Here is a 54149-nt window from a genome sequence, read left to right on the forward strand (position 1 = left end):
AACGCGGCATATCCGCCCGGTTTCACTCTTTTACCGGCCGCTTGGCCAACATGCGCTGCAGGCTGCGCCGGTGCATGCCCAGCGCCCGCGCGGTAGCGGAAACATTGCCGCCGTGCTCGGTCAGCACCCGCTGCAGATGCTCCCAGCTCACCCGCTTCAGCGACATCGGCTGGCTGCCGATCGCCAGCGCCGGGTTGGCCGCCACCTGCCCCAGCGCCGCCAGGATGTCATCCACCGTCGCCGGCTTGGCCAGGTAGTTCACCGCCCCCAGTTTTACCGCCTCCACCGCGGTGGCGATGCTGGCATAGCCGGTCAGCACCAGCAGCCGCGCCGCCGGCGCGCGCTGCAGCAGTTGCGGCAACAGCCGCAGGCCGCTGTCACCGGCCAGGTTGAGATCCAGCACGATGCCGTCCGGCGGGGTTGCCACCGCGGCCAACGCCGCCGCCGGGTTGGCCGCATGCTGTACGTTAAAACCGCGTCGGCTCAGGCTGCGCGCCAGTACCGCGGCAAAGGTGTCGTCATCATCAATGATCAGCAGTGTGTGCATGCGCGCCATCCAGCGGCAGGCGCAGGGTGGCGCGCACCCCGCCGGCCGCCGCGTTATCCAGTTTCAGTTCCCCGCCCAGCTGCGACAGCGTGGCATGCGACAGCAATACCCCCAGCCCTAGCCCGGCCGGCTTGTCGGAATCCAGCGGCGCCAGCCCGGCATGCTGCAGCTGCGCCGCACTCAGCCGGCCATGCCGGTTGTGGATTTCCAGCCGCAGCCAGCCCGGCTCCAGCACCACCGTCAGCTCGACTTCCCCGCCACCGGCATCGGCGGCGTTATTCAGCAGATTGAACAATGCCGGCCAGAAACGCGCGTCCAGCGCCAGCACCGGGCCGCCAGCGGTCAGACCATGGCGCAGCAACCTCACATCCGGCCGCGTGCTGTGCCAGCCCTGCAGCTGCTGCGCCAGTTGCGTACATACCGGCAGCGCGCTGCCGGCACCGCCGCTGCCGGCTTTCAACTGCACAAGTGCCTCGCGGCACAGTTGCAGCTGGCGCTGCATCAGCTGCAGATCGTCGTGCTGCGGGCCACTGGCGTCGTGCAGCAGCTCATCACACAGCAGGGTCAGCGTGGCCAGCGGCGTGGACAGCGCATGCGCGGCCGACGCCGCCTGCACCCCCAGCCCCACCAGCTGCTCGTTGCGCAGCTGCGCTTCGCGCGCCGCCGCCAGCGCCGCCTCGCGCCGCAGCAACTGCGCCGCCAGGTAGGAGACAAAGCCGGTCAGCAGCAGCACCGAGGCGGCAAAGGTCAGCCACATGCCCAGCAGATGCAGGCGGAAGGCATAGGCGGCATCGCCGCCGGCCAGCGGCCACGGCAGGTGCCACACGAACAGCAGGGCATAGGCCGACAGGCTCGCCAGTGCCAGCGCCCAGGCCTGCCGTGGCGGCAGCAACAAGGCGCCGAACAACACCGGCGGCAGGTACAGCGACGCCAGCGGGTTGGCCGCACCGCCGCTGAAGGCCAGCAGCTCGGTGAGCACCAGCACATCGGCAGCCAGCCCCAGCGCCAGTAGGCGCCGCGGCAGCACGCCGCGCCGCGCCAGCCACGGCAGCGCCAGGTTGACCGCCAGCAGCGTCAGCCATGCCTGCGCCAGCAACAGCCACGGCAGGCTTAAGCCCTGCCAGCGGGCCAGCGGCCACAGCAGCAATGCCAGCAGCAGCAGCAGCCAGCGCAACTGGGCGATGCGCCGCTGGATCAGGCCCAGGTTGGCGGCAAACGGAAGGGGGGAAGCGATGGCGTTCATGCGCGCCACTTTAGCACTGCCCTACGCGCCGGGAGCTGGCTGCGGCGTTTTGTCGCATGACAAACAGCCGCCGCCCGGCTGGCGGGCGGCGGTGCCGTGGTTCGCGATCTGGAGAGCGGGAACGCCTTCCCGCCAGCGCCACTGTAGCGAGGGACAGGCGGCGACGGAATGCGACACCTTGTCGCAACCGCCGCCGCGGGCAGCGGCTATAAGCGGGCGAGTACCGCATCGCAGAAGCCGGCGGTGCCGGCACTGCCACCCAGGTCCGGCGTGCGGATGCCGGCCGCCAGCGTGGCGCGCACGGCTTGTTCCAGCCGTGCGTCCAACGCCGGCAACTGCCACCAGTGACGCAGCAGCAGCGCCAGCGACAGCAGGCTGGCCACCGGGTTGGCAATGTCCTGCCCGGCGATGTCCGGCGCCGAGCCATGCACCGGCTCGGCAATGGCAGCCTGCTCACCCAGGTTCAGCGACGCAGCCACCCCCAGCCCGCCGCCGAACGCTGCCGCCAGATCGGACAGGATATCGCCGTACAGATTGGACGCCAGCAGCATGTCGAACGCCTGTGGCGCCTGCGCCAGCTTCAGCGCGGCGGTATCCACCAGCAATTCGTCCACCTGCAGCTGCGGATAATCCGCCGCCACCTGGCGCGCCACATCGCGGAACAGGCCGTCGGTGAGCGGCAGGATATTGGCCTTGTGCACGATGGTAAGCCGCCGGCGGCCCTCGGCCACCGCCAGCTGGCAGGCGCTTGCTGCCACCCGTTGCGAGGCGACGCGGGTGATGCGCTTGATGGCGGTGGCGGTGTCGCCGTCCGACTGCTCCTCGCCGATGTACAGGTCTTCGGTGTTCTCGCGCACGATCAGCAGGTCGATGCCGGGGGTGCCGCAGCCGGGCAGGCTCAGGGTTGGCCGCAGGTTGGCATGGCAACCCAGTTCGCGGCGCAGCTGCACGATGGGCGAGCGGTAGCCGGCCACCTTGTGCGCCGGCGAACTCACTGCGCCGAAGATCACCGCGCCGCAGTCGCGCGCGGCGGCCAGCGTGACCGGCGGCAGCGCGTTGCCGCTGCGCTGAAAAGTTTCCCAGCCGGCATCGGCCGCCACCGTCTGCAGCTGCGGCAGCAGCTGGCGCAAGACGCGCACGGCCTGCGGCACCACTTCCTGACCGATGCCGTCGCCGGCAATCACACACAGTTTCATCGCCATGACCTCTTGTGCTTGTTGTTGCATGGCAACATAGCGCGCGGCCTGTAGTACGGCAAGTACGCCTGTCCGACAGCCTGACAGCCCCGCCCTGCCTGCTGATTGGGAATGTATATCATTATATAAATTGAGCAACATCAAAAAAGGCAATAAAGACAGAACCTTTCCGTCCAAGCAGTTATTTGGAAGCTGGGTTAGAATACGCAGCTGTTGAATTACTGCCGCATGTAAAGACGAGCGCACATGGCTACCCTCTCGACCGAAACCGTCCTGTCCGTCCATCACTGGAACGACACCCTGTTCAGCTTCACCTGCACCCGCGATCCGGGTCTGCGTTTCATCAACGGCCAGTTCGTGATGATCGGTCTGGAAGTGAACGGCAAACCGCTGATCCGTGCCTATTCCGTGGCCAGCGCCAACTGGGAAGAACACCTGGAGTTCTACTCCATCAAGGTACAGAACGGCCCGCTGACCTCGCGCCTGCAGCACCTGCAGGCGGGCGACAAGGTGGTGATCTCCGGCAAGCCCACCGGCACCCTGGTGCAGGACAACCTGCTGCCGAACGCCAAGCACCTATTCCTGCTGTCTACCGGTACCGGCCTGGCGCCGTTCATGTCCATCATCAAGGACCCGGAAGTCTACGATCTGTACGACAAGATCTTCCTGATCCACGGCGTGCGCTGGGTGAACGAACTGGGCTACCACGACTACATCACCAAAGAGCTGGCCGAGCACGAGTACCTGGGCGAGCTGGTGAAAGAGAAACTGGTGTACTACCCGACCGTGACCCGCGAACCGTTCCGCAACCAGGGCCGTCTGACCGACCTGATCAAGAGCGGCGAACTGGCCAAGCAGCTGGGCATCCCGCAGCTGAACCCGGAAACCGACCGCGCGCTGCTGTGCGGCAGCCCGGCGATGCTCGACGATACCTGCCACATTCTGGACGAGCTGGGCTTCAAGGAATCGCCGCGCATGGGCGAACCTGGCCACTACGCCATCGAGCGCGCCTTCGTCGAGAAGTAAGCAGCTGCCACGCGGCCCTTGCGGCCAACCTTGCCAGTACCCAACACCCCGTCCGCTACGGGGTGTTTTGCTATCCGGAGAACAGCATGTCCCATCCCGCCGTACCGTTTCGCGACGCACTGCGCTTCTGGCTCAAGCTGGGCTTTCTCAGCTTTGGCGGCCCGGCCGGACAGATCGCACTGATGCACCGCGAGCTGGTGGACAACAAACGCTGGATCTCCGAGCAGCGTTTTCTGCACGCGCTGAACTACTGCATGCTGCTGCCGGGGCCGGAGGCGCAGCAGCTGGCCACCTATCTGGGCTGGCTGATGCACCGCACCCGCGGCGGCATCGTCGCCGGCGTGCTGTTCGTGCTGCCGTCGTTGCTGATCCTGATCGCGCTGTCGTGGCTGTACATGGCCTTCGGCCAGCTGCCGCTGGTGGCCGGCGCCTTTGCCGGCATCAAGGCCGCAGTGCTGGCCATCGTGCTGCAGGCGGCGTGGCGTATCGGTAGCCGCGCGCTGAAGCACCCGCTGCTGTGGGGCATTGCCGCCGCCGCACTGCTGGCGCTGGCGCTGTTCGCGCTGCCGTTCCCGGCCATCGTGCTGCTGGCCGGCATCAGCGGCTGGCTGGGCGCCAAACGTTGGCCGCAGGTATTTGCCGGCGGCAAGGGCCACGCCGCCAGTAGCGCGCAGGATGACAATCAGGCGCTGATCAACGACCACACCCCACCGCCGCCGCATGCCAGCTACAGCCACGGCAAGCTGCTGCGACTGGCGCTGGCCGGTGCGCTGCTGTGGGCGCTGCCGATGCTGACGGCCATAGCGCTTGCCGGCAGCCAGCACACGCTGCCGCAGATGGGCTGGTTCTTCACCAAGGCGGCGCTGCTGACCTTCGGCGGTGCCTACGCGGTGCTGCCCTATGTCTACCAGGGCGCAGTGACGCACTTTGGCTGGCTGACACCGGGACAGATGATGGACGGCCTGGCGCTGGGTGAAACCACGCCGGGGCCGCTGATCATGGTGGTGGCCTTCGTCGCCTTTGTCGGCGGCTACGGCGCGCCGCTGTTCGGTGCCGGCAGCGCGGCTATCAGCGGCATCGTCGCCGCCAGCTGGGTCACCTGGTACACCTTCTTGCCGTCGTTCCTGTTCATCCTCGCCGGCGCACCGCTGGTAGAGCACACCCGCGGCAAGCTGGGCTTTACCGCGCCGCTTACCGCCATTACCGCCGCGGTGGTGGGGGTGATCATCAATCTGGCGCTGTTCTTCGGCCAGCACCTGCTGTGGCCGCGCGGCCTGGCTGCCGGCATCGACTGGTTTGCCGCCCTGCTGGCCGCCGCCAGCCTGTGGGCGCTGGTGAAGGGCGGCCGCGGCGTGATCCCAGTGATAGCCGCCTGCGCCGGCATCGGCCTGCTACGCGCGCTGCTGACCTAGCTCAGCTGCAATCTGCAGCAGGAAATCCACCACCGCGCGCACCCGCGGCGAACGGTAGCGGTCGGCGTGGTACACCAGCCAGCTGCTGCCCTGGTAGCGTCCCAGCAGCTGCCAGCCCGGCAGCACCGGTCGCAGACTGCCGTCCGCCAGCTGCTGCCGCACCGCAAAATCCGGCAGGCAGGCAATGCCCAGCCCCTGCGCGGCGGCATCGCGCCGCATCTCGCTGTGATTGCAGGCATAGCGGCCACGCACGTTGACCACCACCCGCTCGTTGCCGCGCACCAGACACCATTCGTCGTCGCCCGGTAGCTCGGCCAGATGCAGGCAGCTGTGGCGCACCAGCTCGGCCGGATGCTGCGGCGTGCCGTGCGCCGCCAGGTAGGCCGGCGCCGCATACAGCAGGGTGCGCACCTCCATGAATGGCCGCGCCACGTAGCCCGGCGGCGGGTCGCCCAGCCGTAACGCGATGTCCACGCCATCGGCGATCAGGTCCACCACCTGGTCGGTGACCTGCAATTCCAGCGCCAATTGTGGATAAGTCTGCAGCAGGCCGGGCAGCTGTGGATGAATCAGCTGCCGCAGCGCCGCCTTGGGTGCGGCCAACCTTACCCGGCCGGTGACGCTGCTGGCGTGGCGCGCAGCACCGTCGCAGGCGGCGCGGGCCGCCTCCAGCATGGCGCGGGCGTGGCGCAGCACCTCCTGCCCACCGCTGGTCAGGTGCAGCCGCCGCGTGCTGCGCTCCAGCAGTTTCAGCTCCAGTGCCGTCTCCAGCCGCGCGATCTGCCGGCTCACCGCCGACGGCGTGCTGCCCTGCAGCCGCGCCGCAGCGCTGAACGAGCCGGCCTCCACCACGTCCACCAGCACCGCCAGATCCGGCAGTAAGGGCAATAGTTCACTTGTTCTCATGGCGCACAAATCCTGTTCCTAAATGGCCGATTATCAGTAGCAGCAGCTAGTTTCATACTGGCGGCCACGCCATGCAAGGAGCCCGCCATGAACCGCAGCCTGATTCCCGCCGAACTGTTGCTGCTGCTGACCGCCGTGATCTGGGGCAGCAGCTACAGCGTGGTCAAGACCACGCTGGCCTTCTACCCGGTGGCCGGGGTGATCGCCATCCGTTTCCTGCTGACCGCGCTGCTGCTGACACCGTACTGGCTGCGCCTGCCGGCCGCGCAACGCCGCGCCTGCGTCGCTGCCGCGCTGCCCACCAGTGCCGGGCTGCTGGCGATCTTCTTTGCCGAAACCGCCGGCGTGGCGCACACCAGCGCTGGCAATGCCGCCTTTCTGGTCAGCCTGTGCCTGCTGCTGACGCCGCCGCTGGAATGGCTGTGGTTCGGCCAGCGCCCGGCGGCACGGCTGTGGCTGGCCGCTATCGTGTCGCTGCTGGGCACCTGGCTGCTCACCGGCACCGCCAGCGGCCAGCTCAGCAGCGGCGACGCGCTGATGCTGCTGGCGGCGCTGCTGCGCGCGGCGCAGACCTGCCTGGCCACCCGCCTCACCGCCGGCAAGGGCATCGACATGCTGGGGCTGACCGCGGTACAGGGCGTGCTGGTCGGCGGCGGCGCGCTGCTGATCGGCCTGGCACTGCCCGGTGGCCTGCCGCCGCTGCCCAGCGCCGCCGGCTTCTGGCTGGCGATCGCCTTCCTCACCGTGTTCTGCACCCTGTTCGCCTTCTGGGCGATGAACCGCGCGCTGGCCGATTCCAGCCCCAGCAAGGTGGCGCTGCTGCTGGGCAGCGAGCCGCTGTGGGGCGCGCTGTTCGCGGTGGCCTGGCTGGGTGAGCCGCTGGCCGCCAGCGGCTGGATCGGCGGGCTGCTGATTGCCGGCGCGGCGCTGTGGCAGGCACTGCCGGCACGCCGCGTGGTGCGCTAACCGACCCGACCACCGCCGCTACTGCGGCAAATCCGCCACACGCCAATCAGACACAACGTCAAACAAAGCATACTACAACAGCAAAAATCAGACTAAATGTCCGATAAATTAACGTAACTCAGATGTGAAAATTAAATAAGTGAATTATCGCCGCAATAATCGGACATAACGGGTAATGTCGGGTGGTCAATCAAGGAGATCGCCATGCTGTTGCACCCCGCCCGCAAATACCCCGCCTTCCAGCCCGTGGAGCTGCCCGCGCGGCAATGGCCATCGCGCCGCCAGACCCGGGCCCCGACCTGGCTCAGCACCGACCTGCGCGACGGCAACCAGGCGCTGGCCACGCCGATGAATGCCGCGCAGAAGCTGCGCTTCTTCCACATGCTGCTGGCCTGCGGTTTCAAGCAGATCGAGGTGGCGTTCCCGGCCGCCTCGCAGACCGACTTCGATTTCGTGCGCACGCTGCTGGCTGACGGCCACGTGCCGGACGACGTCACCCTGCAGGTGATCACCCAGTCGCGGCCGGACCTGATCGCCCGCACCTTCGAGGCGCTGCACGGCGCCCGCCGCGCCATCGTGCACCTGTACAACGCCACCGCCCCGGCCTGGCGCCGGCAGGTGTTCGCCACCGATCGCGCCGGGGTGCGCGCGCTGGCCGAGCGCGGCACGCGGCAGATACGCGAGCTGGCGGCGGCCAACCCCGGCACCGACTGGCAGTTCCAGTATTCGCCGGAAACCTTCTCCGCCACCGAGCCGGATTTCGCGCTGGAAATCTGCGACGCGGTCAGCGAAATCTGGCAGCCGACGCCACAACGCAAGATGATCATCAACCTGCCGGCCACGGTGGAGCTGTCCAGCCCCAACCACTACGCCGACCAGATCGAATGGATGCACGGCCGGCTGGCGCGCCGCGACAGCATCGTGCTCAGCGTGCACCCGCACAACGACCGCGGCACCGCGGTGGCTGCCGCCGAGCTGGCGCTACTGGCCGGCGCCGAGCGGGTGGAAGGCTGCCTGTTCGGCAACGGCGAACGCACCGGCAATGTGGACCTGCTGACCCTGGCGCTGAATCTCTACACCCAGGGCATTGCGCCGGAGCTGGATTTTTCCGATATCGACGCGGTGCGCGCGCTGGTGGAAGACAGCATCGGCCTGCCGGTGCACCCGCGCCACCCCTACGCCGGCGAGCTGGTCTACACCGCGTTTTCCGGCTCGCACCAGGACGCCATCCGCAAGGGCATGGCGCTGCAGCACGACGCCGAGCCGTGGCAAGTGCCGTATCTGCCGCTGGACCCGGCCGACGTTGGCCGCAGCTACCAGGCGCTGATCCGCGTCAACAGCCAGTCCGGCAAGGGCGGAATCAGCTGGCTGCTGGAGCAGCACTACGGCCTGCAGCTGCCGCGCGCGCTGCAGCAGGACTTTGCCGGCCTGGTGCAGGCGGAGACCGACCGCGCCGGGCAGGAGCTGGCGGCCGAGCAACTGTACCGGCTGTTCCGCCAGCATTACCTGTCGGAGCACGGCCCGTGGCGCTATGTCAGCCACCGCCAGCAGCAGGTGCAGGGGCAGACGCGGCTGGAGATCAGCCTGCAGCACGGTGCGCAGCCGCAGCAGCGGCAAGGTTGTGGCAACGGCCCGCTGGATGCGCTGCTGGCGGCGATGGCCGTGCCGCTGCAGCTGCTGGACTACCAGCAGCACGCGCTGGGCAGCGGCAGCGCCGCGCGCGCCATCTGCTACCTGCAACTGCAGGACGCCACCGGCAAGCACTGCTTTGGCGTGGCCGAGGACGACAACCTGGAACTGGCCGCGCTGCGCGCGCTGCTGGCCGGCATCAATGCCCACAGCCGGCAGCCGCCGGCGCAAGCAGCCTGAGCCGGAAACGAACATGCGGCCAACCTTGCCACAAGGTTGGCCGCATGCTGCCGGCGGTGAATGACGCCAGCGATCTAGTCCTGCGCCACCGGCGACAACGCGCGGCGCACGGTGTCCTCGTCCAGCGCCGCCGAGCACAGTTCGATGAAGCGGTAGGCGTAGCTGCGCAGGTAGTGGCCGCGGCGGATCGCCAGCCGCGTGGTCTGGTGGCCGAACAGCGGCGCGCCCTCCACCACCCGCACCTGGCTGTCGCGCTGCGGGTCCACCGCCATCGAGGCGATGATGCCGACGCCCAGTTCCAGCTCGACATAGGTCTTGATCACGTCGGCATCCAGTGCCGCCATCACGATGTCCGGCGCCAGGCCGGCATCGGCGAAGGCGCGGTCGATCTGCGCGCGGCCGGTAAAGCCGTGGTGGTAGGTCACCAGCGGGTAGTCGGCCAGCGTCTCCAGCGTCAGTGCCTGCTGGTGCAGCGGGTGCGCCGGCGGCGCGATCACCGCGTGGTGCCAGCTGTAGTACGGAAACGACACCAGTTCCGGCACCTCGGCCACCGCCTCGGTGGCGATGCCGATGTCGGCCTCGCCGGCCAGCAGCAGGCGCACCAGCTCGTCCGGGCTGGCCTGGTGCAGCACCAGGTGCACCTTGGGAAACGCCTTCTTGAACGCAGTCACCACCTTGGGCAGCGCGTAGCGCGCCTGAGTGTGGGTGGTGGCGATGGTGAGCTGGCCTTCGTCGCGCTGGCTGAACTGCTCCGCCAGCCGCTTGATGTTGCCGGCGTCCAGCAGCATGCGCTCGACGATGGTCAGCAGCTCCTTGCCCGGATCGGTCAGGCCGAGAAAGCGCTTGCCCTTGCGCACAAACAGCTCCACCCCCAGCTCGTCCTCCAGGTCCTTGATGTGCTTGGACACGCCGGACTGCGAGGTGAACAGCGCGTTGGCCACCTCGGTGAGGTTGAAATTCTGTCTTACCGTCTCGCGGATGATGCGTAGCTGCTGGAAATTCATGCGGCACCTGCCGTTTCCTGGTTGGCGAACACGCGCACGCTGCGCGGCTTGAGGCGTACCGGCTGCCCGGCCTGCAGGCTTGAGACAAGCTCGCTGCCGGCCGGCAGTTCCACATCGAACTGCTGGCCGGCCAGCTCGTCACGGCCTTCCAGCTCCACACGGGTGAGCGCGCCAAGCGTCAGCAGGCGGCTGATGCGTGCCGGCACGCCATCGCCATGCTCGCCCGGCACGATGTCCAGCTCGTGCGGGCGCACAAAGGCGATCACCCGGCCATCATACGCTGCCGGCTCGCTGCTGAGCCGGGCATTACCCACCGCGATGCCGCCGGCGCTGCCGCTGCCTTCGAACCGGTTGGCCGCACCCAGAAAGCCGTACACGAAGGGCGTGGCCGGTTGGCGGTACACCTCGCCCGGGCTGCCGATCTGCTCCACGCGGCCGTGGTTCATCAGCACCACGCGGTCGGCCACTTCCAGCGCTTCTTCCTGGTCGTGCGTAACGAAGATGGAGGTGATGTGCAGCTCGTCGTGCAGGCGGCGCAGCCAGCGGCGCAGCTCCTTGCGCACCTTGGCGTCCAGCGCGCCGAACGGCTCGTCCAGCAGCAACACGCGCGGCTCCACCGCCAGCGCGCGCGCCAGGGCGATTCGCTGGCGCTGGCCGCCGGACAGCTGCGCCGGAAAGCGGTCGGCCAGCCAGTCCAGCTGCACCAGCCCCAGCAGCTCGTGCACCTTGCGCTTGATGTCGGCTTCGCTGGGGCGCAGCTTGCGCGGCTTCATGCGCAGACCGAAAGCTACGTTATCGAATACCGTCATGTGGCGGAACAGCGCGTAGTGCTGGAACACGAAGCCCACCTGGCGCTCGCGCACGTGGGTGTCGGAGGCGTCCTCGCCGTCGAGCAGCACACGGCCGCTGTCGGCCTGCTCCAGCCCGGCGATGACACGCAGCAGCGTGGTCTTGCCGCAGCCGGACGGCCCCAGCAGCGCTACCAGCTCGCCGCCGGGAAAGTCCAGCGTGAGGTTGTCGAGCGCGACGAAATCGCCGAATGCCTTGTGGATGTTTTGTACCTGGATGCTCATTTCATTTCTCCGTGGTCGCCTTGCGGCCAACCTTGCCCGCTGCGCTCGCCGCAGCGGATAGATATTTGGCGTTGCTAACAAAACCTTGCAGAGGACCTGAGCCAAGGCGCGCCGACGCAGACAGTACAGCGAGTACGGCAAGCAGGCGCAACGCAGGATCAGGGGTTTTGTTAGCGACGTTCAATCGCGCGTGGCGCGCCACTCCACCCAGCTCTTCACCACCAGCGTTACCAGCGCCAGCAGCGCCAGCAGACTGGCCACGGCAAAGGCGGCGGCGAACTGGTACTCGTTGTAGAGAATCTCCACATGCAGCGGCAGGGTGTTGGTCTCGCCACGGATATGGCCGGATACCACCGACACCGCGCCGAACTCGCCCATCGCCCGCGCATTGCTGAGAATCACGCCGTACAGCAGCGCCCAGCGCACATTCGGCAGCGTCACATGCCAGAACACCTGCCAGCCGCGCGCGCCCAGCACCACCGCGGCCTCTTCTTCCTCGCGCCCCTGCGCCTGCAGCAGCGGAATCAGCTCGCGGGCCACAAAGGGCACGGTAACGAACACGGTCGCCAGCACAATGCCCGGCACCGCGAAAATCACCTTGATGTCATGCTCCAGCAGCCAGGGGCCAAGCCAGCCGTGGCTGCTGAACACCAGCACGTACACCAGGCCGGCCACCACCGGCGACACCGAGAACGGCAGGTCGATCAGCGTGATCAGCAGCTGCTTGCCGCGAAAATCGAAACGGGTGATCGCCCACGCCGCCGCCACGCCGAACACCAGGTTCAGCGGCACCGAAATCACCGCGGCCAACAGGGTTAGCTTCACCGCCGACAGCGCGTCCGGCTCCAGCAGCGCCGCCAGGTAGGTATCCCAGCCCTTGGCCAGCGCCTCGGCAAACACTACCGCCAGCGGCAGCAGCAGGAACACGGCGAAGAAGCCCAGCGCCACGGTGAGAATGAGGGTCTTCACCCACGCCGGCTCACGGGTGGCCTGACGGCTTTCCAGCAGCGCCGCGCGGTCATGCTGGGCATAGAGATTGGAAACGGCACCGGCCATCATGCACTCCTTCCGCTACGTTTCGCCTGCCATGCCTGCAGACCGTTGATGGCCAGCAGCAGCAGGAAGGAAAACACCAGCATCACCCCGGCGATGGCGGTAGCGCCGGCATAGTCATATTGCTCCAGCTTGCTGATGATCATCAGCGGGGTGATCTCCGACACCATGGGGATGTTGCCGGCGATGAAGATCACCGAACCGTACTCGCCCACCGCGCGGGCAAAGGCCAGCGCGAAACCGGTCATCAACGCCGGCTGCAGCACCGGCAGGATCACGTGGCGGAAAGTCTGCCAGCGGTGCGCCCCCAGGCTGGAAGCGGCCTCTTCCAGCTCGGTCTCCAGGTCTTCCAGCACCGGCTGCACCGTGCGCACCACGAAGGGCAGGCCGATGAACACCAGCGCCACCAGCACCCCCAGCGGCCCGAACGCCACCTTGATGCCCAGCGGCTCCAGGTACTGGCCCAGCCAGCCGTTGCCGGCGTACAGGGCGGTAAGCGCAATGCCGGCCACTGCGGTGGGCAGCGCGAACGGCAGGTCCACCAGCGCATCCACCAGCTTCTTGCCAACAAAGCGGTAGCGCACCAGCGCCCAGGCCAGCAGCAGGCCGAACACCGTATTGATGGCCGCCGCCAGCAGCGCCATGCCGAAACTCAGGCGGTACGACGCCAGCACCCGCGGCGCGGTCACCGCGTCCCAGAAGCCGTCCAGCGGCAGGCTGCTGGCACGCAGAAACACCGCCGACAGCGGAATCAGCACCACCAGCGACAAATAGGTAAGGGTGAAACCCAGCGACAGGCCAAAGCCGGGCAACACACGGGGCAAGGTTGCGGCGCGGCTCATGCGGCGGCACCTCGAACGGTCGGTTTCATGCTGCTTCCTGTGGCTATATAACTGGCCACAGGATATTGGCCGCCCTCTTATTCGAAAAATAAGGATTTCTTCGTTGCTTATTCAATAACTGAAAAAGCGGGCGGTGGCGGATTGATATAGCGGATGGTTGTAAACGGGTGCCCGGGCGGCGTGAAGCACAGCAGACCGCTGGTCCGCATGCGGCCAACGTTGCAAGTGCGTAGGTTGGGCTGCGCGTAGCGAGGCCCTGCATTTACCGGATTGGTTTGCGGCGTGTGGTCTGGTTTTGTATTCGCAACGCGGATGATGTTTGCAGTCGCCGGTTCCGCCCGGCGCACGGGGAGGGAGCGTTCCGCCACCCCCTTGCATCCCCGCTCGCCCCAGTGCACCGCGAAACCCCGCTCAAAACGGCATTCGCCAGGCGTCGGCAATTCGCCGTTTGCTAACGGCAAACGGCGAATTGCCGACGCCTTAAAACCTGGCGAACCCCTTTTTGATCGGCGCGGCCCAATGGGGCATGGGGCGCCTCACAACGTTGGCCGCATGTTGTGGCTGTGAGTTGATGCGGCCAACGTTTTGCCTCCCCTCAGCACTCCCCCGACAACGGCTGCCCGGCCAGACGGATCAGGTCGGCCAGCAGCGGCGCCAGCTCGCCGGCGTCGTCGCCGCTACCGGACAGCAGGTGCAGCCGCGCCTGCCACACCGCGGCCAGGCTGGCGGCCTGGATCAGCCGCGGGTAGCGCGGGTCGGGGCGATGGCAGGCCACCAGCGCGGGAAACGGCAGCACCGGCGCCGCCAGCGGGTCGCCCTGCGGCGACAGCAGCAGCGCGGCGCGGCAGCGGCCGTCGGGTGGCAGCATCGCCAGCGCCGGCGCGCAGTGCTCGCCGTGCGTCAGCAGCACGAACGGCGTATTGCCCGTCTGCAACCAGCCGGCCAGCGCCGGCAGGTCCGCCAGCAAAAACGCACCCTGCCGGCGCGCAAGCGTCTGCAGGGTGCGGCCATCGGTCTGCCGGCCGTCGGCAAGCAGCAGCAACGGCAGGCCGGCGGACATTACTTCACCTGGATCTGGTCGAACACGCCGCCATCGGCGAAGTGGGTCTTCTGGGCTTTTGTCCAGCCGCCGAACACCTGGTCGATGGTGAACAGCTTCACCTTGCTGAACTTGTCGGCGTACTTGGCGGCCACCTTGGCGTCACGCGGGCGGTAGTAGTTGGCCGCGGCCAGCTCCTGACCTTCCGGGCTGTACAGGTAGTGCAGGTAGGCGTCGGCCACCTTGCGCGTGCCACGCTTGTCCACCACCTTGTCCACCACGCTCACCGGCGGCTCGGCCAGGATGGACAGCGACGGGGTGACGATGTCGAACTTGTCCGGCCCCAGTTCCTTGGTCGCCAGGTAGGCTTCATTTTCCCACGACAGCAGCACGTCACCGATACCGCGCTGGGTAAAGCTCACCAGCGAGCCGCGGGCGCCGGAATCCAGCACTTTCACGTTCTGGTAGATCTTCTTCACGAAATCCTTGGCCTTGGCATCGTTGCCGCCCGGCTGTTTCAGCGCATAACCCCAGGCCGCCAGGTAGTTCCAGCGCGCACCGCCGGAGGTTTTCGGGTTCGGCGTTACCACTTCCACCCCCGGCTTGATCAGGTCGTTCCAATCCTTGATCCCTTTCGGGTTGCCCTTGCGCACCAGGAACACGATGGTGGAGGTATACGGCGCGGCGTTGTTGGGCAGGCGCTGCTGCCAGTTGGCCGGAATCAGCTTGGCTTCGGTATTCAGCGCGTCCACGTCATAAGCCAGCGCCAGGGTCACCACGTCGGCTTCCAGGCCGTCGATCACCGCGCGCGCCTGCTTGCCGGAGCCGCCGTGCGACTGCTTGATGGTGACGGTTTCGCCGGTCTTGGCTTTCCAGTACTTGGCAAAGGCGGTGTTGAAGTCCTGGTACAGCTCGCGGGTCGGGTCGTAGGACACGTTGAGCAGGGTGACATCGGCCAGCGCATGGCCGGCCAGGGCGAAGAGCAGCGTGGTGGCGGTAGCAAGACGGGTAAAGCGGTGCATGGTGTTCTCCCCTTTGGATCGGCAGTTGATGGGGAGAATCTAACCAAGCCGCCAACGGCGGCGAACCAAGAAAAACTGCATTGCTTATCACGGAAAAATTGATAAGCAATGCAGTGGGCGCCGTGGCGACAGCGGCTCAGTGCGGCCGCAGTTCCACGCTCAAACCGCCTTCCGGCCGGTTGTGCCAGCTCAGCTGCAGGCCGTGCAGTTCGGCGATACGGCGCACGATGGACAGCCCCAGGCCGCTGCCGCTCTGGCTCTGCCCCGGCGGGCGGTAAAAGCGCTGGCCGATGTGCGGCAGGTGCTCGGCGGCGATGCCCGGGCCGTTGTCGCTGACGCGGATCAGCTGCGGGCTGATTTCCAGCAGCACCTCGGCGCCGGGCGGCGAGTAGCGCACCGCGTTGTCCAGCAGGTTGCGCAGCAGCAGCGACAGCAGCAGCGCCTCGCCGGCCGGCAGCGGGCCGCCGCTGACCTGATGGCGGATGTGGCTGCCACGCACCGTGCTGTACTCGGCCACCTGCTGGCAGGCCTGCTCCGCCAGCTGTGCCCAGTCCAGCGGCTGGCTCGGCAGCGTCTGCTGCTGTTCCAGCCGCGACAGCGCCAGCAGCTGGTCCACCAGATGGCTGGCGCGGTCCACCCCCTGCATCACCTTGCCGGCGGCGGCGTTGCGCGCATTGGCATCGTCCAGCAGGGTCAGCAGCTCGGCCTGCACCCGCAAGGCGGCCAGCGGGCTGCGCAGCTCGTGCGCGGCGGAGGCGGTGAACTGGCGCTCGCGCTGCAGCGTGCCGGCGACGCGGTCGATCAGGCCGTTGAGGCTGTCGAGCAGCGGCGCCAGCTCGCTGGGCAGCGGGTGCGCCAGCGGCGTGGGGTCGTCCGGCTGGCGCTGCAGCAGGGTGCGGCACAAGTCGGCCAACGGTTGCAGCGCGCGGAACACCGCCCACCACACCGCCCCCAGCGCAAACGGCAGCAGCAGCAGCCACACCATGCTCTGGGTCAGCAGCAGGCCGCTGATGGCCTCCAGCCGCTCGCTGTTTTCCTGCGCCACCGCCACGCTGCCGGCCGGGCCGGACAGGTAGTAGACGCGCCAGTCTTCGTCGTCGTGCTGCAGCAAATGAAAGCCGGTGACGCCGGCGTGATAAGGCAGCTCCAGCCCCTCGCTGTCCACCAGCAGGCGCTGGCCCTGCGGGTTCCACACCGCCACCGCCTGGTGGTCGGTCTTTTCCGCCTTGGGGTCGCTGCCTGCCGGCTGCTGCGCCAGCATCGGCAGCGTGCTGTACAGCTGGCGGGCGAAGATCTGCTGCTGGCCGTCGTACAGCTCGTTTACTTCGTGGCGCGCATGCAGCGCCAGCAGCACGCTGCCGAGCAGCCACAGCGGGGTGACCACCAGCAGCAGGCTGCGTACCAGTTGGCCGCGCAGGCTGTAGCTCACGCGCCGTCTCCCAGCGTGTAGCCCAGCCCGCGGCGGGTCTTGATGAAATCGGCACCCAGTTTCTTGCGCAGATGGTGAATGTGCACTTCCACCGCATTGCTTTCCACCTCGTGCGCCCAGTCGTACAGTTTTTCTTCAATCTCGGCGCGGCTGAGCACGCGGTTGCGGTTACCCAGCAGCACCTCCAGCACCGCCAGCTCGCGCGCCGACAGCGCCACCGGCTGGCCGTCCAGCGTTACCTGGCGGGCGGCCGGGTCCAGGCTGACGCGACCGTGCGTCAGCAGCGGCGTGCTGCTACCGCCGCGGCGGCGCAGCAGCGCGCGCAGCCGTGCGGCCAACTCGCCCAGCGCAAACGGCTTCACCAGATAATCGTCGGCGCCGGCATCCAGGCCGCGGATGCGGTCGTTGACGCCATCGCGGGCGGTGAGCAGCAGCACCGGCTCGTGCTGGCCGGCGCGGCGCCAGGCGGCCAGCACCTCCAGCCCGTCCATGCCGGGCAGGCCCAGATCCAGCACCACCGCGTCGTAGGGCGCGGCGCGGATGCCGGACAGCGCCAGCTTGCCATCACGCAGCCAGTCGCAGCTGAACCCCAGCGCCTGCAGTCCGGCCTGCAGCCCGTCCCCGATCAGGGGGTCATCCTCGACGATCAATACCCGCATGCCGTGTTCCTAGCGCCATTCCTTGATACCGGTAATCATGGCACGAACCAGATTCACCCGCTCGATACGGCTCATAACAATGGCCGCCAGCGCGTGCAGCCCCACCGCCGCCAGCAGAGTATTGGCCAGCGCCTCGTGCAGCTCTTCCAGCCAGTCTTCGCCAAAGTAGGCATCGGTGCCCATCAGGTAACCGCTCACCCCCAGCGACAGCACCAGCCCCATCAGCGCGAACATCATCAGCGCGCCCAGCGGGTTGTGGCCGCTGACTTGCGGATGCTGGCCATCCTTCACCGCGCCCAGATGCGCTTTCAACCGTGACGGCGTCGGGAAGAAGCTGGCGAAACGGGCATGCCGGCTGCCGATAAAGCCCCACAGGATGCGGGCCAGCACCAGGCCGCTGGCGAGATAACCGGCCCAGCGGTGCGGCGGATCGCCCTCTTCCAGCACGAACAGGTTGAGCATGACGCAGCTCACCAGCGTCCAGTGGAACAGGCGCACAAACGGATCCCACACTTTTTCGCGGCGGATACGATTTTGCTCGGAAAGGGTGCTCATGATGGCGACTCCAGTAACCGCCGCGGCCAGCAACGCGCGGGCAACGGCAAATCAAGCGTGAACAGCGAACAAACAAAAAAAGCCGGGCAGCTGCCCGGCCATTGCGGCGACGATCAGCTCTCGATGTCGCTCTTTACCGGCTTGCCGGATACCGGGTCGAAGTAGATTTCCACTTTCTTGCCGTCCTTGTTCTTGCCGTAGATTTCGTAGCAGTTGCCGGACACCTTGAACTTCTTGATCTGGTAGCCCTGGCCTTCCAGCTGCTTTTTGAAGTCAGCTTCTTTCTGCCATTTGTCTTTCGGTTGTGCCGGGCATTGGGCAGAGGCAAAGGCGCTGGAGGCAACAACGGCCATCAGGCTTACGGCGAGCAGCTTTTTCATACGATGGTTCTCCTTGGAGGGGTCTGTGTTCACCTGCACGCCTGCAGGTACCGTGTCATTTAATGCCACTGGCCTTAACGGCGGCTTAGCCCTTGCTTAATCCAGGCTTAGCAGGTGGCGGCAGGCGCGCGGCCAGGCGCTGGCGCCACGGCTGCCACAGCAGATCGTGGCCGGCGAACAGCAGGCAACAGGCCAGCCACACCAGCCAGCCGCTCCACAGGTTGTGCGACAGGAAATGCGCGCCACGCAGCATCTGCCCCAGCCCCATCAGCATGCCGGCCGCCGCACCCAGCCAGAACAGCCGCCGCGCCAGCGCCGGCCGGCTTGGCCGCAGCCAGTAGCCCAGCGCCAGCAGAGAGAATCCGGCGGAGGCATGGCCGCCGGGGAAGCAACGCCCGGGGCCGGCATCCGCCGGCACGGCGTCGAACAGGCCAAAGCGGCTGGCATGGCCGCCGAAGGCCTGCAGATCCCACGGGCAGGAGTGCGCGCTTTTCTGCTTCAGCCACGACACCAGCGCGGTGGCCAGCAACATCACCGCCACCGCCAGCAGTTGCCGGTAGTCGCGCCGGCGCCAGCCGCGCCAGCCCAGCACCACCCCGGCCGCCACGATCAGGTACTTGGCCAGCCGGTGATTGAGGATGTCCAGCCAGCGGGCATTCTGCAGCGGGAAGTGGCCGCTGGCCGGGTCAAAGAACAGCGCCTGCAGGCGCAGATCCAGCGCGGGGACGCGCTCCAGCCACAGCAGCAGCAACAGGCCGGCCAGCAGCCACAGCAGCTGGCGACGGTAGAAATCGGCGGGGGATGCGGGCATGCCAGGCTCCGGCAAATAAGGGTTAGCGTGGCAGTGTGCCGCCGGTGGATTAGCGGAAACTTAACTGCCGCTTAGCACGCTACTCGGCACATAAAAAAGGCGCCGCCCTGTGGCGGCGCCCCGTTGTCCGCCGCGCGGGCTTAGCCCTGGCGGCAGGCGGCGTACATGTCCAGTGGCTTTTCGTACAGCGTAGTACGTACTGCCATCAGCCCCAGCACGCTGTGGAACAGGTTGTCCTGGCTATAGCGCTGGTGGCTGGCCTGCTGCAGGCACTGCTGCTGCATGTTGGCCGCAGTCAGCCACTGCGGCGAGAACCACGCCAGCATCGGGATATGCTTTTGCGCGTCCGGCGCCACAATGTACGGCGTGGCGTGCAGGTACATATTGTTTTCGCCCAGCGATTCGCCGTGGTCGGACAGGTAGAACATGCTGCCGGCGATCGCCGGATCGGCCTGCAGCCGCTTGATTACCTGCGCCAGGAAGTAATCGGTATAGCGGATAGTGTTGTCGAAGCCGTTGATGATCTCCTGCTGGCTGCACTTCTGCAGCTCGCTGGTCTGGCACTCCGGCTTGAACACCGCAAACTGCGACGGGTAGCGCTTGTAATACGCCGGGCCGTGGCTGCCCTTCTGGTGCAGCACGATCACCGCGTCGTGCGTCAGCCCCTTGAGCTTGCCATCCAGCGCATCCAGCAGAATCTCGTCGAAACATTCCTCGCTGTTGCAGTACTTGGGATCCTTGGCGCCGAACAGCAGCTGGGTCGGCACGCGGTTGCACACTTCCTTGCAGCCGGAGTTGTTGTCCAGCCAGCTGACGTCCAGCCCGCTGCGCTTGAGGATGTCCAGCAGGTTCTCGCGGTGCTTGGCCTCGTCGGCGTCGAACTTGTCGCGCGGCAGCGCGGAGAACATGCACGGCACCGAGATGGCGGTTTCGGTGCCGCACGACCAGGCATCCCGGTAGTTGATCAGCCCCGGCACCTTGGCCAGCTCCGGATTGGTTGGCCGCGCATAGCCATTGAGCGAGAAATGGTCGGCACGCGCGGTCTCGCCTACCACCAGCACCAGCACCCGCGGCTTGGCGCCGGCCGGCGCCGGCGCGCGCTTGGCATCCAGGCCGATCTGCTGCAGCGGCTGCGCCTTGGCATACATGCGCTTGAAGTAGGACGAGGTGGCCTGCAGGTAATTGGTGGGGGTGATGGCGAAGCGCAGTTCGCGGTTGTTGCGGAACAGCGAGGCGAAGTCCTGGTAGCCGGCCATCGCCACGCCGAACAGCACGCCGGCGGTAATCAGCAGCGCCAGCACGCGGCTGCCCACCTCGCGCAGCGCCGGGCGGAAGCTCAGCGGTGCCTTCCACAGCCACCAGCTGGGCAGCCCGCCGAGCAGTAGCACTGTGAACACCATCTTCAGCGTGATCAGATCGCGCACCTCGGCGCCATCGGTCTGCATGGCGTTGCGCACCATGTTCATGTCGATCAGCACGCCGTACTGGCTCATGAAATAGGTAATGGCCGCGGTGGTGACAAACAGCACGGTCAGCAGCGGGCGGCCGATGCGCGGCCACACCAGCAGCAGCATCAACAGATTGAAAACAGCGGTAACCAGCACAAAAGCCATGCCCAGCAGCTTGATGCCATGGCCGTCCACCGGGCCGACAATGGTCAGCATGCGTTGCCAGAACGGCAGGTTGAACAGCAGTACAAACAGCAGCGAAGCGCCCAGCGCCAGCCATTCCGCCCGCTGTGGACGAAGCAGTTTTTTCATCGGTTCACTCGAAAGGGTTCAGACGGCAGGCACGCAGCCCGCCCAGCGTGTGCATTGCAACAGGCCAGCATTAAGCCAAACTTAGCGCAGCCAGGGTTGCCGCAGAGTATCGCTTTGTCACCGTTCCGTCACCGCCGGCTCACGGTATTGTCATGCGGCGGCAGCACTATCCTACGCATCTGCCCCGCGGAGATGCACCATGAGCCACCGTTACCGCACCATCTGGCTATCCGATGTCCACCTTGGCACCAGCGGCTGCCAGGCCGGCTTTCTGCTGGATTTTCTCAAGCATAACGATGCCGACACCCTGTACCTGGTGGGCGACATCATCGACGGCTGGCAGCTGAAAAAATCCTGGTACTGGAAGCAGGCGCACAACGACGTGGTGCAGAAGGTGCTGCGCAAGGCGCGCAAGGGCACGCAGGTGGTGTACGTGCCGGGCAACCACGACGAAGCGGCGCGGCAGTACGCCGGGCTGGACTTCGGCGGCATCGCCATCCGCAGCGAGGCCGAGCACCGCACCGCCGACGGCAAGCGGCTGCTGATCATCCACGGCGACGAGTTCGACGGCGTGATCCAGCACGTGAAGTGGCTGGCCTATGTCGGCGACAGCCTGTACACGCTGATACTCGGCCTCAACCGCCACTACAACTGGTTACGCCACAAGCTGGGGCGGCCGTACTGGTCGCTGTCGCAATACCTGAAGCACAAGGTGAAGAACGCGGTGAACTTCATCAGCGACTTCGAGCACATCCTGGCGGCCGAGGCGCGCCGCCGCGGCTTTGACGGCGTGATCTGCGGCCACATCCACAAGCCGGAAGTGAAAGACATCGACGGCATCGTGTACGGCAACTGCGGCGACTGGGTGGAAAGCCTGTCGGCGCTGGTGGAGCACCACGACGGCCGGCTGGAGGTGGTGTACTGGACGCAACTGGCGGCCCACGCCGCCGATATGCAGTCGCAGCCCGCCACCCGCCCCGCGGCAGCCGACACCCTGGCACCGCAGGCCGCGCAACAGGAGACCGCCCCATGCGCATCATGATCGTGAGCGATGCCTGGCTGCCGCAGGTCAACGGCGTAGTGCGCAGCCTGCTGGAAACCGTGCGCGAGCTGCGCGCCAGCGGCCACCAGGTGGCGCTGATCACCCCGCTGGGCGGCGAGCACGACGCCGGCGACGGCTTTCGCACCCTGCCCCTACCCAGCTACCCGGACATCCGCATCGCGCTGTTTCCCTACCGCCAGGTGGCGCAAAGGTTGGCCGCATTCAGCCCGCAGGCGGTGCACATCGCCACCGAAGGTCCGCTGGGCTGGGCGGCGCGGCGCTGGTGCCTGCGCCACGGCCAGCCGTTCAGCACCGCCTATCACACCCGCTTTCCGGAATACGTCGCCGCGCGCATCCGCCTGCCGCTGGCCATCAGCTACGCCTTCATGCGTCGCTTCCACGCCCCGGCGGCGGCAGTGATGGCGCCGACGCCCAGCATCGTGCGCGCGCTGCGCCAGCGCGGCTTCGGCAACGTGGTGCTGTGGGGGCGCGGCGTGGACACCACGCTGTTCAGTCCCGGCGAGCGCGAACGGCTGGACAGCGCGCCGCCGCGCTTCGTCTACATCGGCCGCGTGGCGGTGGAAAAGAATATCGAGGCCTTCCTGCAGCTGGAGCTGCCAGGCAGCAAATGGGTGGTGGGCGAAGGCCCGCAGCTGGAGGAACTGCGCCAGCGCTACCCGGCGGTGCACTTTGCCGGCGTGTTTCCGCAGCACGAGTTGGCGCGCTTCTACCGCGCCGCGGACGTGTTCGTGTTCCCCAGCCTGACCGACACCTTCGGCCTGGTGCTGCTGGAGGCGATGGCCTGCGGCACGCCGGTGGCGGCCTACCCGGTGGCAGGTCCCTTGGACGTGGCCGGCGACAGCGGCGGCGGCGTGCTGCATCAGGACCTGCGCAGCGCCTGCCTGCAGGCACTGGCGCTGGACCGCCAGCAGGTACGCCAGGTGGCGGAACGCTTTTCCTGGGCGGCAGCGACGCAGCAGTTCGAAGCCCACCTGCACCCGCGCCCGCTGGGCGAACAGGAGGGCATGGCTTTCACCGCCGGCGGCGGACGCTGAGAAGCGGTTGCCTGGCTGCGGTGACACACCGCAATGGGGCGCTACGGCGTTAGAAACGCCTTCGGCCTACCGGGTTATCTCCAGCGCAACGCCGCTTGCTCAGCCGTTTTTGCCCTGTCTCGCTCTAGCGCGCGAGACCTTGAACAGGTTCTGAACGCGGCGCCAAACGGGCTGCGGCCAACCTTGCACAAGGTTGGCCACAGTGTTTTACATCGTCAGGATCAGGCCGGCGCGTGCGTCGCCTTGCGCGCCCCCAGCTGGCTCAGCAGCACGCTGGCCACGATCAGCGCCGCACCGCCGACCTTGCCGGCACTCATCGCCTCGCCGGCCAGCCAGCCGATCAACCCGCCCCACACCGGCTCCATCGCGTAAATAATGGTGGCACGGGTGGCCGGCACCGTCTGCTGCGCCCAGTTCATCACGATCTGGATCAAGGCCGTGGCGGCGCCCAGCGCCAGCAAGCAGGCCAGCAGCAGCGGCTGCCACTGCGGCAGCGCCTCGCCGGCCAGCGGCGCGCTGGCCAGCGACAGCAGCGCCACCGTCGCCAGCTGCACCAGCGCCATGCGCCCGGCGTTGCAGCCGGCGGCAAAACGGCTGATCAGGCAGATTTCCAGCGCGATGGTGGCAGTGGCGGCGATGGTCAGCCATTCGCCCAGCCCCAGCCGGATACTGAAGCCATCGACGCCGGCCAGCAGCAGCAGGCCGGCAAACGCCAGCGCCACGCCGCCCCACGCCGCCAGGCTGGGACGCTGGCGGAACAGCAGCCACTGCAGCAGCGGCACCAGCGGCACGTACAGCCCGGTGAGAAACGCCGAGGTGCTGCTGGCGATATGCCCCAGCCCCAGCGTCTGCAGGTTGTAGCTGAAATACAGGATCAGGCCGATGCCGATGCCGCCCAGCAGCTCGGTACGGTTGAGGCCGGCCAGCTGGCGGCGGCACAGCAGCAACGCCAGCACGGTGGCGACGGCAAAACGCAGGCCGACAAAGGCAAAGGCGCCGCTCCATTGCAGCGCGGTCTGCACCGCCAGGAAAGTGCCGCCCCAGATCAGCGTCACACCGACCAGCGACAGGTCGGGCAGCCAGGAGCGGTGGGCCGCGGGCGCGGCAGCAGTGAGAGTGGACATAGGCATGGCTCGCGGGTAAGGTGGCACTTCAATTCTGTGCACTATACTGCACAACTTAATTATTGAGCAATATATTGCACTTATGAGTGAACACGCCCCCCTGCAAGTCTTCAGCCACGTCGCCCACAATCTGCGCAGCGCGCGCCAGCAGCGCGGCCTGAGCCAGGAAAAACTGGCCGCTAGCGCCGAGGTCAGCCGCCGCATGCTGGTCAATATCGAAGCCGGCGCCAGCAATGTCAGCATCGCCACCCTCGACCGCCTCGCCAGTGCGCTGGGGCTGACCTTTTCCGAGCTGGTGCGCGCCCCCGGCAGCGACGCGCCGGTGCGGGTGTGGCAGGGCGACAGCAGCGACAGCCACGCCACCTTGCTGCACAGCCTGGCGCTGGCCGGCTGCACGCTGGAGCTGTGGCAGTGGCAGCTGGCGCCCGGCGACAGCTACCTGGCCGCGCCGGACCCGGCTGGCTGCGGCGAGATCGTGGAGGTACACAGCGGCACGCTGCAACTGGCCTACGCCGGCAACGAGCACACGCTGCAAGCGGGCGACACCGCCGGCTACGGCACCGAGCACGGCTACCGCTACCACAATCCGGGCAGCGGCCTGCTGCGCTTCCAGCGCAGCATCGTGATGCCGGCGCCCACCAGCCGCTAAGGTTGGCCGCACGCGCTGACGGCAGCCTGCCGGCGGCGTGCAGCCTAGCACTGGCGAACCGGGCGCCGCAGCAAGCCGCCGACCCGCCCCGATCCGTCCACCCCCACGCCAGCCCGGCTTGCCGCGCTGGCGTTTTTTATCATGCCAACAGTATTTTCAGAGGCTTGATACACATCAATCACCACCACATGCTGCGTCCATACAATGCGCCAAACACAACATATTGGAGCAAACATGGACCCATGCCCCAGCAGCCATGTCGACGCCGTCAGCAGCATCGATGAATACCTGTCCCGTGCCGACTGGCGGGTACAGGCCAACGCCAACCAGGGCTACAGCCTGGGCGGCCTGATCCTCAACATCGCCGGCAAGCTCACCGCCGAGTACTGGCTGGGCAGCGTGTTCAGCCCGCAGGCGGCGCAGGCGCACCGCCACGGCGACCTGCACATCCACGACCTGGACATGCTGTCCGGCTACTGCGCCGGCTGGTCGCTGCGCACCCTGCTGCAGCTGGGCTTTGCCGGCGTCGGCGGCAAGGTGGAATCGGCGCCGCCGCGCCACCTGTCCAGCGCCTGCGGCCAGATCGTCAACTTCCTCGGCACGCTGCAGAACGAATGGGCCGGCGCGCAGGCGTTCAGCTCCTTCGATACCTACCTGGCGCCGTTCGTAAAAAAGGACGCGCTGAGCTACGCGCAGGTGAAGCAGGCGATCCAGGAACTGATCTACAACCTGAACGTGCCCAGCCGCTGGGGCACACAGACACCCTTCACCAACCTGACCTTCGACTGGGTGTGCCCGGAAGACCTGCGCGAGCAGATCCCGGTGCTGGGCGGCGAGGAGATGCCGTTCCGCTACGGCGACTGCGCCCCGGAAATGGCACTGATCAACCGCGCCTATATCGAGGTGATGCTGGCCGGCGACGCGCTGGGACGGGCGTTTACCTTCCCCATCCCCACCTACAACATCACCAAGGATTTCGACTGGTACGGCGAGAACAGCGACCTGTTGTTCGCGATGACCGCCAAGTACGGCCTGCCCTACTTCCAGAACTTCGTGAACTCCGAGCTGGAGCCGCACATGGTGCGCAGCATGTGCTGCCGCCTGCAGCTGGACCTGCGCGAGCTGATGAAGCGCGGCAACGGCCTGTTCGGCAGTGCCGAGCAGACCGGCTCGGTGGGGGTGGTCACTGTCAACTGCGCACGGCTGGGCCACCGCTTTGCCGGTGACGAAGCCGCACTGCTGGCCGAGACCGACCGCCTGCTGGAGCTGGGGCGCGAGGTGCTGGAAGCGCGCCGCCGCGTGGTGCAGCAGCACATCGACGGCGGGCTGTATCCGTACACCCGCCACTTCCTCGGCAGCCTGCGCAACCACTTCTCCACCCTGGGGGTGAACGGCATCAACGAGATGATCCGCAACTTCACTGCCGACGCCCACGACATCACCAGCGACTGGGGCCATGCCTTTGCCTGCCGCTACCTGGACCACATCCGCGCGCGCATGGTGGAGTTCCAGCAGGCCACCGGCCACCTGTACAACCTGGAAGCCACCCCGGCGGAAGGCACCACCTACCGCTTCGCGCGCGAGGACAACAAGCGTTACCCCGGCATCCTGCAGGCCGGCAGCGCAGAGCGGCCGTACTACACCAACTCCAGCCAGCTGCCGGTGGGATTCACCGACGACCCGTTCGAGGCACTGCTGCGCCAGGACGAACTGCAGCGCAAATACACCGGCGGCACCGTGCTGCACCTGTACATGAGCGAGGCGGTAAGCAGTGCCGATGCCTGTCGCCAGCTGGTACGCCGCGCGCTGGAAAACTTCCGCCTGCCCTACATCACCATCACGCCGACGTTCTCGATCTGCCCGACGCACGGCTACCTGTCCGGCCGTCACGACTATTGCCCGAAGTGCGATGCCGAACTGATCGCGAAAAAACGCCAGGCCGCCTGCTGCGACTGAGCGTCGCGGCGTGAATCGCAGGGAGGGCAAAGCAGCGCGTGCCCACCAGCAACACCCGCCCCCCCCATACCAACAAGACAGCGCAAACCCGCCGCCATGCGGCCAACCCTTGAAAGGAAACGCCATGCACAACCAGCAAACCATCGAACTGAAAGACGAAGAACGCACCCGCTGCGAGGTATGGACGCGGGTGATGGGCTACCACCGCCCGGTGGCCTCGTTCAATACCGGCAAGCAGGGTGAATTCCATGAACGCCGCCACTTCGACGAACAGCGCGCCGGCTGAGCGCGCCCGCATCGGCGGCTGGCAGCCGTTCTCCAGTTGCGACTGGCCGGGGCGGCTGGCCGCGGTGGTATTCCTCGCCGGCTGCCCGTGGCGCTGCGGCTACTGCCACAATCCCGGCCTGCTGCAGCGCCGCCACGGCCACCACCGTTGGCCGCAGCTGCGCGAACAGCTGCAGCGCCGGCGCGGCCTACTGGACGGCGTGGTGTTCTCCGGCGGCGAGCCACTGTCCGACCCCGCACTGCCGGCACTGCTGGCCGAGGCCCGGGCGCTGGGTTTTGCCACCGGCCTGCACAGCGCCGGCTGCCATCCCGACCGCCTGCGGCAGGTGCTGCCGCTGCTGGACTGGGTGGGGCTGGACATCAAGACCCAGCCCGGCCGCTACGCCGCGCTCACCGGCAGCGGCGGCAGCGGCGCACGCGCCTTTGCCAGCCTGGACCTGCTGCTGGCGCACGGCGGCGACTTCGAATGCCGCAGCACCATCCACCCGACGCTGCACGACGACAGCAGCCTACTGCAGCTGGCCGGTGAACTGGCCCACCGCGGCGTGCGCCGCTATGCCTGGCAGCTGCTGCGCCCGGGGCCGCAACTGCCGCAAGCCTTCGCGCCGATCGCCACGGGTTGGCCGCAGGCTGATGTGCAGCAGCAGGTGGCGGCAATGTTCGAGCATTTTGAACTGCGTACCGGCTGAACCATTTACCCTGTACGCCATCCGCGCCCGCGGCGCTGGCCGCGGCACCGCCGGCTGTCTCCCGGCATGCGGCCAACCTTGTCCGTCAGCAATAAACAAGGCCGCCCCTGGGCGGCCTTGTCGTTGATGCGGCAGAGCGGCAAGTGCAGCGCTACTCGCCGCGCAGCTCCTTCAGGTACTTGTACACCGTCGCCCGCCCCAGCCCCAGCACATTGCCGATGTAGTGGGTGGCGCTCTTGCCGTTGAAGGCGCCCTCGGCATACAGCGCCGCCACCAGCTCGCGGCGGTGCGGCCGCGTCAGCGTGTTCAGCGCCAGCTGCCGCTCACGCAGCCAGCCGTGCATGAAGCTGTTGATGCGCTCCTGCCAGTCGTCGCGGAACAGCTCGGCCGGCTGCTCCACCAGCCCGGCGCCCTTCAGCAGCATGCCCAGCATGCCGTGCATGTCCTCGAACACCGCGATGTTGAAGTTGATGCACATCACCCCCAGCGCGTTGCCGCCGTCGTCGAATAGCACGGTGCTGGTGCAGCGCATCTTGCGGCCATCCCAGTTCAGCTTCTCGTACGGCCCCACCGTGCGCTCGTCTATGGTGCGCTCGATGTCCTCCAGCGCCGCATCGTCGCCCACCTCGCGCCGCGACAGGTTGTTGGCCAGGTACAGCACACGCTGGCTGTCCAGGTCGTGGATCACCACCTCGGCATAGGGGAAGAACAGCCGGGCGATGCCGTCGGCCAGGTGCTGGTAACGCGCCAGCAGTAGCTGCTGGCGGGAGGTGGTGTCGGCGCTCATGGTTGGGCTGGCGGATAAGGACACGGGATAGTGACCGATGCGCTCAGGCCGGACAAGTGGCGCTGTGCAGCTGCCATACCGCATGGGCGATGGCCACGTCCTGCAGCCCCATGCCGATGGAGCGGAAGAACACGTGGCGATGGTAGTCCGGGCGCGGCGCGCGGCCGGACACCAGCGCCGCCAGGTCGCCGCGCAGCGCCTGCGGCTGCCAGCAGCCACGCTCGGCCGCCAGTACCATCTCGCCGGCGCGGGTCGGCGTAGTGGCGGCGTGGTCGCAGTACACCTCCATGGCGGCCAGGCTTTCCGGCGGCACTTCGTGCGCGTTGACGGCATTGGTGCTGATGGAGGTGATCAGCGCCGGCTTGGCTAGCGACGCCGGGTCCAGCACCGCGCTGGCGGACGAGGTGCACAGCATGATCACGTCGGCGCCGTCGGTGGCGGCAGCCATGCTGTCGCAGCAGCGCACGCGGGCATCGACTGCGGCCAACGTCTGCTGCAGTGCCGGGTTGGCGGCGAGGTCCGGCGCATAGACGCGCACCTCGCGCCAGTCGCGCAGCGGCAGCGCATGGCGCAGGTGCGCCTGGCCCAGTGCGCCGCAGCCGATCAGCACCAGCACGCGGCTGTCGGCCGGCGCCAGCTCGTCCACCGCCAGCGCGGTAGTGCCGGCGGTGCGCTCGGCGGTGAGCTCACCGGAATCGCAGAACAGCAGCGGCTGGCCGGTCTGCATCGACATCAGTGTGGTCCAGGCGGTGATCACCGGCCGGCCAGAGGTAACGATATACGGCGACAGCTTGGCGCCGAACACCTGCTCGCTGGCCAGCACGCCCTGGTAAGTGATGAAATCGCCGGCGCCGTGCGGGAACAGCGTCAGGCTCTGTGCCGGCTGCACTGCCTGTTCGTCGGCCAGCGCGGCAAACAGCCGGCGCAGGGTGGCTGCCAGCGGCAGCTGCGCCAGCAAGGGGCGGATTTGCGCGGCGGACAGAATCACGGGCGGGCGGTGGTGCGAGGTGGTCATCTTGGTCTCCTGCAGCGGTATTGGTGTCTTTTGTGGATATTTTGTCTACACAGACTAGCAGTGCAGTCCACAAAATGGAAATAATTTGTCCACACTGGATTTTTTGTCTACATTAGCAACGGCAAGCACAGACGCGGCCACCGCGCACCGCCACCACGGGAAGACCGACCGATCACCCAGGAGAAACTTCATGAAGCGCAGCACCTTCCGTACCCTCGCCCTGCCCCTGCTCGCCCTGCTGGCCGTACCGGCCATGGCGCAAAGCACCATCCGCATGGGGCTGGAGCCGTTCTACCCGCCGTTCGAGAGCAAGCAGGCCGACGGCCAGCTGGTCGGCTTCGACATCGACGTCGGCAAGGCCATCTGCGAACGCATGGCCGCCAAGTGCAGCTGGGTGGAGACCTCGTTCGAGGGCCTGATCCCCGGCCTGAAGGCCAAGAAGTTCGACGTCATCAACTCGTCGATGAACATCACCGCCAAGCGCCGCGAATCCATCGACTTCACCACCCCGATCTACATCGTGCCGATCCAGATGGTGGCCAAGCGCGGCAGCGGCCTGCAGCCGACCGTGGCCAGCCTGAAAGGCAAGACCGTGGGCGTGCTGCAGGGCGCCACCCAGGAAGACTTCGTGCGCAAGCACTGGGAGAAGAACGGCGTTAAGGTGGTGGCCTACCGCGACCAGGCGCAGATCTATCTTGACCTGGCCTCCGGCCGGCTGGATGCCGGGGTGCAGGAAGCACAGAACGCGATGGAAGGCTTCCTCAGCAAGCCCAACGGCAAAGATTTCGACTTTGCCGGCGGCGTGCTCAGCGACTTTGCCACCCTGGGCGAAGGCACCGGTTTTGGCGTGCGCAAGGGCGACAAGGCCACCATGGCGGCACTGGAAAAAGCCATCAGCGGGCTGAAGCAGGACGGTACCCTCAGCCGCCTGTCGCAGAAATACTTCAAGCGCGACATCATCGCCAAGTAAGCTGCCGCCAGGGTTGGCCGCAGGCTGCGGCCAACCCGGCAGATCCCGTTGCCATGGCCGCTGCCCGCAGCGCCCATGGCAACTGCATCTGAAAGAAGCACAACATGGATTTCGACATCATCGTCCTCGGCGCCGGCATGATCGGCGTCTCCAGCGCCATCGCCCTGCAACAACGCGGCCTGCGCGTGGCACTGCTGGACCGCCGCGCCCCCGGCGAGGAAACCAGCCACGGCAACGCCGGGCTGCTGGAACGCGCCGCCGTGGTGCCGTACGGCTTCCCGCGCGACTTGGCCAGCGTGCTGCGCATCGGCCGCAACCGCTCCACCGACGTGCGTTACCAGCCGTCCAGCCTGCTGCAGAGCACGCCGTGGCTGTGGCGCTACTTCCGCGCTTCCGCCCCGCATCGCCTCGCCGCCGCCGCTCACGACATGCTGCCGCTGATCAGCCGCAGCCTGGACGAACACGCCGCGCTGATCGCCGCGGCCAACATGCAGCAGCTGTGCAGCGACGACGGCCTGTACGAGGCCTACCGCACCGAGGCCGGCTTTGCCGCCGAGGCCGCCAACGCGCGCCGTATCGCCGCCGAACACGGCCTGCAGCTGCAGCTTCTGGACGCAGCGCAGCTGCGCGCCGCCGAACCGGGGCTGGGTGAAGGTTTTGCCGGCGCGGTGCACTGGCGCGACCCGCAGCGCATCAGCGATCCGGGCGCGCTGACCCGCGGCTATGCCCGCTACTTCGAAAGCCTGGGCGGCACGCTGCTGCAACAGGAAGCCACCGCGCTGACGCCGGATGGCAGCGGCTGGCAGGTACACACCGCCGCCGGGGTACTGCACGCCGCGCAGGTGGTGGTGGCGATGGGACCGTGGTCCGACGACATCTTCCGCCCGCTGGGCTACCGCATTCCGCTGCAGACCAAGCGCGGCTACCACATGCACTACCAGCCGCTGGGACCGGGGCTGAGCTACACCGTGGCCGACGTGGAAGGCGGCTTCGTGGTATCGCCGATGCAGCGCGGGCTGCGCATCGCCACCGGCGTGGAGCTGGCGCGCCGTGACGCCGCCCCCAACTACGCGCAGCTGGAGCAGGCCGAGGCGCTGGCGCGCGGGCTGTTCCCGCTGGGCGAGCGGCTGGACGCCACGCCGTGGATGGGCAGCCGCCCGTGCCTGCCGGACATGCGCCCGGCGCTGGGCGCCGCGCCACGCCACCGCGGGCTGTGGTTCAACTTCGGCCACGCCCACCACGGCCTGACGCTGGGACCGGTATGCGGCCAACTGCTGGCGCAGGTGATCTGCAACGAGACGCCGTTTACCGACCCGGCGCCGTACGCGCCGGCGCGCTTCCTGTAGCGCGCCGCTTGTCGATCCCCCCAGCGGCCCACACGGGCCGCTTTTTTTGCGACGGCAGCGCGGGGGCGCGTGCGACCGCTGCGGCGCGAAGGCTGCGCTGGCGCCACGCATGCAAAAGGCGATCCGTGGATCGCCTTTTGCATGTGACCTGAGCCTGCTGTCGGCCGCAGCAGCCGACCTATAGCGCCTCAGCGCACATTGCGCACCAGCAGGTCCGGCTGGCGGCAGCTGCGCGCCTCGGCGCGCTGCATCTGTTCGCTGCAAGGCTGCGCGCCCTTGCCAGCCGTGTCGAAGCAGACGCGTACTTCCTGCAGGAAACGGCCGGCGCCGCTACAGGCCACGCTGATGGCGCTGGCTGGCAGCCACGGGTTGGCCGCCACCAGATCGGCCTTCAGCTGCGGCAGGCTGCGGCGCAGCGGCTGCGCCGGCGCCTGGTAGGCGGCGGGGATGCGCACTTTCGCCTTCAGGCTGGCGGCCAGCTGGTGGAACTGCGGCTGGCTCAACCCGCTGCAGCTGCCGTGCTTGTCCCACTCGTGGCGGTACAGCTTGCGGCTGGGATACAGGCCGGCGAACTGCTGCTCGATCTGCGGCTGCAGCGGCGCGGCGGCGCAACTTGCCGGATAGCCGCGCTGGTACTGCGGCCACAGCCCGTGCAGCACAAAGCCGTACGGCCGGCCGCACTGCTCGGCATCCTGCGGCCGCGCGGCGCAGTAATCCGGCGACCACGACAGCGCCAGCACGTAGAAATCGAAGCGCCCTGCCACATCGGCCGCCGACGCCGTGGCGGCCAACATGGTCCCGGCCAGTAGTGCCGGCAACAACAGCGCGCGCCGCATCACAGCGTGGCCTTGCTGTAGCTGCCGCGGTCGATGTCCAGCAGCTCCACGCACAACTGCACCGCCAGCTCGGCCGGCCAGTCGCAGGCAGTTTGCAGTGCGGCCAGCAGTTGCTGCGACAGCAGCTTTTTCACTTCCGGCTGGCGGCCGGCCAGCAGCGCCAGCTTCACATGCACAAAGGCATGCCCGTCCGGCTCGTCGCCGACCAGGAACAGCGGCAGCGGCACGGCGCGGCTCTTGATGTCCGGGCCGTCGAACTGGCCGCTGTGCAGCAGCACATCGTTGAGCGTGCGCAGCAGCGCGGCCGCCGGCAGCGCGGTGAGGTTGGCGGAGTATTCAACGGTCAGGTGCGGCATGGCTGGCTCCCAAACGGTGCGGCCCACTGGGGCCGCACTCATGTAACAGCGGGGCGGTAGCCGCCCCGGCACGACAAGGCAAACGCTGGCGTAACGCCGGCTTACGCCAGCGTCAGCACCACCGGGGTGTGGTCGGACGGGCGCTCCCACTTGCGCGGCACCTTGTCGATCACGCAGCCGCTGGCACGCGCCTTCAGGCTGTCGGTAATCAGGATGTGGTCGATGCGCACGCCCATATTGCGGCGGAACATCATGGCGCGGTAATCCCACCAGCTGTACATCTTCGGCTCCTGATTGAAGTGGCGGAAGCTATCTGTCAGCCCCATGCCGATCAGGCGGCGGAAGGCGTCGCGCTCCGGCGTGGTGCACAGCACCTGCTCGTGCCAGCCTTCCGGGTCGTACACGTCGATGTCTTCCGGCGCGATGTTGTAGTCGCCCAGCAGTGCAAAATCCGCGTGTGCGGCCAACTCGCTGGCCACGTAGCGTTCCAGATTGGCCAGCCACTGCAGCTTGTACTGGTACTTGGGCGAATCCACCGCCTCGCCGTTGACGAAGTAGGCGCAGATCACCCGCACGCCGTCCACGGTGGCGGCGATCACCCGGCGCTGCTCGTCGTCGTAGCCGGGGATGCCGGTGACCACGTCGCTCATGCTGCAGCCGTTCTTCACCAGGATGGCCACGCCGTTATAGGTCTTCTGCCCCAGCCACGCGGCCTGGTAGCCGGCGGCCTCGATCTCGGCCAGCGGAAACGCCGGCTGGTCCAGCTTCAGTTCCTGCAGGCACAGCACGTCGACGGGGTTATCCGCCAGCCACTGCAGCACCTGCGGCAGGCGCACTTTCAGCGAGTTGACGTTCCAAGTGGCAAGTTGCATGGGGTACTCCGGTTCAGATGGCAGGGCGTCACCTTAGCGCGGCTGGCGCAGGCTGACAACGCGGCTAAAATCGCAAACACCCCGCGCGCGGCAACAGCCAAAAATCAGCCAGTTAGCGGCAAGTGCCGTCTAACAAAATAAACACTCTACTTGCCAGCCGGCGACAAAGCCCCCTAGAATGGCTGCATCGTCGTAACCGGAAGTTCCAATTGTTCTCTCGTAACTCGCGCCATCCGGCCAATCAGGTACTCAACGAGTGCCCTACCAAAAACCCCAATCGTCGCCGCCTGGCACCATTGGCCCTCGATTTCAATATGCGTTCCGCCGCCAAGCCGCAAGCCCATCGCCTGCATCCGGCCGCCCAGCCCGACAGCCAGTCCAAACCGCCGCGTTAGCGTCGTTTCCTGCCCGTTTCCCCTATTGAATAAAGCCTGAGCCCGCCACCCGCGCGCCCGGCGCCTCCGTCTGCCTGTGCCCGCAGCCATCCGCTGCCGCACGCAGGCGCAATCATGCCCTCCGCCTAGTTGGCCGCACGCCGCGCCACTGCTGCGGGCGGGCAGGAAACCGCGTTCACGGCCCCGTGCCGTGGCGCCAAGGACTTGTCATGTCGTTCAGTAACTGGATTCTTTATCTTGGCACCATCGTGCTGTTGATGGCGGCGCCCGGCCCGGGCCCGCTGCTCACCCTGTCGCACGGCGCGCAGCACGGCGCCCGTGGCGGCATCCCCAATGCGCTGGGGTTTTCTGCCGGCGCGCTGCTGCTGATGGCGCTGTCGGCGCTGGGCATCACCGCGCTGCTGTTCACCTCGCCCACCGCCTTCAATATCGTGAAGCTGCTGGGTGCCGGCTACCTGGTGTGGCTGGGCATCACCCTGTGGCGCAAGCCGTTTGCGCTGGGTGGCGAGCAGGCCGGCGCGGCCAGCAAACTGTGGAGCGGCTTCCGCCCGGCGTTTTTGCTGGCGGTGAGCAACCCGGAAGACACCGTGTTCTTCTCCGCGCTGCTGCCGCGCTTTCTCGACCCCAGCCGCGAGCTGTGGCCGCAGTACCTGACCATGGCCATCACCTGGCTCGTGGCCGACCTGGTGATCGCCGTGGCACTGGCCGCCGCCGGTGGCCGCCTCGGCGACTGGCTGGCGCACGGCCAGCGGCTGAAGCGCTTCTCGCGCACCTCGGCCGGGCTGTTCGTCATCGCCGGCCTGATGCTGGCCGCGGTGCAACGCTGATCGCTGTCACGCCTGCCCGGCAGGTGTTTGCTCTCCCTTGCCGCGACCCATGTCGCGGCTTTTTTCATGCCGGTGCCGGCTCGCCGGCCAAAATGGCAGGCAAAAAAAGACCCCCGCGTTGGCGGGGGTAACAGTCAAGTTCGCTTGCTGCCTTGAAGCATTGCGACATGCAACAAAGGTGTGAACACCCCTGCCGGCATTGGTTCCACACGGCGGGAAAAAAATCACGCGCGCCGGCCACCCCCGGCCACCCGCCGTGCTCAGCCCGCGCCCCGCGCCAGCTCCGCCGCCAGCCGGTCCAGATTCTGCTCGTTGGCCGGCTCCACGATCGCCCTCACCGCCGCGGCCACTGCCTCGTCGTCGAAGGTCTGCGCCCACAACAGCAGCGTGCCGTCGGCAGCGGGTTCCAGCGTGATGCTGAGCTGAAAATGCGGCGCGCAGACGTGGCGCAGCACCACTTGTCGCGCGGGTTCGATGCTGACGAACAGCGACTCGTTGGCATACACCGTGCCGTCCGGGCCGATCATGTCGAATAGCCAGCGTCCGCCGGGGCGGAAATCGAATTCGGCAATGCGGTTGCTAAAGCCCGCCGGCCCCCACCAGCGGGCGATGCGCTCCACATCGGCAATGGCGGCAAATACCACGGCTGGCGGCGCGGCAAACTGGCGGCTGGTACGGAAGGTGGTGCTCATGGCGGCGTCTCGCGGTGATTGCCGGCGGGGCTGCCCGGCGTGGGAGAGGTTTCGTTATAGCAATGGAGCGGACATGCAACCTCACCGCAGCAAGCGATAGCGAACACGCCCGTCATCACTCAGCCAAGCTGGCCGGCTTGAGAAACGGTACCACCTTGCGCTGCAACAGCTCTACCAGCACCGGGTCCATATAGCCGTAGTTGTCGGGAATGTTCAGCACGATCACCCGCTTGCCGTTCAGGTAGCGCCGGAACTTGCGCGACAGCTTGCTGCGGTGCGCCTTCTCCATCACGAAGACGATGTCCGCCCACAGCAATTGTTCCGGGCTCAGATAGACCTCGGCCGACTCGTGCAGCCCGGCCGAATCGCAGGCAATGCCCGGGTAGCAGGCAAACACCTGCTCGGCGGTGGGGCTGCGCAGACGATTCTGCGAGCAGAGAAAGAGGAGGTGCTGCATCGGGTAGCTATCCAGAAAGTTGCAGAAGCTGCCTTACGGCCAACGTGCAGTATGTAGCCTGGATAAGCGCAGCGCATCCGGGGGCTAGCAGCCACAACGCCCCGGAGGCACCTGCGGCTTATCCGGGCGACTTGATACGCTCAAGCCAAGCTAGCAGGCTGCTCAGCATAAGGACGGAGATCAACAACCTTGGCCCGCCGAGCAATGAAAGCGCAGCAAAATTGATAGCAGTGCTCAAACTCGACATGCAGCACATTAGCACCGCCTTGTGGCTCGCCACTCAGTTCAAGGTTTAACGAGGTCACCACATTCTGTTGATTGAAGCCTTCAAGCTCAAACGCCGAAATGTCTTCAAACAGGAAGTGGATAACAGAGTCGTTGTGGAGTGTATAGCGGCCATCATCGGCAAGCTCGGGCCCCATGATCCAGCCGCGAAGATAAACCTCGACAGACGGAATACTTGGCCCGCCAGGCAAGCGGAGCGACCGATCCAGGATAATGCGCAGCACTTCCCCATCATGAAAACTGGGCCACCGCCCGAAGCGGTCAATAACCTGCTCATACCCCTCAATGAACTCGTATGCCTGCATGGAGACTCCATCAGAAAATTGATGCGGATGGGCAGCCAGTAGCCAGGATAAGCGCAGCGCATCGAAGCTACTTGTTAGTTGCTCATCCCAACCATTCGGCCAATGCATCCCCGCTGGCAAAGCCTAGCACTGTCAGCTTTGTCGCACTTGCGCCAAAACCAAGAGCAAAAACATTCTGGTCTGGCGAGTAAATCAACCAGCGCCCGTCCTGATGTGCAATGGCGTAGAGCATTGATTTGCTTAGTTTTTCGTGTACCCCGTAGTGGAACATTTCCCCTTGAATCGCGGCTTCCACCGGGTCAATAACGCAGCCAAGAAGCTGCTGTGATTTATTGGCAATATATGTAGCCCGGTCATGCTCTGGTGCAACCCAAGTATCAGAACCACTAGCGAGAGAAGCATTCAACACAGCAAAAGCTTGAACCTTGTTCATGTGACCTCGCCGCAAAAATTAATTCGGCCTTGTTACCTCCAGCATGGCAAGCACCTACTTGCAACTGTAACGTCACATCATATCTTGCCAGCATGACAAAAGGGCAAGCCACTTGGCTTGCCCTTGTTCACCTCATCCTGCGGCCAACGTTGGCCGCATCCCTCTAACTAACTCTCAACCCGCCGCCGGCTCGCTCATGCCGCTGTGCCGCAGCAGCGCGTCGATCTGCGGGTCGCGGCCGCGGAAGGCGCGGAAGGATTCCAGCGCCGGGCGGCTGCCGCCCACAGCCAGGATCTCGTCCCAGAACTGCTGCCCCACCACCGGGTTGGCGCCGCCGGCTTCCTCGAACGCCGCGTAGGCATCGGCGGACAGCACCTCTGCCCACTTGTAGCTGTAGTAGCCGGCCGCGTAACCGCCGCCGAAGATGTGGCTGAAGCTGTTGGGGAAGCGGTTGTAGGCCGGCGGGCGGTTGACGGCGACTTCGTCGCGCACCTGTTCCAGCAGCGCCAGCCAGTCGATGCTGCCGGGGTTGGAAGCGGTGTAGAGCTGCATGTCGAACAGCGAGAATTCCAGCTGGCGCACCATCTGCATGCCGGACTGGAAGTTCTTGGCGGCGATCATCTTGTCGTACAGGTCGCGCGGCAGCGGCTGGCCACTGTCGGCATGGGCGGTCATGCCCTGCAGCACGTCCCATTCCCAGCAGAAGTTCTCCATGAACTGGCTGGGCAGTTCCACCGCGTCCCATTCCACGCCGCTGATGCCGGCCACGCCCAGCTCGTCGACGCGGGTGAGCAGGTGGTGCAGGCCGTGGCCGCACTCGTGGAACAGGGTGATGACTTCGTCGTGGGTGAAGTAGGCCGGCTTGTCGCCCACCGGGCGGCTGAAGTTGCACACCAGGTAGGCCACCGGGGTCTGCACTTGGCCGTCTTTCAGGCGGCGGCCGCGCACATCGTCCATCCAGGCGCCCGGGCGCTTGCCGTCGCGGGCGTACAGGTCGAGGTAGAAGCCGCCCAGCAGCGTGTCGCCCTGGAAGATTTCGTAGTAGCGCACGTCCGGATGCCAGGCGGCCACGTTGCGCGCGGCAAAGCGCACGCCGTAAAGCTTGCCCACCACGCCGAACAGGCCGGCCAGTACCTTCGGCTCGGGGAAGTACTGTTTAACTTCGTGCTCGGAGAAGGCGTAGCGCGCCACGCGCAGCTTTTCGGCGGCGTAGCTGATGTCCCAGGCTTGCAGTTCGACCAGCCCCAGCTCGTCGCGGGCGAAGGCTTCCAGCTCGGTGCGGTCCTGCAGCGCGTAGGGTTTGGCGCGCTGCGCCAGGTCGCGCAGGAAGTCGATGACCTGCTGCGGGCTTTCCGCCATCTTGGTGTACAGCGACAGCTCGGCGAAGTTGGCAAAGCCCAGCAGCTGCGCCTCTTCTGCGGCCAGCTTGAGCTTTTCGCGGATCAGCGGGCCGTTGTCCTGCTCGGCAGGGCCGAATTCGGAGGCGCGCTTGGCGTTGGCCTCATAGAGTTTTTCGCGCAAGGCACGGTTGTCGGCGTATTGCAGCACCGGGAACAGCAGCGGGAACTGCAGGCCCAGCTTGTATTTGCCCGGCTGGCCGTCGGCCTCGGCCAGTGCCGCGTACATGGCCAGGGTGTCTGCCGGGATGCCGGCCAGCTCGGCGACATCATCGATGTACAGCGCGAAGCTGTCGGTGGCGTCCATCACGTGCTGCGAGAACTGGTTGGACAGCTCGGCCAGGCGGCTGGACAGCTCGGCAAAGCGCTGCTTTTGCGCATCCGGCAGCTCGGCGCCAGACAGGCGGAAGTCGCGCAGATCGTTTTCGATGACCTTCTTGCGCGCGGCGCTGGCGCCGGCAAACGCCGGATTGGCCGCCACCGCCTTGAAGCGCGCGAACAGGTCGAGGTTCTGCCCCAGTTCGGTAAAGAAGGCGGAGATGCGCGGGATCTCGGCGTTGTACGCCTCGCGCAGGCCGTCGGTATTGCCGACCACGCCGTTGAGATGGCCGACCACGCCCCAAGCGCGCGACAGTTTCTCGGTGGCGTCGGACAGCGGCTCGGACACGTCTTCCCAGCTATCGCCGCCCTGTGCGATCACGGCGGCTATGGCGGCGCGCGCCTCGGCCAGCAAGACGTCCAGTGCCGGGGTGATGTGCTCTGGCTTGATGGCGTCGAAACGGGGCAGGTCGGTAAAGTCGAGCAGCGGGTTGGTTTGGCTCATGGCGGCATCCTGTAGGCAATTGCGCCGGCGATCACCGGCAGCGTGTGGCAAGCTGGCGTGGGCGGTATCATGGCCACGCACAATCTCTTCAAGATAAGGACAACTCGGTGAATCGCAATATCCGCAGCTATGACGGCCACCGGCCGCAGATCGATCCTTCCTGCTACATCGACCCGGCCGCGGTGGTGATCGGCGAGGTCACGCTGGCGGCCAACGTGTCGGTGTGGCCATGCGCGGTGGTGCGCGGCGACGTGAACAGCATCAGCATCGGCGAGGGCAGCAATGTGCAGGATTTTGCCATGCTGCACGTCAGCCACCGCAAGGACAGCGACCCGGTGGGCGCGCCGCTGGTGATCGGCCGCAATGTCACCATCGGCCACCACGTGACGCTGCACGGCTGCACCATCGGCAACGGCGTGCTGATCGGCATCGGCAGCATCATCCTCGACCGCGCGGTGGTGGAAGACCGCGTGCTGATCGGTGCCGGCAGCCTGGTGCCGCCCAACAAGCGGCTGGAATCCGGCTACCTGTACCTGGGCAACCCGGTAAAGCAGGTGCGCGCACTGACCGCGGCCGAGCTGGCCTACTTCGATTACTCCGCCGCGCACTATGTGAAGGTGATGGAAAAGCACAAGGCCAGCCTGGCGGAGTAAGTGCTGTCCGCTTGGGCAAATGCCGCGGCCTGCTCTAAGCTGAATGGCATGTCGCCGCCGGCGGCATGCCATTGACGCTACGGCTGACGCCCCGGTCAGCCCACCACGCAAGGAGCATCTCATGGCAGGCTGGTTCGAACTGAGCAAGAGCACGGACGGGCAGTTCCGCTTCGTGCTGAAAGCGGGCAACGCGCAAACCATTCTCAGCAGCGAGCTGTACAAGTCGCTGGACGCGGCGCAAAACGGCATCGCCTCGGTGCAGAAGAATGCGCCGGATGCCAGCCGCTACGAGAAAAAGACGGCCAGCAACGGCAAGTTCTACTTCACACTGAAGGCGGCCAACCACCAGGTGATCGGCACCAGCCAGCTGTACGAGGCGGAAGCCGGCTGCGACAACGGCATCGCCTCGGTACAGAGCAACGGCCCCAGCGACACGGTGAAGAACCTGATCTGACACACCTGCCGCCCGGATGCCCTGGCGTCCGGGCCGACCAACCGGCGCGGCACTCGCCGCCGCCCTGCCCCTGCCATCGCCCGCTGCCACCCACCGCGTCATCTTGTCGTCACCTGCCTGTTCTAGCGTGGGCAGCAACGTCCGCGCACGCCTGACTTGCCATTGTCCTGCTTGCCTTTGCCCTGTTAGACAACACGTCATGTAGTTGTAATGTGCGCTGCCTACACTGCCCGCTCTCGATAAGGACATGCCGCTCATGACGCTCGTAAAACGGCTTTGGCTCACGGTTGTGCTCACCCTGGCCTGCCTGCTGGCAGTGGCGCTGAGCAGCGGCCAACAATGGCTGGCGCTGCGCGGTGAATTCGCCGACTACAGCCAGCAGCAACAACGCTCTTCCAACCTGCAGACGCTGAAAGCCGAAGTGCTGTCGCTGTCGCGCGCCGACCCGCTGCTGCCGGAAACCGCCGCCAAGCTGGCGGCAGTGGACGCCCAGGTTGGCCGCCTGCTGCCGGCCATCGCCGCCGCGCTACCGGCGGACGAGGCACAATCGTTCCGCCGCAATACCGACAAGCACTGGCAGGACTTCCGCCGCAACCTGCAATCGGCGCTGAAAATTGCCGAAAGCGCGCCGCAGGATGCGCTATCGATTCCGGAACAGGCCTACAGCATGAGCATCGTGCCGCTGGTGGCGCAGATCGACCTGCGGCTGCAGGCCGACAGCCAGCAGCTGCAACAGGCCGCCGCCGACATGCGCCAGCGCATGCTGCAACTGGGGCTGTGGCTGCTGGGGCCGCTGTTGCTGGCCAGCGCCGTGGTGGTGCTGTCGCAGGTGCTGCTGGCGCGGCGGCTGAAGCAACAGATCGCCGCCATGCAGTTGGCCGCCGACCGACTGGGCGACGGCGACCTGGCCGCCCGCCTGCCACAGCAGGGCCGCGACGAGCTGTCGCAGGCCGCCGGTCATATCAACCGCTTTCTGGACAAGCTGGCCGGGCTGCTGCACACCGTCAGCAGCAATGCCGCCAGCAGCGCGCACGAAGCGCATCAGGCGCTGGCGCTGACCGGCAGCGTGATCGGCATCACCCGGCAGCAGGCCGAGCAGAGCGAGCAAAGCCGGCTGTCCGCCCACAGCATCGCCAGCGCCTCGGCCGGCATTAACCGCCATATCAGCCAGGCGCTGGCCGACAGCGAGCAGGCCAATGCGCAGACCCAGCACGCGCAGCAGCTGGCCGGCGACACCGCACTGACACTGCAGGCACTGTCGCAACGCATCCGCGGCGCGGTGAACGAAACCGAGCAGCTGAAAACCTCGATCAGCGACATCGCCCAGATCAGCACCCTGATCCGCGACGTGGCCGAGCAGACCAATCTGCTGGCGCTGAACGCCGCCATCGAGGCGGCGCGCGCCGGCGAACAGGGCCGCGGCTTTGCCGTGGTGGCCGACGAGGTGCGCAAGCTGTCGGAGCGTACCGCCGATGCCACCGCGCGCATCTTCGACACCCTGTTGCGGGTGGAAAGCGCCACCGCCGCGCTGTCCGGCACCATGGACACCGCCCGCAGCGCCAGCGACCAGAGCACCAGCGCACAGGAAACGCTGAGCCAGGCGCTGCAGGGCGTGGACGGCGCCATGGCCGCCATCCACCGCGTGCTGCAAAGCATTGCCGAGGCCAGCGGCGCCCAGAGCAGCGCCAGTCACAGCATTCTGGATCACGGCCAGCAGGTATCGGCACTGGCCAGCGACATCTTCAGCCGCATGCAGCAGCTGGCCCCGGCGATGGAGCAGCTCACCGATGCCTCGCAACAGCTGAACCGCGATCTGGGCTGGTTCCGCGTGCAGGGCGCCGGCGCCTGACGCCGTCGCAACACGCGCAAGGCGCGCGGCGGGGTTTTTGGCATGCGGCCAACGTGGCATCAGGCACAGCCGGATAAAGCGCCGCCCTCCCTTGCCACAAAACAAAACAGGCTCCCCATCGGGAGCCTGTTCCACTGGCGCGGCGGCCAACGTTGGCCGCACACCGCTGCTTACAGCACGGCCAGTGCCGCGTCGTAGTTCGGCTCGCTGCCGATCTCGGCCACCAGCTCGCTGTGCAGCACCTGGTCGTTTTCATCCAGCACCACCACCGCACGGGCGGTGAGGCCGGCCAGCGGGCCGGAAGCCAGCTTCACGCCGTAGGCTTCGGCGAAGGCCGGGTTACGGAAGGTGGACAGGTTGTCCACGCCTTCGATGCCTTCGGCGCCGCAGAAACGCTTCTGCGCGAACGGCAGGTCGGCGGAGATGCACAGCACGGCCACGCCGGCGCGGCTGGCGGCTTTTTCGTTGAACTTGCGTACCGAGGTGGCGCAGGTCGGGGTGTCGATGGACGGGAAGATGTTGAGGATCTTCTTCTTGCCGGCGAAGGCGGCCAGGCCGATATCGTTCAGATCGCCATTGGTGAGACTGAAGGCCGGAGCCTGACTGCCGACTGCCGGCAGGCTGCCGGCAACTTCTACTGGGTTACCGCGCAGGGTGACGCTAGCCATGGGAAATCCTTTGCAAGATTGGGTGGGAGATGTCGCAGTTTGGCGCATGGCGGCAGAAATTCAACCCCGAACACGGCAGGGGGATCAGCGCGCCGCCGCCGACAGCAAGCACGGCCGGCTGTCACCTGTCTTTTCGATCAAAAAAACAAACCGATACATCTCGCAACCCGGCTTCGCACGTAAAGTCGCGCCTCACCACAAACAGACCATCAAACAGATGGCATAAAAGCCGCCGCTGGCTACCCGCCGGTGGCGACAGGCAAGAATCAACACCGTGGAGATTTACGTGTCACATACCCCCCAACGCCATATTGGTCCGGTCGCGCTGATGCTAACCGGCCTGGGTTCCATCATCGGCTCCGGCTGGCTGTTCGGCGCCGCCCACGCTGCGCAGATCGCCGGCCCCGCCGCCATTTTTGCCTGGTTGATCGGCATGGTGATCATCCTCGCCATCGCCCTGACCTACGCCGAGCTGGGCACCATGTTCCCGGAAACCGGCGGCATGGTGCGCTACGCCCGCTACTCGCACGGCTCGCTGCTGGGCTTTCTGGCCGGCTGGGCCAACTGGATCGCCATCGTGTCGGTGATCCCCATCGAGGCGGAAGCCTCGGTGCAGTACATGAGCTCGTGGTCGTTCCCGTGGGCGCAGGCGCTGTACCGCAACGGCGAGCTGAGCGGCACCGGCCTGCAATTGGCCGCGCTGCTGGTGCTGGTCTACTTCCTGCTCAACTACTGGAGCGCGAAGCTGTTCACCAAGGCCAATAGCGCCATCACCGTGTTCAAGGTGCTGGTGCCAGGTGCCACCATCGGCGCGCTGATCTACAGCGGCTTCGATGCCGGCAACCTGGGCAGCCACACCCCGGGCGGCTTCGCGCCCTACGGCTGGTCCAGCGTGATGACCGCGGTGGCCACCAGCGGCATCGTGTTCAGCTTCAACGGCTTCCAGAGCCCGATCAACATGGCCGGCGAGGCGATCAACCCGCGCCGCAGCATCCCGTTCGGCGTGGTGGGTTCCATCCTGATCGCCGCGGTGATCTACGTGCTGCTGCAGGTATCGTTCCTCGGCGCGCTGCGCCCGGAAGACCTGGCACACGGCTGGCACGGTCTGGACTTCAGCTCGCCGTTCGCGCAGCTGGCGATGGCACTGGGCCTGAACTGGCTGATGCTGACGCTGTACTTTGATGCCTTCATCAGCCCCAGCGGCACCGGTGCCGCCTACATGGCGTCCACCGCGCGCATGATCTACGCCATGCAGCGCAACGGCACCATGCCGAAAGTCTTCGGCCGCATGCACCCGCTGTACCACGTGCCGCGCCCGGCGATGTGGTTCAACCTGGCGGTGGCGTATGTGTTCCTGTTCTTCTTCCGTGGCTGGGGCACGCTGGCGGCGGTGATCTCGGTGGCGACCGTGATCTCCTACCTCACCGGCCCGATCAGCGTGGCCGCGCTGCGCCGCGCCGCGCCGGAGCTGCCGCGCCCGCTGAAGCTGAAAGGCATGCCGCTGATCGCGCCGTTTGCGTTCGTGTGCGCCTCGCTGGTGCTGTACTGGGCACGCTGGCCGCTGACCGGCCAGATCATCTTCCTGATCATTGCCGCGCTGCCGGTGTACTTCTGGTACCAGCACCAGGCCGGCTGGCAGGGTTTTGGCCGCGAAGTAAAAGGCGCGCTGTGGATGGTGCTGTACCTGCCGGCCATGGCACTGCTGTCCTGCATCGGCAGTAGCGAGTTCGGCGGCATGAACCTGCTGCCCTACGGCCTGGACATGGTAGTGGTGGCACTGGTGAGCCTGGGCTTCTTCCACTGGGGTGCGCGCAGTGGCTGGCGTACCCGCTACCTGACCCAGGAGCACGATGCCGAGGCGGTGCGTGCACTGCATGCCGAGGACGACAGCGCCGAGCTGCAACCGGCACTGCAAACCCGCTAAAACGCAAACAGGCACCACCGGGTGCCTGTTGCTATCCAGCCCGGCCTGTGCCGGGCTGTTTTTTTTGGGCTCAACCCTCGTCCGGCAGGCTCAACCCCAGCTCGGCCAGCACCTCGCGTGCCGCGCGAAAAGCCTCCACCGCCGCCGGTGCACCGGCGTATACCGCGCAGTGCAGCAGGGTCTCGCGAATTTCCACCAGACTGGCACCGTTGTTGATGGCGCCGCGCACATGGCCTTTCAGCTCGTTGCTGCGCCCCAGCGCTGCCAGCATGGCGCAGGTCAGCAGGCTGCGGGTTTTCAGGTCGATGCCGTCGCGCTGCCAGGTGCTGCCCCAGGCGTGTTCGTTCAGCCAGTCCTGCAGCGGGCGGGAGAAACCGTCCAGATTGCTCATCGCGCGGTTGGCGAAGGCCTCGCCCATCACCTGGGTGCGGCGTGCCAGGCCCGCCTGTTTGTCCTGCTCGCTCATGCTTCGACTCCAGTGGCAAAAATATCGGTAAGCGCCGCCAGCAGCAGCTGGCATTCCGCCTCGGTGCCGATGCTGATGCGCAGGAACTGCTCGATACGCGCCTGCTTGAAGTGGCGCACGATGATGGCGCGCTCGCGCAAACGTGCGGCCAACGTTGCCGCATCGTGCGCCGGGTGGCGGGCGAACACGAAGTTGGCCGCAGACGGCAGCACGGCAAAACCCAGCGCGTTCAAGCCGGCCACCAGCGCCTCGCGGCTGGCAATCACCTGGTCGCGGCACTGCTGGAAGTAGGCCTCGTCCTCGAACGCTGCCTGGGCGCCGGCCTGGGCGAGGCGGTCCAGCGGGTAGGAGTTGAAGCTGTTCTTCACTCGCGTCAGGCCGTCTATCAGCTCGGCATTGCCCACCGCCAGGCCAACGCGCAGCCCTGCCAGCGAGCGTGATTTGCTCAGCGTCTGCACCACCAGCAGGTTCGGGTACTGGTTCACCAGCGGAATCATGCTGTCACCGCCGAAATCCACATAGGCCTCGTCCACCACCACCACCGTGTCCGGATGCTGCAGCAGCATGGCCTCGATGGCCTCGCGTGCCAGCAGGCGGCCGGTAGGTGCGTTGGGGTTGGGGAAGATGATGCCGCCGCAGGGCTGGCGGTATGTCGCCGGGTCGATGGCGTAGTCGGCATCCAGCGGCACGGTGCGGTAGTCGATGCCGTACAGCTTGCAGTACACCGGGTAGAAGCTGTAGCTGATGTCCGGGAACAGCAGCGGCGCCTCGTGTTGCAGCAGCGCCTGAAACACCAGCGCCAGCACCTCGTCCGAGCCGTTACCGACGAACACCTGTTCCGCCTGCACGCCGTAGTAGCCGGCAATACAGGCGCGCAGCGCGGTGGATTCCGGGTCCGGGTACAGCCGCAGGCTGTCAGCGTTGGCCGCAGCAATGGCGGCCTGGACTTTCGGCGACGGCGGATAGGGGTTTTCGTTAGTGTTGAGCTTCACCAGCTGGGTGATGCGCGGCTGCTCACCCGGCACATAGGGGGTCAGCGTGTGTACGGTACTGCTCCAGAAACGGCTCATGCGACGGCTCTTTCAGTGTTGCGGGCTACGGGTGGCAAGGAACACGCCGGCCAGGATCAGGGCGATGCCGGCCAGGTGATAGCCGTGCAGCTGTTCGCCGAGAAATACTACCGACAGCAGCGCGCCGAACATCGGCATCAGGTGGATGAACATGCCGGCGCGCGCCGCCCCCACCCTGGCCACGCCCAGATTGTAGAAATAGTAGGCCGCCACCGACGGCAGGGTGCCGACATAGGCGAAGGTGGCCAGCGTGGCGGCGTTCAGCGGCGTGCTGCGCCCGGACAGCAGCTCGGCGACGAAGAATGGCGTGATGCCGACCAGGCCGATGGCCACCTGCACCGTCAGCAGGCCGATGCGATCCAGCCCGGTCGGCAGGGTTCTCAGCAGCAGGGTGTAAAACGCCCACGCCACCATGGCCAGGAACAGCACCGCGTCGCCACGGTTGATATCCAGTGCGGCCAACCTTTGCCAGTCGCCATGCGCCACGATCAGCAGTACGCCGGCAAACGATACCGCCACTGCCAGCATCTGCCGGCCACCGATGCGCATGCCGAAGAACAGCGCGCCGAACAGCACGATCAGGATCGGGATAAAGGAGTTGAGCAGCACGCCATTGGTGGCGGCGGTGTACTGCAGCCCCCAGTACACCAGCGAATTGAAGCCGCTCACCCCCAGCAGCCCCAGCAGCAGCAGCCGGCGCCAGTGCGGCAGCCACAGCTGGCGCTGGTGCCAGGCGGGCGCCGCGCCAAAGGGCAGCAACAACAGCAGCGCGATGCTCCAGCGTGCGAACGACAGCGTCAGCGGCGCCACGCTGGCGTGCATGGCGCGCGCCAGCACGAAATTGCCGGACCAGAACAGCGCGGTCAGCATCAACAACAGATAAGCCAGGCGGGGGGATTGGGGATTCATGCCAGTGACCATGCCACGAGGCTGCGGTGGCCGACAAGCGCCAGCGGCACAACACTCTGTTCCGCGCATAAAAAAACCGGGGCCGCGGCCCCGGTTAACTCACCACAGACATCAATTGTTCAGGCGCCCTGGGTCTGCGCCGCGACCTGGCCATGACGGCCTTCGCGGTGCGGCACCAGCTGCGGTGCCAGCGTGCCGATCAGCATGCCCAGCACGCTCATCAGCAGGCCGGCCAGCTGCGGCGGCCAGAAGGCGGCGTCGGTGTAGCTGATTTCCAGCGCGATCCAGCTCGTCGCGCCCAGCAGCATCGCCAGCAGCGCGCCCTGGGTGGTGGCTTTCTTCCAGAACAGGCCGGCGAACAGCGGCACCACCGCGGCCACCAGCGTCACCTTGTAGGCGTTGCCCACCATCTCGTAGATGCTGGCATCCGACAACAGTGCAAAAGCGGTGGTGGAGACAGCGGCCACCACGATGGACAGGCGCATAGCCTTGATGAACTGGCGGTCGCTCATCTTGGGCACGAAGTGCTTGAGGATGTTCTCGACGAAGGTCACCGACGGCGCCATCAGCGTACCGGAGGCGGTGGACATGATGGCGGACAGCAGCGCACCGAAGAACATGATCTGCGCAAACAGCGGCGTCTTGTCCAGGATCAGGCGCGGCAGCACCATCTGCGGGTCGATGCCCAGCTGCTCGCTGACCATTTTCGGGTCGATGATGGAGGCGGCGCTGATCAGGAAAATCGGCAGCATGCAGAAGGTCAGGTACATGATGCCGCCGAGGATGGAGCCTTTCATCGCCACATCTTCGTTCTTGGCCGACATCACGCGCTGGTACACGTCCTGCTGCGGAATCGAGCCCAGCATCATGGTGACCGCGGCACCGATGAAGGCGACGACGCCTTTCGGACTGGTATCGTGGATGAAGGCCAGCTTGTTCTCGCTGGCGGCCTTGGCCACCACCACGTCGAAGCCGCCGGCCATGCCGGACACCAGGTACACCAGGTAGATCAGGCCGCCGACGATCACCGACATCTGCAGGAAATCGGTAAACGCCACCGACAACATACCTCCGCACAGGGTGTAGAACAGCACGATCACCGCGCCCAGCAGCGTGCCCTGGGTGGTGGTGATGGCGCCTTCGGACAGCACGTTGAACACCACGCCCAGCGCGGTCATCTGCGCGGCGATCCAGCCCAGGTAGGACAGGATGATCACCACGCTGATGATGCCTTCCACCGCAGTGCCATAACGTTTGCGGAAGAAGTCACCGATGGTCAGCAGATTCATGCGGTACAGGCGCTTGGCCAGCAACGCCCCGACAATCATCAGGCAGCCGAAGGAGCCGAACGGGTCTTCGACGATGCCGGAGAAGCCTTCTTCCAGAAAGGTGGAGGGAATGCCCAACACCGCCTCGGAGCCGAACCAGGTGGCGAACACCATGGCGGTCACTACCGGCAGCGGCATGCTGCCACCGGCGGAGGCAAAGTCCTTGGCACTGTGAACGCGGGTGGAGGCGTACAAACCGATCCCCACGGTAACTGCCAGATACAGTACGACAAACCAAACAAGCATTACTTCCGTCTCCTTGAATCCTTGGTAGTGTTGGCGGTGTTATTCGAGTGGCAACGGCACGCTGTTGCGGCACTCGGTTTTTGTTGCGGGCCATTATAGCCAGCGCCTCCAGATTGCCGAGCATTTTTTTAAACACCCACACCCACACCAAGTCACCTTACCGCACCAGACCGTCGCCGCGTAGCGAACGCGGATTCGGCCTGGCCGACGTCATACAGCCTTGTGAATAAAGGCTTACACACATCCATTCTTGCCATAGAAAACCGCCCGGAAGCGCACTGCGCCGCCGGGCGGTGGATGAGATATTTTGCCGCAAATAAACGTTTAGCTGTCGTCAATTATGTTAAACATTTGCCACACTTTAGTGTGCTGCACCGCACAATCCGGCTTGGGCGCCAGCCGTGACGAAGCGGCGGCGCTCGCTGTCCCAGTGCACGGCAGCACAGGCCACCACCGGATCATGGGTGAAAAACAGCCGCCCACCCTCAGCCGCCAGCCGCTGCAGCAGCGCGCGTTTTTCGTCGATCAGCAGCTCCGGATTGCGGTCGTAGCCCATGGTGATCGGCACGTGCACCCACGGCGCGCCGGGGATCATATCGGCGGCAAACAGCACCGCACCAGCCGGCATCGGAATCTCGGCCAGCAGCATGCCCGGGGTGTGGCCATGCGATACGGTGAAGCGCCAGTCCGCTGGCAGGCAGGCCGGCGGCAACTCGCCCTCCACCACCACCAGCCGGCCACTGCGCTCCAGCAGGGAGATCAATTCCGGGATGAACGACGCCTTGTCGCGTGGATGCGGCTGCAGCGCCCGCTGCCAGGCCTCGCGGCCAACCACGTACTGCGCGTTGGGGAACAGCAGCCGCGCCGGGCCACCATCCCACGGCGCCAGCAGCCCGCCGACATGATCGAAGTGCAGATGCGACAGCACCACCACGTCGATGTCGGCATCGCTCAGCCCCTGGGCCGCCAACTGCTCCAGCAACACGTGGTGTTCTTCCTGCACGCCGTAGCGGCTGCGCAACTTGGGCTCGAAAAACACGCCGATGCCGGTTTCCAGCAGGATGCGGCGGCCGTCCGCCTCGCGCACCAGCAGACAGCGGCAGGCCAGTGGCACGCGGTGCTGCTCGTCCGGCGGCAACCAGTGCTCCCACATCGCCCGCGGCGCATTGCCGAACATGGCGCCACCATCGAGTTTTTGCGAATTGCCCAGCAATGAAGTCAGCGTACGCATGGAATATCTCCCAAACCGGATGAGCGGATTGTCGAGCAACTGCTTGGTTTTGTCATCCGTCCCTGTGCACGGCCGGCAACGCCAGCAACAACAAAGCCACCCGCAGGTGGCTTGATCGCGCGTTGCCGGCCGTGTTCAGTCGTCACTCTTCAGCACTTGCTGGCGGAAGTCCTTCAGCGCGATTTTCCACAGTTTGAAGGCACGCTCAAACGCGGCGGGGCTGATGCCCGGGTTCATCACTACATCCATTTCCAGAATCGGATCGTTCACCTCATCCAGATAGGCCTTGCTGTAGTTCTTGCGACGGTTCCAGTCGTTGATCTGCGCCTGGGTGATGTCATACCCCTCCCAGCCGGCACTGAACTGCACGTCACGGCATTTCTTACCGTCCTCGCATTGCAGGAAGAAAATGGTGTAACCCATGCCGTCCATGCGGCCCTTGATCTTCGGGTTGCCCTTTTCCGAGGTGCCCAGTTCCGCCGAGCCGAAACCCCGCGCCAGCTCATACAGCGCCTTGGGGTTGCCGGCATCCAGCAGCTTGTCTTCCGCCCGTGCCAGCGGCGCCAGTACCGCCAGGCAAGCCATCGTGGTGAGTACGTGTTTCATCATGGCGATCTCCCTGATTATTCATTATGCGAATCCGCTTAGTGTACTGGCTGGCAGCCAGAAACACAGCGTGCATGGCAGCGACTGTTGCGACAGCACAAACCCTTGCACCGGAAACGACAACAGCCCGCGGCTGGCGGGCTGTCTGCTGGCTGAGGCAGTTTACTTGCTGATCAGCTTTTCCACCTTGTCGGCACGGTCGCCCGGCGCCGGGTGACTGGACATCAGGCTGCGCTCGTTGCCGTACAGTGCGGCCAACTTGCGCAAGGCGGACGGAGCGGCCTGCAGGTTGTAGTTATGACGCTTGAGGAAATCGACCGAATAGGCATCGGAATCGCTTTCCTGCGATTGCGAGAACTGCGCATGCAGCACTTGCTCGGCCAGATTGCCCAGCTCGGATTCGGACAGCGAGGCGGCAACCGCGTTGCCACTGCCGGCCGCGGCCTTGCGGGCGGCGGAGGAGGCATACGCCACCTGGATGGCTTTCTTGGTATGGCCCAGCTTCACGTGGCCGATTTCATGGCCGATGACGTAGCGCACTTCGTCGTCAGTCATCTTGTCCAGCAGGCCGCTGTACACGCGCACGGTGCCGTCGGCCATGGCGAAGGCATTCACCTCCGGGCTCTGGTACACCTTGAAGTTCAGCTTCAGCCCGTCTTCGCTGTTCAGGCCCTGCACGATCTTGTTCAGGCGCTTGGCGTAGGCGCTGCCCGCCGGAGCCACCTTGTTTTCTTTGTCCATCACCTTGCTGGACTCTGCCGCCATGGCCTGTACTTCGCCATCCGACAGCGTTGCGGATTTCACCAGATCGGTACCGGCGCTGAGCAGGGAATCCAGACCGAAGGCATGCACCGGACCGGACAGTACAGCGGACAGGGCAACAGCAGCAGCGAGCTTTTTCATTTTGATGTCATGAGAGGGGTTGCAGAAGCGGCGCATTGTAAGGACGCCGCCACCAACTGGCAATGACATTAAAATAAAAACACTACCCACGCGCCGCGGGCGAGCCATGCCACCATAAAAAAGGCCGCACCCCCAGATGTGCGGCCAACCTTTGACTACCGGCAACCCCGTTTACTGCGCCGGAGCGTCATCCAGGCCATAGCGCGGCGAGCGCGGGCCGTACAGCAGACCGTTCGGGCGCGGCGTCAGCAGACGCTGACTGGCGATGCCCGCGTACTGGTAGCTATCGTCGCTCAGGCTATGCACGATCTGCTTCACCACTGCCGTGACCAGCATGCCAACCAGACCGCCGTTGTTACTGTTGTTCTGCTCGGCACTGGAGGCCATGGCGCTACCGTTCCACAGCAACTGGCCGCTGCGCAGGTCTACCAGCCGGGCGTCCGCCGCTACCGTCACCGCGCTGTCGAACACCGTGTAGGTAGCGCCGTATTTCTTCACTTCCACGTACAGTGCGGCATCGGCGCCGAAGATGTCGTGCAGCTTGGCCACCGGCAGCGCGTGGATATCACCCGCGGCACTCAGGCCGTTCTGACGGAAGGTCTCGTCTACCACCGCCACCGGGTACACATAGTAGCCGGCCTCGCCCAGCGGGTGGCTCAGCTGCGCCAGCATGCCGTAGCTGGCCTTCACCTCCGGCGAGCTGTTCAACGGCGGCAGAATCAGTACCGACTTGGGACGGCTCTGCTTGTAAGCAGAGTAGTCATAGGGCTTGGGTGTCGCGCAGCCGGTCGCCAGCAACACCACAGCCAGCAGGGCCAACAGCCCTTGCAGGGTTGAAAAGCGCATATTGTCCCCTTAGTTCTTGAAGTTGCGCAGCAGGAAGTCCATGAAGGCACTGGATTCCGGGTACAGGGTCTTCTCGGTGGTGAACTCCTGCTTCACCTGGTCCAGCTTGCCGGTATGCGAATACAGCAGTCCCAGATGCGCGTGGTAGCCAGGCGGTAACGGCTCATCCTTGGCACGGGCCTGCTGCACATCCGCCTCCAGCGCGGCGATCTGCGCTTCGTGGCTGGCACCGTCACCCTTGAAGTATTCGTACACCTGCGGCTGGTAGACGCCCCAGTGATACAGCGGCTTGGCCTGCTGGCCGGCACAACCGCTCAACCCGGCGGCGAGCAGCAGCGCGCTTAGTGTCAGTCGACGTATGGTCATCGCCATTCTCCCTTACTGCGCCGGCTGCCAGGCACCGGACTCGATACCGGTCACCAGGTTGTTCACCGCCTCGCGCACTGCCAGGTCCAGCACCTTGCCGTTCAACGTGGAGTCGTAGCTGGCGGTGCTGCCGAAGCCGATCACCTCGCGGTTGGACAGGCTGTACTCGCCGGCCCCCTGCGACGAGAACACCACTTCGGACGTCTGTACATTCACGATATTGAGATTCACCTTGGCATAGGCAATCTGCTCCTTGCCACGGCCGAGGATGCCGAACAGCTGGTGGTCGCCCACTTCCTTGCGACCGAACTCGGTTACGTCACCGGTAACCACAAAATCGGCGCCCTTGAGTTTCTGCACCTGATTCTTGAGCTTGGCTTCCTGGCCGATCTCGCTCATGTTGTCGCGGTCCAGCACGTTGAAGCGCCCGGTCTGCTGCAGGTGGGTGATCAGGATGGTCTTGGCCTGGCCGCCCAGACGATCGACGCCATCGGAGAAAATGCCGCGCATATAGCTGGAACGGTTATCGAACTTGCCAACGGAAATCAGGCTGCGCGGCCCCTGATAGACCTTGCCGGCGGAGGCGACCTTGGCCACCTCCAGGGTGCGGGAATGCTCGGTGGCGGCACAGCCGGCCGTCATGGCGGCAACGGCAAGCAAGCTGAGGGACAACACTGTTTTTCTCATCATTTCACCCTTTAATTTATTGGTTCAGGCGGCTACCTGTTAGCCTTGCTTCATAATCGGGAGCGCATCATGGCATACGGATATACCAACGGCAAAGTCACCAGATCAATAAAATGAGAAAAGACTAGCGCCTGCCGCAATACAACAACGCCCCGGCTGGCCGGGGCGTTGTGCTTACGATGCCGCTTCCACGCGGCGGCGGGTCTGTAGTATCGGCGGCGCCCACGGCTCGCCGGGGCGCTTCTTGCGCGTGGCCAGGGTGAGGCCGGAGGGCGCGAAGATGTTGATGTTGTGGGTGTTGGGCGTGGTGATCAGGTACTGCGCCTCGGTAGCCTTGAGGAAGCCGGCCACGCGGTCGATGTTGAAGATGTCCAGGTGTGCAAACGGCTCGTCGATGAACACGAAGCCGGACGGGTTGGCCTCGTCCATCATCAGGCCGATCAGCAGGATCAGCGACTTCATCACCTGCTGGCCGCCAGACGCTTCGCCGTCGTTCATGCCCATCATGCCCTTCTGGTCGAAGTTGAACTTCAGCACCAGCCCGGCCTGCGCCAG

Annotated in this window: 57 protein-coding genes (1 of these 57 only partly in view); 18 read left to right on the forward strand and 39 right to left on the reverse strand. The window is 66.0% G+C overall.

Translation table 11 applies throughout. From position 1 onward, the window contains the following. Window positions 1-22: 22 nt before the first annotated feature. The 3 genes from ABNW52_RS02895 to ABNW52_RS02905 form a co-directional block, all read right to left on the reverse strand. Window positions 23-547, reverse strand: a complete 525-nt coding sequence (locus ABNW52_RS02895; RefSeq protein ID WP_349583773.1) for a response regulator transcription factor — start codon at window positions 545-547, stop codon at window positions 23-25. After that, a complete protein-coding gene (locus tag ABNW52_RS02900; RefSeq protein ID WP_349583776.1) occupies window positions 525-1790 on the reverse strand; it encodes an ATP-binding protein in 1266 nt (421 codons plus the stop codon). The genes ABNW52_RS02895 and ABNW52_RS02900 overlap by 23 nt, the downstream gene beginning before the upstream one ends. A 206-nt stretch (window positions 1791-1996) precedes the next feature. Further along, on the reverse strand, window positions 1997-2992 hold the full coding sequence (locus ABNW52_RS02905) for an isocitrate/isopropylmalate dehydrogenase family protein (protein WP_349583779.1): 996 nt from the start codon (window positions 2990-2992) through the stop codon (window positions 1997-1999). Window positions 2993-3232: 240 nt separating this feature from the next. On the opposite strand from ABNW52_RS02905, the gene ABNW52_RS02910 reads away from it, so the two are divergent. Together ABNW52_RS02910 and chrA are read left to right on the forward strand one after the other, a co-directional pair. Next, window positions 3233-4012 (forward strand): ferredoxin--NADP reductase, encoded by a 780-nt coding sequence (locus tag ABNW52_RS02910; RefSeq protein ID WP_349583781.1) that lies wholly within the window; start codon window positions 3233-3235, stop codon window positions 4010-4012. 86 nt (window positions 4013-4098) lie between these two features. Next, a complete protein-coding gene (chrA, locus tag ABNW52_RS02915; RefSeq protein WP_349583784.1) occupies window positions 4099-5424 on the forward strand; it encodes a chromate efflux transporter in 1326 nt (441 codons plus the stop codon). On the opposite strand, the gene ABNW52_RS02920 is transcribed toward chrA, so the two are convergent. Beyond that, window positions 5404-6330 carry a LysR family transcriptional regulator gene (locus ABNW52_RS02920; RefSeq protein ID WP_349583787.1) on the reverse strand — a complete coding sequence of 309 codons (927 nt, stop codon included), beginning with the start codon at window positions 6328-6330 and terminating at the stop codon, window positions 5404-5406. The two genes, chrA and ABNW52_RS02920, sit on opposite strands and share 21 nt — an antisense overlap. Before the next feature lie 87 nt (window positions 6331-6417). Between ABNW52_RS02920 and ABNW52_RS02925 the strand changes: the two genes are divergently transcribed. Together ABNW52_RS02925 and leuA are read left to right on the forward strand one after the other, a co-directional pair. After that, window positions 6418-7296 (forward strand): DMT family transporter, encoded by an 879-nt coding sequence (locus ABNW52_RS02925; RefSeq protein WP_349583789.1) that lies wholly within the window; start codon window positions 6418-6420, stop codon window positions 7294-7296. A gap of 204 nt (window positions 7297-7500) precedes the next feature. After that, window positions 7501-9165 carry a 2-isopropylmalate synthase gene (gene leuA, locus ABNW52_RS02930; protein ID WP_349583792.1) on the forward strand — a complete coding sequence of 555 codons (1665 nt, stop codon included), beginning with the start codon at window positions 7501-7503 and terminating at the stop codon, window positions 9163-9165. A gap of 74 nt (window positions 9166-9239) precedes the next feature. Here the strand turns inward: leuA and ABNW52_RS02935 are convergent, their stop codons facing one another. The 12 genes from ABNW52_RS02935 to ABNW52_RS02990 form a co-directional block, all read right to left on the reverse strand. Further along, a complete protein-coding gene (locus tag ABNW52_RS02935) occupies window positions 9240-10169 on the reverse strand; it encodes a CysB family HTH-type transcriptional regulator (RefSeq protein ID WP_349583795.1) in 930 nt (309 codons plus the stop codon). Beyond that, window positions 10166-11242, reverse strand: coding sequence for a sulfate/molybdate ABC transporter ATP-binding protein (locus tag ABNW52_RS02940; protein WP_349583798.1), 1077 nt, complete (start codon window positions 11240-11242; stop codon window positions 10166-10168). The genes ABNW52_RS02935 and ABNW52_RS02940 overlap by 4 nt, the downstream gene beginning before the upstream one ends. Before the next feature lie 180 nt (window positions 11243-11422). Next, window positions 11423-12298 (reverse strand): sulfate ABC transporter permease subunit CysW, encoded by an 876-nt coding sequence (gene cysW / locus ABNW52_RS02945; protein WP_349585020.1) that lies wholly within the window; start codon window positions 12296-12298, stop codon window positions 11423-11425. Further along, entirely contained in the window at window positions 12298-13137 is an 840-nt protein-coding gene (gene cysT, locus ABNW52_RS02950) for a sulfate ABC transporter permease subunit CysT (RefSeq protein ID WP_349583801.1), read from the reverse strand. The genes cysW and cysT overlap by 1 nt, the downstream gene beginning before the upstream one ends. 595 nt (window positions 13138-13732) lie before the next feature. Then, window positions 13733-14197: an alpha/beta hydrolase family protein gene (locus tag ABNW52_RS02955; protein ID WP_349583804.1), complete on the reverse strand. Its 465-nt coding sequence runs from the start codon at window positions 14195-14197 to the stop codon at window positions 13733-13735. Further along, complete coding sequence (locus ABNW52_RS02960) at window positions 14197-15198, reverse strand: sulfate ABC transporter substrate-binding protein (protein ID WP_349583805.1); 1002 nt, start codon at window positions 15196-15198, stop codon at window positions 14197-14199. The genes ABNW52_RS02955 and ABNW52_RS02960 overlap by 1 nt, the downstream gene beginning before the upstream one ends. Before the next feature lie 136 nt (window positions 15199-15334). After that, window positions 15335-16627, reverse strand: a complete 1293-nt coding sequence (locus tag ABNW52_RS02965; RefSeq protein ID WP_349583808.1) for an ATP-binding protein — start codon at window positions 16625-16627, stop codon at window positions 15335-15337. Then, entirely contained in the window at window positions 16624-17286 is a 663-nt protein-coding gene (locus ABNW52_RS02970) for a response regulator (RefSeq protein ID WP_349583811.1), read from the reverse strand. Before ABNW52_RS02970 ends, ABNW52_RS02965 begins: the two co-directional genes overlap by 4 nt. Window positions 17287-17295: 9 nt before the next feature. Further along, a complete protein-coding gene (locus ABNW52_RS02975) occupies window positions 17296-17841 on the reverse strand; it encodes a cytochrome b/b6 domain-containing protein (RefSeq protein ID WP_349583814.1) in 546 nt (181 codons plus the stop codon). Between the two features lie 113 nt (window positions 17842-17954). Further along, the gene (locus tag ABNW52_RS02980) at window positions 17955-18221 is read right to left on the reverse strand and encodes a PepSY domain-containing protein (protein WP_349583816.1); all 267 of its coding nucleotides are present in this window, start codon (window positions 18219-18221) and stop codon (window positions 17955-17957) included. A gap of 85 nt (window positions 18222-18306) precedes the next feature. Further along, on the reverse strand, window positions 18307-19032 hold the full coding sequence (locus ABNW52_RS02985) for a phosphatase PAP2 family protein (protein ID WP_349583818.1): 726 nt from the start codon (window positions 19030-19032) through the stop codon (window positions 18307-18309). 140 nt (window positions 19033-19172) lie between these two features. Continuing rightward, a complete protein-coding gene (locus ABNW52_RS02990; RefSeq protein WP_349583820.1) occupies window positions 19173-20792 on the reverse strand; it encodes a phosphoethanolamine transferase in 1620 nt (539 codons plus the stop codon). A 199-nt stretch (window positions 20793-20991) separates the two neighbouring features. On the opposite strand from ABNW52_RS02990, the gene ABNW52_RS02995 reads away from it, so the two are divergent. Both ABNW52_RS02995 and ABNW52_RS03000 read left to right on the forward strand, forming a co-directional pair. Beyond that, window positions 20992-21834, forward strand: coding sequence for a UDP-2,3-diacylglucosamine diphosphatase (locus tag ABNW52_RS02995; protein ID WP_349583822.1), 843 nt, complete (start codon window positions 20992-20994; stop codon window positions 21832-21834). Further along, the gene (locus ABNW52_RS03000) at window positions 21822-22889 is read left to right on the forward strand and encodes a glycosyltransferase family 4 protein (RefSeq protein ID WP_349583824.1); all 1068 of its coding nucleotides are present in this window, start codon (window positions 21822-21824) and stop codon (window positions 22887-22889) included. The genes ABNW52_RS02995 and ABNW52_RS03000 overlap by 13 nt, the downstream gene beginning before the upstream one ends. A gap of 221 nt (window positions 22890-23110) precedes the next feature. Here the strand turns inward: ABNW52_RS03000 and ABNW52_RS03005 are convergent, their stop codons facing one another. Next, window positions 23111-24013, reverse strand: a complete 903-nt coding sequence (locus tag ABNW52_RS03005) for a DMT family transporter (protein ID WP_349583827.1) — start codon at window positions 24011-24013, stop codon at window positions 23111-23113. An 82-nt stretch (window positions 24014-24095) separates the two neighbouring features. Here ABNW52_RS03005 and ABNW52_RS03010 point away from each other — a divergent pair, with 82 nt between their 5' ends. From ABNW52_RS03010 to ABNW52_RS03025, 4 genes are all read left to right on the forward strand, one after another. Then, the gene (locus ABNW52_RS03010) at window positions 24096-24662 is read left to right on the forward strand and encodes a helix-turn-helix domain-containing protein (RefSeq protein WP_349583829.1); all 567 of its coding nucleotides are present in this window, start codon (window positions 24096-24098) and stop codon (window positions 24660-24662) included. Window positions 24663-24896: 234 nt separating this feature from the next. Next, on the forward strand, window positions 24897-26618 hold the full coding sequence (locus ABNW52_RS03015; protein WP_349583832.1) for a ribonucleoside triphosphate reductase: 1722 nt from the start codon (window positions 24897-24899) through the stop codon (window positions 26616-26618). 124 nt (window positions 26619-26742) lie between these two features. Further along, window positions 26743-26904: an anaerobic ribonucleoside-triphosphate reductase gene (nrdD, locus tag ABNW52_RS03020; RefSeq protein WP_349583835.1), complete on the forward strand. Its 162-nt coding sequence runs from the start codon at window positions 26743-26745 to the stop codon at window positions 26902-26904. Further along, window positions 26867-27592: an anaerobic ribonucleoside-triphosphate reductase activating protein gene (locus tag ABNW52_RS03025; protein WP_349583838.1), complete on the forward strand. Its 726-nt coding sequence runs from the start codon at window positions 26867-26869 to the stop codon at window positions 27590-27592. The genes nrdD and ABNW52_RS03025 overlap by 38 nt, the downstream gene beginning before the upstream one ends. A 151-nt stretch (window positions 27593-27743) precedes the next feature. Here ABNW52_RS03025 and ABNW52_RS03030 read toward each other — a convergent pair whose 3' ends face one another. Beyond that, window positions 27744-28379 carry a helix-turn-helix transcriptional regulator gene (locus tag ABNW52_RS03030; RefSeq protein WP_349583841.1) on the reverse strand — a complete coding sequence of 212 codons (636 nt, stop codon included), beginning with the start codon at window positions 28377-28379 and terminating at the stop codon, window positions 27744-27746. Window positions 28380-28422: 43 nt separating this feature from the next. Beyond that, window positions 28423-29394: an ornithine cyclodeaminase family protein gene (locus tag ABNW52_RS03035; protein WP_349583844.1), complete on the reverse strand. Its 972-nt coding sequence runs from the start codon at window positions 29392-29394 to the stop codon at window positions 28423-28425. 190 nt (window positions 29395-29584) lie between these two features. Here ABNW52_RS03035 and ABNW52_RS03040 point away from each other — a divergent pair, with 190 nt between their 5' ends. Next, window positions 29585-30364, forward strand: coding sequence for an ABC transporter substrate-binding protein (locus tag ABNW52_RS03040; protein ID WP_349583847.1), 780 nt, complete (start codon window positions 29585-29587; stop codon window positions 30362-30364). A gap of 104 nt (window positions 30365-30468) precedes the next feature. After that, window positions 30469-31710 carry an NAD(P)/FAD-dependent oxidoreductase gene (locus ABNW52_RS03045; protein WP_349583850.1) on the forward strand — a complete coding sequence of 414 codons (1242 nt, stop codon included), beginning with the start codon at window positions 30469-30471 and terminating at the stop codon, window positions 31708-31710. Window positions 31711-31898: 188 nt separating this feature from the next. Here ABNW52_RS03045 and ABNW52_RS03050 read toward each other — a convergent pair whose 3' ends face one another. From ABNW52_RS03050 to xth, 3 genes are all read right to left on the reverse strand, one after another. Further along, on the reverse strand, window positions 31899-32546 hold the full coding sequence (locus tag ABNW52_RS03050) for a ribonuclease T2 family protein (protein WP_349583853.1): 648 nt from the start codon (window positions 32544-32546) through the stop codon (window positions 31899-31901). Next, window positions 32546-32902, reverse strand: coding sequence for a 5-carboxymethyl-2-hydroxymuconate Delta-isomerase (locus tag ABNW52_RS03055; RefSeq protein ID WP_349583856.1), 357 nt, complete (start codon window positions 32900-32902; stop codon window positions 32546-32548). The genes ABNW52_RS03050 and ABNW52_RS03055 overlap by 1 nt, the downstream gene beginning before the upstream one ends. Window positions 32903-33003: 101 nt before the next feature. Then, window positions 33004-33774 carry an exodeoxyribonuclease III gene (xth, locus tag ABNW52_RS03060; RefSeq protein WP_349583858.1) on the reverse strand — a complete coding sequence of 257 codons (771 nt, stop codon included), beginning with the start codon at window positions 33772-33774 and terminating at the stop codon, window positions 33004-33006. Between the two features lie 604 nt (window positions 33775-34378). Between xth and ABNW52_RS03065 the strand changes: the two genes are divergently transcribed. After that, entirely contained in the window at window positions 34379-34996 is a 618-nt protein-coding gene (locus ABNW52_RS03065; RefSeq protein ID WP_349583861.1) for a LysE family translocator, read from the forward strand. A 260-nt stretch (window positions 34997-35256) separates the two neighbouring features. Here the strand turns inward: ABNW52_RS03065 and ABNW52_RS03070 are convergent, their stop codons facing one another. The 5 genes from ABNW52_RS03070 to ABNW52_RS03090 all read right to left on the reverse strand — a co-directional run bounded on the left by ABNW52_RS03070 (window position 35257) and on the right by ABNW52_RS03090 (window position 39388). Beyond that, window positions 35257-35688: an SRPBCC domain-containing protein gene (locus ABNW52_RS03070; protein ID WP_349583864.1), complete on the reverse strand. Its 432-nt coding sequence runs from the start codon at window positions 35686-35688 to the stop codon at window positions 35257-35259. A gap of 115 nt (window positions 35689-35803) precedes the next feature. After that, entirely contained in the window at window positions 35804-36145 is a 342-nt protein-coding gene (locus tag ABNW52_RS03075) for a low molecular weight protein tyrosine phosphatase family protein (RefSeq protein ID WP_349583867.1), read from the reverse strand. 140 nt (window positions 36146-36285) lie between these two features. Beyond that, complete coding sequence (locus tag ABNW52_RS03080) at window positions 36286-36735, reverse strand: Imm50 family immunity protein (RefSeq protein ID WP_349583869.1); 450 nt, start codon at window positions 36733-36735, stop codon at window positions 36286-36288. An 82-nt stretch (window positions 36736-36817) separates the two neighbouring features. After that, window positions 36818-37168 (reverse strand): hypothetical protein, encoded by a 351-nt coding sequence (locus ABNW52_RS03085; RefSeq protein WP_349583872.1) that lies wholly within the window; start codon window positions 37166-37168, stop codon window positions 36818-36820. Between the two features lie 174 nt (window positions 37169-37342). Continuing rightward, a complete protein-coding gene (locus ABNW52_RS03090) occupies window positions 37343-39388 on the reverse strand; it encodes a M3 family metallopeptidase (RefSeq protein ID WP_349583875.1) in 2046 nt (681 codons plus the stop codon). A gap of 107 nt (window positions 39389-39495) precedes the next feature. Here ABNW52_RS03090 and ABNW52_RS03095 point away from each other — a divergent pair, with 107 nt between their 5' ends. The 3 genes from ABNW52_RS03095 to ABNW52_RS03105 all read left to right on the forward strand — a co-directional run bounded on the left by ABNW52_RS03095 (window position 39496) and on the right by ABNW52_RS03105 (window position 42344). Continuing rightward, complete coding sequence (locus tag ABNW52_RS03095; RefSeq protein WP_349583878.1) at window positions 39496-40041, forward strand: gamma carbonic anhydrase family protein; 546 nt, start codon at window positions 39496-39498, stop codon at window positions 40039-40041. 121 nt (window positions 40042-40162) lie between these two features. Beyond that, the gene (locus ABNW52_RS03100; RefSeq protein WP_349583881.1) at window positions 40163-40495 is read left to right on the forward strand and encodes a YegP family protein; all 333 of its coding nucleotides are present in this window, start codon (window positions 40163-40165) and stop codon (window positions 40493-40495) included. A 256-nt stretch (window positions 40496-40751) separates the two neighbouring features. Further along, window positions 40752-42344: a methyl-accepting chemotaxis protein gene (locus tag ABNW52_RS03105; protein WP_349583884.1), complete on the forward strand. Its 1593-nt coding sequence runs from the start codon at window positions 40752-40754 to the stop codon at window positions 42342-42344. Between the two features lie 170 nt (window positions 42345-42514). On the opposite strand, the gene tpx is transcribed toward ABNW52_RS03105, so the two are convergent. Then, window positions 42515-43012: a thiol peroxidase gene (gene tpx, locus ABNW52_RS03110; RefSeq protein WP_349583887.1), complete on the reverse strand. Its 498-nt coding sequence runs from the start codon at window positions 43010-43012 to the stop codon at window positions 42515-42517. On the opposite strand from tpx, the gene ABNW52_RS03115 reads away from it, so the two are divergent. Together ABNW52_RS03115 and ABNW52_RS03120 are read left to right on the forward strand one after the other, a co-directional pair. Beyond that, on the forward strand, window positions 43011-43238 hold the full coding sequence (locus ABNW52_RS03115) for a hypothetical protein (protein ID WP_349583889.1): 228 nt from the start codon (window positions 43011-43013) through the stop codon (window positions 43236-43238). The two genes, tpx and ABNW52_RS03115, sit on opposite strands and share 2 nt — an antisense overlap. 60 nt (window positions 43239-43298) lie before the next feature. Then, window positions 43299-44936, forward strand: coding sequence for an APC family permease (locus ABNW52_RS03120; protein ID WP_349583892.1), 1638 nt, complete (start codon window positions 43299-43301; stop codon window positions 44934-44936). A 70-nt stretch (window positions 44937-45006) separates the two neighbouring features. Here the strand turns inward: ABNW52_RS03120 and ABNW52_RS03125 are convergent, their stop codons facing one another. From ABNW52_RS03125 to ABNW52_RS03175, 11 genes are all read right to left on the reverse strand, one after another. Continuing rightward, a complete protein-coding gene (locus ABNW52_RS03125) occupies window positions 45007-45402 on the reverse strand; it encodes a carboxymuconolactone decarboxylase family protein (protein WP_349583894.1) in 396 nt (131 codons plus the stop codon). After that, entirely contained in the window at window positions 45399-46472 is a 1074-nt protein-coding gene (gene hisC / locus ABNW52_RS03130) for a histidinol-phosphate transaminase (RefSeq protein ID WP_349583896.1), read from the reverse strand. Before hisC ends, ABNW52_RS03125 begins: the two co-directional genes overlap by 4 nt. Window positions 46473-46484: 12 nt before the next feature. Continuing rightward, window positions 46485-47381, reverse strand: coding sequence for a DMT family transporter (locus tag ABNW52_RS03135; protein WP_349583898.1), 897 nt, complete (start codon window positions 47379-47381; stop codon window positions 46485-46487). Window positions 47382-47500: 119 nt separating this feature from the next. Continuing rightward, entirely contained in the window at window positions 47501-48955 is a 1455-nt protein-coding gene (locus tag ABNW52_RS03140) for a high affinity choline transporter 1 (RefSeq protein ID WP_349583901.1), read from the reverse strand. Between the two features lie 361 nt (window positions 48956-49316). Next, window positions 49317-50186 carry an MBL fold metallo-hydrolase gene (locus tag ABNW52_RS03145; RefSeq protein WP_349583903.1) on the reverse strand — a complete coding sequence of 290 codons (870 nt, stop codon included), beginning with the start codon at window positions 50184-50186 and terminating at the stop codon, window positions 49317-49319. A 135-nt stretch (window positions 50187-50321) separates the two neighbouring features. Further along, window positions 50322-50795 carry a YbjN domain-containing protein gene (locus ABNW52_RS03150; protein WP_349583906.1) on the reverse strand — a complete coding sequence of 158 codons (474 nt, stop codon included), beginning with the start codon at window positions 50793-50795 and terminating at the stop codon, window positions 50322-50324. A 159-nt stretch (window positions 50796-50954) separates the two neighbouring features. Then, entirely contained in the window at window positions 50955-51695 is a 741-nt protein-coding gene (locus tag ABNW52_RS03155; RefSeq protein WP_349583908.1) for a M48 family metallopeptidase, read from the reverse strand. Window positions 51696-51866: 171 nt separating this feature from the next. Further along, window positions 51867-52526 carry a DUF799 domain-containing protein gene (locus ABNW52_RS03160; RefSeq protein ID WP_386107090.1) on the reverse strand — a complete coding sequence of 220 codons (660 nt, stop codon included), beginning with the start codon at window positions 52524-52526 and terminating at the stop codon, window positions 51867-51869. 24 nt (window positions 52527-52550) lie between these two features. Further along, complete coding sequence (locus ABNW52_RS03165; RefSeq protein WP_349583912.1) at window positions 52551-52907, reverse strand: DUF4810 domain-containing protein; 357 nt, start codon at window positions 52905-52907, stop codon at window positions 52551-52553. Between the two features lie 12 nt (window positions 52908-52919). Next, window positions 52920-53594, reverse strand: coding sequence for a CsgG/HfaB family protein (locus ABNW52_RS03170; RefSeq protein WP_349585023.1), 675 nt, complete (start codon window positions 53592-53594; stop codon window positions 52920-52922). A 174-nt stretch (window positions 53595-53768) separates the two neighbouring features. Next, window positions 53769-54149, reverse strand: the 3' end of a protein-coding gene (locus ABNW52_RS03175) for an AAA family ATPase (RefSeq protein WP_349583915.1). 2427 nt of this gene lie beyond the right edge of the window; 381 of the gene's 2808 nt are visible here — the last part of the coding sequence; its start codon lies off the right edge, out of view — the gene reads right to left on this strand; it ends in the stop codon at window positions 53769-53771.

Source organism: Vogesella oryzagri (genome assembly GCF_040148885.1).
In the GTDB taxonomy this organism is placed as follows: Bacteria; Pseudomonadota; Gammaproteobacteria; order Burkholderiales; family Chromobacteriaceae; genus Vogesella; species Vogesella oryzagri.

What these genes read in the sequence shown, in the direction of transcription:
- ABNW52_RS03155 (WP_349583908.1), bottom strand. Translation starts at nt 51,695, where the DNA reads ATGAAAAAGCTCGCTGCTGCTGTTGCCCTGTCCGCTGTACTGTCCGGT.
- tpx (WP_349583887.1), bottom strand. Translation starts at nt 43,012, where the DNA reads ATGGCTAGCGTCACCCTGCGCGGTAACCCAGTAGAAGTTGCCGGCAGC.
- ABNW52_RS03055 (WP_349583856.1), bottom strand. Translation starts at nt 32,902, where the DNA reads ATGCCGCACCTGACCGTTGAATACTCCGCCAACCTCACCGCGCTGCCG.
- ABNW52_RS02960 (WP_349583805.1), bottom strand. Translation starts at nt 15,198, where the DNA reads ATGCACCGCTTTACCCGTCTTGCTACCGCCACCACGCTGCTCTTCGCC.
- ABNW52_RS03135 (WP_349583898.1), bottom strand. Translation starts at nt 47,381, where the DNA reads ATGAATCCCCAATCCCCCCGCCTGGCTTATCTGTTGTTGATGCTGACC.
- xth (WP_349583858.1), bottom strand. Translation starts at nt 33,774, where the DNA reads ATGCAACTTGCCACTTGGAACGTCAACTCGCTGAAAGTGCGCCTGCCG.
- ABNW52_RS03125 (WP_349583894.1), bottom strand. Translation starts at nt 45,402, where the DNA reads ATGAGCGAGCAGGACAAACAGGCGGGCCTGGCACGCCGCACCCAGGTG.
- ABNW52_RS03045 (WP_349583850.1), top strand. Translation starts at nt 30,469, where the DNA reads ATGGATTTCGACATCATCGTCCTCGGCGCCGGCATGATCGGCGTCTCC.
- hisC (WP_349583896.1), bottom strand. Translation starts at nt 46,472, where the DNA reads ATGAGCCGTTTCTGGAGCAGTACCGTACACACGCTGACCCCCTATGTG.
- ABNW52_RS02935 (WP_349583795.1), bottom strand. Translation starts at nt 10,169, where the DNA reads ATGAATTTCCAGCAGCTACGCATCATCCGCGAGACGGTAAGACAGAAT.
- ABNW52_RS03105 (WP_349583884.1), top strand. Translation starts at nt 40,752, where the DNA reads ATGACGCTCGTAAAACGGCTTTGGCTCACGGTTGTGCTCACCCTGGCC.
- ABNW52_RS03165 (WP_349583912.1), bottom strand. Translation starts at nt 52,907, where the DNA reads ATGACCATACGTCGACTGACACTAAGCGCGCTGCTGCTCGCCGCCGGG.
- ABNW52_RS03170 (WP_349585023.1), bottom strand. Translation starts at nt 53,594, where the DNA reads ATGAGAAAAACAGTGTTGTCCCTCAGCTTGCTTGCCGTTGCCGCCATG.
- ABNW52_RS02975 (WP_349583814.1), bottom strand. Translation starts at nt 17,841, where the DNA reads ATGAGCACCCTTTCCGAGCAAAATCGTATCCGCCGCGAAAAAGTGTGG.
- ABNW52_RS02985 (WP_349583818.1), bottom strand. Translation starts at nt 19,032, where the DNA reads ATGCCCGCATCCCCCGCCGATTTCTACCGTCGCCAGCTGCTGTGGCTG.
- leuA (WP_349583792.1), top strand. Translation starts at nt 7,501, where the DNA reads ATGCTGTTGCACCCCGCCCGCAAATACCCCGCCTTCCAGCCCGTGGAG.
- ABNW52_RS03075 (WP_349583867.1), bottom strand. Translation starts at nt 36,145, where the DNA reads ATGCAGCACCTCCTCTTTCTCTGCTCGCAGAATCGTCTGCGCAGCCCC.
- ABNW52_RS03145 (WP_349583903.1), bottom strand. Translation starts at nt 50,186, where the DNA reads ATGCGTACGCTGACTTCATTGCTGGGCAATTCGCAAAAACTCGATGGT.
- ABNW52_RS03005 (WP_349583827.1), bottom strand. Translation starts at nt 24,013, where the DNA reads ATGTCCACTCTCACTGCTGCCGCGCCCGCGGCCCACCGCTCCTGGCTG.
- ABNW52_RS02900 (WP_349583776.1), bottom strand. Translation starts at nt 1,790, where the DNA reads ATGAACGCCATCGCTTCCCCCCTTCCGTTTGCCGCCAACCTGGGCCTG.
- ABNW52_RS02990 (WP_349583820.1), bottom strand. Translation starts at nt 20,792, where the DNA reads ATGAAAAAACTGCTTCGTCCACAGCGGGCGGAATGGCTGGCGCTGGGC.
- ABNW52_RS03070 (WP_349583864.1), bottom strand. Translation starts at nt 35,688, where the DNA reads ATGAGCACCACCTTCCGTACCAGCCGCCAGTTTGCCGCGCCGCCAGCC.
- ABNW52_RS02980 (WP_349583816.1), bottom strand. Translation starts at nt 18,221, where the DNA reads ATGAAAAAGCTGCTCGCCGTAAGCCTGATGGCCGTTGTTGCCTCCAGC.
- ABNW52_RS02925 (WP_349583789.1), top strand. Translation starts at nt 6,418, where the DNA reads ATGAACCGCAGCCTGATTCCCGCCGAACTGTTGCTGCTGCTGACCGCC.
- ABNW52_RS02910 (WP_349583781.1), top strand. Translation starts at nt 3,233, where the DNA reads ATGGCTACCCTCTCGACCGAAACCGTCCTGTCCGTCCATCACTGGAAC.
- ABNW52_RS03100 (WP_349583881.1), top strand. Translation starts at nt 40,163, where the DNA reads ATGGCAGGCTGGTTCGAACTGAGCAAGAGCACGGACGGGCAGTTCCGC.
- ABNW52_RS02940 (WP_349583798.1), bottom strand. Translation starts at nt 11,242, where the DNA reads ATGAGCATCCAGGTACAAAACATCCACAAGGCATTCGGCGATTTCGTC.
- cysT (WP_349583801.1), bottom strand. Translation starts at nt 13,137, where the DNA reads ATGAGCCGCGCCGCAACCTTGCCCCGTGTGTTGCCCGGCTTTGGCCTG.
- ABNW52_RS02905 (WP_349583779.1), bottom strand. Translation starts at nt 2,992, where the DNA reads ATGGCGATGAAACTGTGTGTGATTGCCGGCGACGGCATCGGTCAGGAA.
- ABNW52_RS02955 (WP_349583804.1), bottom strand. Translation starts at nt 14,197, where the DNA reads ATGTCCGCCGGCCTGCCGTTGCTGCTGCTTGCCGACGGCCGGCAGACC.
- ABNW52_RS03015 (WP_349583832.1), top strand. Translation starts at nt 24,897, where the DNA reads ATGGACCCATGCCCCAGCAGCCATGTCGACGCCGTCAGCAGCATCGAT.
- nrdD (WP_349583835.1), top strand. Translation starts at nt 26,743, where the DNA reads ATGCACAACCAGCAAACCATCGAACTGAAAGACGAAGAACGCACCCGC.
- ABNW52_RS03000 (WP_349583824.1), top strand. Translation starts at nt 21,822, where the DNA reads ATGCGCATCATGATCGTGAGCGATGCCTGGCTGCCGCAGGTCAACGGC.
- ABNW52_RS02920 (WP_349583787.1), bottom strand. Translation starts at nt 6,330, where the DNA reads ATGAGAACAAGTGAACTATTGCCCTTACTGCCGGATCTGGCGGTGCTG.
- ABNW52_RS03040 (WP_349583847.1), top strand. Translation starts at nt 29,585, where the DNA reads ATGAAGCGCAGCACCTTCCGTACCCTCGCCCTGCCCCTGCTCGCCCTG.
- ABNW52_RS03140 (WP_349583901.1), bottom strand. Translation starts at nt 48,955, where the DNA reads ATGCTTGTTTGGTTTGTCGTACTGTATCTGGCAGTTACCGTGGGGATC.
- ABNW52_RS02995 (WP_349583822.1), top strand. Translation starts at nt 20,992, where the DNA reads ATGAGCCACCGTTACCGCACCATCTGGCTATCCGATGTCCACCTTGGC.
- ABNW52_RS03010 (WP_349583829.1), top strand. Translation starts at nt 24,096, where the DNA reads ATGAGTGAACACGCCCCCCTGCAAGTCTTCAGCCACGTCGCCCACAAT.
- cysW (WP_349585020.1), bottom strand. Translation starts at nt 12,298, where the DNA reads ATGGCCGGTGCCGTTTCCAATCTCTATGCCCAGCATGACCGCGCGGCG.
- ABNW52_RS03085 (WP_349583872.1), bottom strand. Translation starts at nt 37,168, where the DNA reads ATGAACAAGGTTCAAGCTTTTGCTGTGTTGAATGCTTCTCTCGCTAGT.
- ABNW52_RS03030 (WP_349583841.1), bottom strand. Translation starts at nt 28,379, where the DNA reads ATGAGCGCCGACACCACCTCCCGCCAGCAGCTACTGCTGGCGCGTTAC.
- ABNW52_RS03025 (WP_349583838.1), top strand. Translation starts at nt 26,867, where the DNA reads ATGAACGCCGCCACTTCGACGAACAGCGCGCCGGCTGAGCGCGCCCGC.
- ABNW52_RS03065 (WP_349583861.1), top strand. Translation starts at nt 34,379, where the DNA reads ATGTCGTTCAGTAACTGGATTCTTTATCTTGGCACCATCGTGCTGTTG.
- ABNW52_RS03090 (WP_349583875.1), bottom strand. Translation starts at nt 39,388, where the DNA reads ATGAGCCAAACCAACCCGCTGCTCGACTTTACCGACCTGCCCCGTTTC.
- ABNW52_RS02895 (WP_349583773.1), bottom strand. Translation starts at nt 547, where the DNA reads ATGCACACACTGCTGATCATTGATGATGACGACACCTTTGCCGCGGTA.
- ABNW52_RS02970 (WP_349583811.1), bottom strand. Translation starts at nt 17,286, where the DNA reads ATGCGGGTATTGATCGTCGAGGATGACCCCCTGATCGGGGACGGGCTG.
- ABNW52_RS03080 (WP_349583869.1), bottom strand. Translation starts at nt 36,735, where the DNA reads ATGCAGGCATACGAGTTCATTGAGGGGTATGAGCAGGTTATTGACCGC.
- chrA (WP_349583784.1), top strand. Translation starts at nt 4,099, where the DNA reads ATGTCCCATCCCGCCGTACCGTTTCGCGACGCACTGCGCTTCTGGCTC.
- ABNW52_RS03050 (WP_349583853.1), bottom strand. Translation starts at nt 32,546, where the DNA reads ATGCGGCGCGCGCTGTTGTTGCCGGCACTACTGGCCGGGACCATGTTG.
- ABNW52_RS03150 (WP_349583906.1), bottom strand. Translation starts at nt 50,795, where the DNA reads ATGATGAAACACGTACTCACCACGATGGCTTGCCTGGCGGTACTGGCG.
- ABNW52_RS03035 (WP_349583844.1), bottom strand. Translation starts at nt 29,394, where the DNA reads ATGACCACCTCGCACCACCGCCCGCCCGTGATTCTGTCCGCCGCGCAA.
- ABNW52_RS03115 (WP_349583889.1), top strand. Translation starts at nt 43,011, where the DNA reads ATGGGAAATCCTTTGCAAGATTGGGTGGGAGATGTCGCAGTTTGGCGC.